Source organism: Pontibacter locisalis (assembly GCF_042684605.1).
GTDB classification, from domain to species: Bacteria; Bacteroidota; Bacteroidia; order Cytophagales; family Hymenobacteraceae; genus Pontibacter; species Pontibacter locisalis.
Genome location: NZ_JBHULU010000039.1, coordinates 12,844 through 70,514, shown reverse-complemented (window position 1 = coordinate 70,514; position 57,671 = coordinate 12,844). Strand labels below are relative to the sequence as shown.

The 57,671-nt window shown below is 44.1% G+C and carries 52 protein-coding genes (1 of these 52 running past the window's edge); 27 read left to right on the top strand and 25 right to left on the bottom strand.

What is annotated here, in order from left to right; genetic code table 11:
* The 3 genes from ACFSRY_RS20265 to ruvB form a co-directional block, all read left to right on the top strand.
* On the top strand, positions 1–697 hold the 3' portion of the coding sequence (locus ACFSRY_RS20265; RefSeq protein ID WP_377512605.1) for a TonB-dependent receptor. Its footprint begins 1,778 nt before the window's first position; only the last 697 of its 2,475 coding nucleotides appear in the window; its start codon lies off the left edge, out of view; the stop codon is at positions 695–697.
* Between the two features lie 137 nt (positions 698–834).
* The gene (locus ACFSRY_RS20260) at positions 835–2,013 is read left to right on the top strand and encodes an acyl-CoA dehydrogenase family protein (RefSeq protein ID WP_377512602.1); all 1,179 of its coding nucleotides are present in this window, start codon (positions 835–837) and stop codon (positions 2,011–2,013) included.
* Positions 2,014–2,398: 385 nt separating this feature from the next.
* A complete protein-coding gene (gene ruvB / locus ACFSRY_RS20255) occupies positions 2,399–3,445 on the top strand; it encodes a Holliday junction branch migration DNA helicase RuvB (RefSeq protein WP_377512598.1) in 1,047 nt (348 codons plus the stop codon).
* Between the two features lie 60 nt (positions 3,446–3,505).
* On the opposite strand, the gene ACFSRY_RS20250 is transcribed toward ruvB, so the two are convergent.
* Positions 3,506–3,949 (bottom strand): RidA family protein, encoded by a 444-nt coding sequence (locus ACFSRY_RS20250; protein ID WP_377512595.1) that lies wholly within the window; start codon positions 3,947–3,949, stop codon positions 3,506–3,508.
* A 304-nt stretch (positions 3,950–4,253) separates the two neighbouring features.
* Between ACFSRY_RS20250 and queG the strand changes: the two genes are divergently transcribed.
* Positions 4,254–5,198 carry a tRNA epoxyqueuosine(34) reductase QueG gene (queG, locus tag ACFSRY_RS20245; protein WP_377512592.1) on the top strand — a complete coding sequence of 315 codons (945 nt, stop codon included), beginning with the start codon at positions 4,254–4,256 and terminating at the stop codon, positions 5,196–5,198.
* On the opposite strand, the gene ACFSRY_RS20240 is transcribed toward queG, so the two are convergent.
* The 3 genes from ACFSRY_RS20240 to ACFSRY_RS20230 form a co-directional block, all read right to left on the bottom strand.
* Entirely contained in the window at positions 5,195–5,395 is a 201-nt protein-coding gene (locus ACFSRY_RS20240) for a hypothetical protein (RefSeq protein WP_377512589.1), read from the bottom strand. The two genes, queG and ACFSRY_RS20240, sit on opposite strands and share 4 nt — an antisense overlap.
* A 170-nt stretch (positions 5,396–5,565) precedes the next feature.
* Positions 5,566–6,366 carry a ferritin-like domain-containing protein gene (locus tag ACFSRY_RS20235; RefSeq protein WP_377512586.1) on the bottom strand — a complete coding sequence of 267 codons (801 nt, stop codon included), beginning with the start codon at positions 6,364–6,366 and terminating at the stop codon, positions 5,566–5,568.
* Between the two features lie 15 nt (positions 6,367–6,381).
* Positions 6,382–7,104, bottom strand: a complete 723-nt coding sequence (locus tag ACFSRY_RS20230) for a ferritin-like domain-containing protein (protein ID WP_377512583.1) — start codon at positions 7,102–7,104, stop codon at positions 6,382–6,384.
* 463 nt (positions 7,105–7,567) lie between these two features.
* On the opposite strand from ACFSRY_RS20230, the gene ACFSRY_RS20225 reads away from it, so the two are divergent.
* The gene (locus ACFSRY_RS20225; RefSeq protein WP_377512580.1) at positions 7,568–9,007 is read left to right on the top strand and encodes a BatD family protein; all 1,440 of its coding nucleotides are present in this window, start codon (positions 7,568–7,570) and stop codon (positions 9,005–9,007) included.
* Between the two features lie 3 nt (positions 9,008–9,010).
* Positions 9,011–10,090, top strand: coding sequence for a chorismate synthase (aroC, locus tag ACFSRY_RS20220; RefSeq protein ID WP_377512577.1), 1,080 nt, complete (start codon positions 9,011–9,013; stop codon positions 10,088–10,090).
* Between the two features lie 32 nt (positions 10,091–10,122).
* Here the strand turns inward: aroC and ACFSRY_RS20215 are convergent, their stop codons facing one another.
* The gene (locus ACFSRY_RS20215) at positions 10,123–10,734 is read right to left on the bottom strand and encodes a carboxypeptidase-like regulatory domain-containing protein (protein ID WP_377512573.1); all 612 of its coding nucleotides are present in this window, start codon (positions 10,732–10,734) and stop codon (positions 10,123–10,125) included.
* Positions 10,735–10,918: 184 nt separating this feature from the next.
* Positions 10,919–12,307 carry a sodium:proton antiporter gene (locus tag ACFSRY_RS20210; protein WP_377512570.1) on the bottom strand — a complete coding sequence of 463 codons (1,389 nt, stop codon included), beginning with the start codon at positions 12,305–12,307 and terminating at the stop codon, positions 10,919–10,921.
* Positions 12,308–12,522: 215 nt separating this feature from the next.
* Between ACFSRY_RS20210 and ACFSRY_RS20205 the strand changes: the two genes are divergently transcribed.
* A complete protein-coding gene (locus tag ACFSRY_RS20205; RefSeq protein WP_377512567.1) occupies positions 12,523–13,134 on the top strand; it encodes a NifU family protein in 612 nt (203 codons plus the stop codon).
* A gap of 156 nt (positions 13,135–13,290) precedes the next feature.
* Here ACFSRY_RS20205 and secDF read toward each other — a convergent pair whose 3' ends face one another.
* From secDF to ACFSRY_RS20175, 6 genes are all read right to left on the bottom strand, one after another.
* Entirely contained in the window at positions 13,291–16,284 is a 2,994-nt protein-coding gene (gene secDF / locus ACFSRY_RS20200; RefSeq protein ID WP_377512564.1) for a protein translocase subunit SecDF, read from the bottom strand.
* 170 nt (positions 16,285–16,454) lie between these two features.
* A complete protein-coding gene (locus tag ACFSRY_RS20195; RefSeq protein ID WP_377512561.1) occupies positions 16,455–16,784 on the bottom strand; it encodes an RNA methyltransferase in 330 nt (109 codons plus the stop codon).
* Between the two features lie 90 nt (positions 16,785–16,874).
* Positions 16,875–17,567 carry a potassium channel family protein gene (locus ACFSRY_RS20190; RefSeq protein ID WP_377512558.1) on the bottom strand — a complete coding sequence of 231 codons (693 nt, stop codon included), beginning with the start codon at positions 17,565–17,567 and terminating at the stop codon, positions 16,875–16,877.
* Positions 17,564–18,184, bottom strand: coding sequence for a uridine kinase (udk, locus tag ACFSRY_RS20185; protein ID WP_377512555.1), 621 nt, complete (start codon positions 18,182–18,184; stop codon positions 17,564–17,566). Before udk ends, ACFSRY_RS20190 begins: the two co-directional genes overlap by 4 nt.
* Positions 18,185–18,263: 79 nt before the next feature.
* Positions 18,264–18,845, bottom strand: a complete 582-nt coding sequence (locus ACFSRY_RS20180) for a non-canonical purine NTP diphosphatase (RefSeq protein WP_377512551.1) — start codon at positions 18,843–18,845, stop codon at positions 18,264–18,266.
* Between the two features lie 66 nt (positions 18,846–18,911).
* A complete protein-coding gene (locus ACFSRY_RS20175; protein WP_377512548.1) occupies positions 18,912–19,427 on the bottom strand; it encodes a phosphoribosyltransferase family protein in 516 nt (171 codons plus the stop codon).
* 187 nt (positions 19,428–19,614) lie between these two features.
* Here ACFSRY_RS20175 and ACFSRY_RS20170 point away from each other — a divergent pair, with 187 nt between their 5' ends.
* The 5 genes from ACFSRY_RS20170 to hemC all read left to right on the top strand — a co-directional run bounded on the left by ACFSRY_RS20170 (position 19,615) and on the right by hemC (position 23,918).
* Positions 19,615–19,860: a type B 50S ribosomal protein L31 gene (locus tag ACFSRY_RS20170; RefSeq protein ID WP_377512546.1), complete on the top strand. Its 246-nt coding sequence runs from the start codon at positions 19,615–19,617 to the stop codon at positions 19,858–19,860.
* A 142-nt stretch (positions 19,861–20,002) separates the two neighbouring features.
* Positions 20,003–20,443 carry a hypothetical protein gene (locus tag ACFSRY_RS20165; protein WP_377512544.1) on the top strand — a complete coding sequence of 147 codons (441 nt, stop codon included), beginning with the start codon at positions 20,003–20,005 and terminating at the stop codon, positions 20,441–20,443.
* Between the two features lie 70 nt (positions 20,444–20,513).
* A complete protein-coding gene (locus ACFSRY_RS20160) occupies positions 20,514–21,722 on the top strand; it encodes a GlmU family protein (RefSeq protein ID WP_377512541.1) in 1,209 nt (402 codons plus the stop codon).
* A 29-nt stretch (positions 21,723–21,751) separates the two neighbouring features.
* Complete coding sequence (locus ACFSRY_RS20155) at positions 21,752–22,879, top strand: DNA polymerase III subunit (RefSeq protein ID WP_377512538.1); 1,128 nt, start codon at positions 21,752–21,754, stop codon at positions 22,877–22,879.
* A gap of 85 nt (positions 22,880–22,964) precedes the next feature.
* Positions 22,965–23,918, top strand: a complete 954-nt coding sequence (hemC, locus tag ACFSRY_RS20150) for a hydroxymethylbilane synthase (RefSeq protein ID WP_377512535.1) — start codon at positions 22,965–22,967, stop codon at positions 23,916–23,918.
* Positions 23,919–23,995: 77 nt separating this feature from the next.
* Here hemC and ACFSRY_RS20145 read toward each other — a convergent pair whose 3' ends face one another.
* A complete protein-coding gene (locus ACFSRY_RS20145; RefSeq protein ID WP_377512532.1) occupies positions 23,996–25,543 on the bottom strand; it encodes an alanine/glycine:cation symporter family protein in 1,548 nt (515 codons plus the stop codon).
* Positions 25,544–25,830: 287 nt separating this feature from the next.
* On the opposite strand from ACFSRY_RS20145, the gene ACFSRY_RS20140 reads away from it, so the two are divergent.
* From ACFSRY_RS20140 to ACFSRY_RS20120, 5 genes are all read left to right on the top strand, one after another.
* Entirely contained in the window at positions 25,831–26,478 is a 648-nt protein-coding gene (locus tag ACFSRY_RS20140) for a peptidylprolyl isomerase (protein ID WP_377512529.1), read from the top strand.
* A gap of 5 nt (positions 26,479–26,483) precedes the next feature.
* Positions 26,484–27,383: an SDR family oxidoreductase gene (locus ACFSRY_RS20135; protein ID WP_377512526.1), complete on the top strand. Its 900-nt coding sequence runs from the start codon at positions 26,484–26,486 to the stop codon at positions 27,381–27,383.
* 171 nt (positions 27,384–27,554) lie between these two features.
* Positions 27,555–29,207 (top strand): sodium-dependent transporter, encoded by a 1,653-nt coding sequence (locus ACFSRY_RS20130; RefSeq protein WP_377512523.1) that lies wholly within the window; start codon positions 27,555–27,557, stop codon positions 29,205–29,207.
* Positions 29,208–29,213: 6 nt separating this feature from the next.
* Positions 29,214–29,375 carry a hypothetical protein gene (locus ACFSRY_RS20125; protein WP_377512520.1) on the top strand — a complete coding sequence of 54 codons (162 nt, stop codon included), beginning with the start codon at positions 29,214–29,216 and terminating at the stop codon, positions 29,373–29,375.
* A 9-nt stretch (positions 29,376–29,384) separates the two neighbouring features.
* The gene (locus ACFSRY_RS20120; protein WP_377512517.1) at positions 29,385–30,332 is read left to right on the top strand and encodes a ComEA family DNA-binding protein; all 948 of its coding nucleotides are present in this window, start codon (positions 29,385–29,387) and stop codon (positions 30,330–30,332) included.
* Positions 30,333–30,405: 73 nt separating this feature from the next.
* Here the strand turns inward: ACFSRY_RS20120 and ACFSRY_RS20115 are convergent, their stop codons facing one another.
* On the bottom strand, positions 30,406–31,092 hold the full coding sequence (locus ACFSRY_RS20115; RefSeq protein WP_377512514.1) for a hypothetical protein: 687 nt from the start codon (positions 31,090–31,092) through the stop codon (positions 30,406–30,408).
* A 361-nt stretch (positions 31,093–31,453) separates the two neighbouring features.
* Here ACFSRY_RS20115 and ACFSRY_RS20110 point away from each other — a divergent pair, with 361 nt between their 5' ends.
* The 3 genes from ACFSRY_RS20110 to ACFSRY_RS20100 all read left to right on the top strand — a co-directional run bounded on the left by ACFSRY_RS20110 (position 31,454) and on the right by ACFSRY_RS20100 (position 37,359).
* Positions 31,454–35,407, top strand: coding sequence for an AAA domain-containing protein (locus ACFSRY_RS20110; RefSeq protein ID WP_377512511.1), 3,954 nt, complete (start codon positions 31,454–31,456; stop codon positions 35,405–35,407).
* 127 nt (positions 35,408–35,534) lie between these two features.
* Positions 35,535–36,380 carry a hypothetical protein gene (locus tag ACFSRY_RS20105; RefSeq protein ID WP_377512508.1) on the top strand — a complete coding sequence of 282 codons (846 nt, stop codon included), beginning with the start codon at positions 35,535–35,537 and terminating at the stop codon, positions 36,378–36,380.
* A 103-nt stretch (positions 36,381–36,483) separates the two neighbouring features.
* Entirely contained in the window at positions 36,484–37,359 is an 876-nt protein-coding gene (locus ACFSRY_RS20100) for an SDR family oxidoreductase (RefSeq protein ID WP_377512505.1), read from the top strand.
* Positions 37,360–37,431: 72 nt separating this feature from the next.
* Here ACFSRY_RS20100 and ACFSRY_RS20095 read toward each other — a convergent pair whose 3' ends face one another.
* Entirely contained in the window at positions 37,432–39,180 is a 1,749-nt protein-coding gene (locus tag ACFSRY_RS20095; RefSeq protein ID WP_377512502.1) for a hypothetical protein, read from the bottom strand.
* Between the two features lie 386 nt (positions 39,181–39,566).
* Here ACFSRY_RS20095 and ACFSRY_RS20090 point away from each other — a divergent pair, with 386 nt between their 5' ends.
* The gene (locus tag ACFSRY_RS20090) at positions 39,567–39,758 is read left to right on the top strand and encodes a cold-shock protein (RefSeq protein ID WP_377512500.1); all 192 of its coding nucleotides are present in this window, start codon (positions 39,567–39,569) and stop codon (positions 39,756–39,758) included.
* Positions 39,759–39,826: 68 nt separating this feature from the next.
* Here ACFSRY_RS20090 and ACFSRY_RS20085 read toward each other — a convergent pair whose 3' ends face one another.
* From ACFSRY_RS20085 to ricT, 3 genes are all read right to left on the bottom strand, one after another.
* Complete coding sequence (locus ACFSRY_RS20085; protein ID WP_377512497.1) at positions 39,827–40,921, bottom strand: endonuclease/exonuclease/phosphatase family protein; 1,095 nt, start codon at positions 40,919–40,921, stop codon at positions 39,827–39,829.
* A 185-nt stretch (positions 40,922–41,106) separates the two neighbouring features.
* The gene (locus ACFSRY_RS20080; RefSeq protein ID WP_377512494.1) at positions 41,107–41,586 is read right to left on the bottom strand and encodes a gliding motility lipoprotein GldH; all 480 of its coding nucleotides are present in this window, start codon (positions 41,584–41,586) and stop codon (positions 41,107–41,109) included.
* On the bottom strand, positions 41,579–43,009 hold the full coding sequence (gene ricT / locus ACFSRY_RS20075) for a regulatory iron-sulfur-containing complex subunit RicT (RefSeq protein WP_377512490.1): 1,431 nt from the start codon (positions 43,007–43,009) through the stop codon (positions 41,579–41,581). The genes ACFSRY_RS20080 and ricT overlap by 8 nt, the downstream gene beginning before the upstream one ends.
* Positions 43,010–43,468: 459 nt before the next feature.
* Here ricT and ACFSRY_RS20070 point away from each other — a divergent pair, with 459 nt between their 5' ends.
* Positions 43,469–44,890 carry a lipopolysaccharide biosynthesis protein gene (locus ACFSRY_RS20070; protein WP_377512486.1) on the top strand — a complete coding sequence of 474 codons (1,422 nt, stop codon included), beginning with the start codon at positions 43,469–43,471 and terminating at the stop codon, positions 44,888–44,890.
* Positions 44,891–44,932: 42 nt separating this feature from the next.
* Here ACFSRY_RS20070 and ACFSRY_RS20065 read toward each other — a convergent pair whose 3' ends face one another.
* Positions 44,933–46,090, bottom strand: a complete 1,158-nt coding sequence (locus tag ACFSRY_RS20065) for a zinc-dependent alcohol dehydrogenase (protein WP_377512484.1) — start codon at positions 46,088–46,090, stop codon at positions 44,933–44,935.
* A gap of 167 nt (positions 46,091–46,257) precedes the next feature.
* On the opposite strand from ACFSRY_RS20065, the gene ACFSRY_RS20060 reads away from it, so the two are divergent.
* Positions 46,258–47,145 (top strand): GNAT family N-acetyltransferase, encoded by an 888-nt coding sequence (locus ACFSRY_RS20060; RefSeq protein ID WP_377512481.1) that lies wholly within the window; start codon positions 46,258–46,260, stop codon positions 47,143–47,145.
* The gene (gene sugE / locus ACFSRY_RS20055) at positions 47,142–47,471 is read left to right on the top strand and encodes a quaternary ammonium compound efflux SMR transporter SugE (RefSeq protein WP_377512478.1); all 330 of its coding nucleotides are present in this window, start codon (positions 47,142–47,144) and stop codon (positions 47,469–47,471) included. Before ACFSRY_RS20060 ends, sugE begins: the two co-directional genes overlap by 4 nt.
* A 3-nt stretch (positions 47,472–47,474) precedes the next feature.
* Here sugE and ACFSRY_RS20050 read toward each other — a convergent pair whose 3' ends face one another.
* The 5 genes from ACFSRY_RS20050 to rsfS all read right to left on the bottom strand — a co-directional run bounded on the left by ACFSRY_RS20050 (position 47,475) and on the right by rsfS (position 52,268).
* Positions 47,475–48,305, bottom strand: a complete 831-nt coding sequence (locus ACFSRY_RS20050) for a hypothetical protein (protein WP_377512475.1) — start codon at positions 48,303–48,305, stop codon at positions 47,475–47,477.
* Positions 48,295–49,065 carry a UDP-2,3-diacylglucosamine diphosphatase gene (locus ACFSRY_RS20045; protein WP_377512472.1) on the bottom strand — a complete coding sequence of 257 codons (771 nt, stop codon included), beginning with the start codon at positions 49,063–49,065 and terminating at the stop codon, positions 48,295–48,297. The genes ACFSRY_RS20050 and ACFSRY_RS20045 overlap by 11 nt, the downstream gene beginning before the upstream one ends.
* On the bottom strand, positions 49,049–49,702 hold the full coding sequence (locus ACFSRY_RS20040; RefSeq protein ID WP_377512469.1) for a LutC/YkgG family protein: 654 nt from the start codon (positions 49,700–49,702) through the stop codon (positions 49,049–49,051). The genes ACFSRY_RS20045 and ACFSRY_RS20040 overlap by 17 nt, the downstream gene beginning before the upstream one ends.
* A gap of 10 nt (positions 49,703–49,712) precedes the next feature.
* The gene (ftsH, locus tag ACFSRY_RS20035) at positions 49,713–51,827 is read right to left on the bottom strand and encodes an ATP-dependent zinc metalloprotease FtsH (RefSeq protein WP_377512466.1); all 2,115 of its coding nucleotides are present in this window, start codon (positions 51,825–51,827) and stop codon (positions 49,713–49,715) included.
* 66 nt (positions 51,828–51,893) lie between these two features.
* Entirely contained in the window at positions 51,894–52,268 is a 375-nt protein-coding gene (gene rsfS / locus ACFSRY_RS20030; RefSeq protein ID WP_377512463.1) for a ribosome silencing factor, read from the bottom strand.
* A gap of 50 nt (positions 52,269–52,318) precedes the next feature.
* Here rsfS and ACFSRY_RS20025 point away from each other — a divergent pair, with 50 nt between their 5' ends.
* Positions 52,319–53,068: a biotin--[acetyl-CoA-carboxylase] ligase gene (locus tag ACFSRY_RS20025; protein ID WP_377512460.1), complete on the top strand. Its 750-nt coding sequence runs from the start codon at positions 52,319–52,321 to the stop codon at positions 53,066–53,068.
* Here ACFSRY_RS20025 and ACFSRY_RS20020 read toward each other — a convergent pair.
* Complete coding sequence (locus ACFSRY_RS20020) at positions 53,061–53,639, bottom strand: YceI family protein (protein WP_377512457.1); 579 nt, start codon at positions 53,637–53,639, stop codon at positions 53,061–53,063. The two genes, ACFSRY_RS20025 and ACFSRY_RS20020, sit on opposite strands and share 8 nt — an antisense overlap.
* 380 nt (positions 53,640–54,019) lie before the next feature.
* Here ACFSRY_RS20020 and ACFSRY_RS20015 point away from each other — a divergent pair, with 380 nt between their 5' ends.
* Together ACFSRY_RS20015 and ACFSRY_RS20010 are read left to right on the top strand one after the other, a co-directional pair.
* On the top strand, positions 54,020–54,622 hold the full coding sequence (locus ACFSRY_RS20015; RefSeq protein WP_377512454.1) for a T9SS type A sorting domain-containing protein: 603 nt from the start codon (positions 54,020–54,022) through the stop codon (positions 54,620–54,622).
* Between the two features lie 122 nt (positions 54,623–54,744).
* Positions 54,745–57,671: glycosyltransferase family 117 protein (locus ACFSRY_RS20010; RefSeq protein WP_377512451.1), on the top strand; the 2,927-nt coding region annotated here is incomplete at its 3' end.

Here is a 57,671-nt window from a genome sequence, read left to right as displayed (position 1 = left end):
GCGCAATGTTGAAGCTGGTTACAGAGGTTTGATTGGTCTGGCGGAGCTTGCAGGCAGATCTCTTACTGCTGACCTGGAAATAAATTACTTCTACATGGATTATAAGAATCAGTTAGTGGTAACTGGCCAGATAAACGATGTGGGTGCCTACACCAGAACCAATATTGATGACAGCTATCGCCAGGGCATTGAACTGGCCGGTGCTCTAAGGCTTGGTACTGTAGCTACGTTAAGCTCAAATATTGCCTACAGCCAGAACAAAATTGAGAACTTCAACGAGTTTATTGATGATTATGACACAGGAGAGCAAGCTGTTAACAAGTACAATGAAACAACTATTGCGTTCTCACCGGATTTTGTATCAACAAGTCAGCTGGAAGTAGGGTTGATGAAGGGGCTAAAAGCAGCGTTTATTTACAAAACAGTCAGCAAGCAATACTTGGATAACACGGAAAATGAGAGCCGGATTATACCAGCTTACCAGGTAGGAGACCTGCGGCTGAGCTATAACATTGGCTTTAAGAATATCTTGAAAGAGCTGGAGTTAGGCTTACTGGTTAATAACGTGTTCAGTGAGAAATATGCAGCTAATGGGTATACCTTCAGCTACATAGCAGGTGGAGGGCAGGTTACAGAGAACTTTTATTATCCGCAGGCATTGCGCAGTTATCTGTTGTCTGTCGGGCTTAAATTTTAAAACAACAACTAACTGACATTTATCTCAAAGAGCTCTGCCAACTGGCGGAGCTTTTTGTTTTTAACGTATACATGTGGTGATCTTACCGAAAATTTTAACTTTGCGTATTACCCTCTCAAAAACCTTAAAACAAAACTATGGCTTACGAATCATCAGGAGCGCCTGATTACTATAACATCGATGATTTATTAACAGAAGAACACCTGCTTATTCGCCAGACCATGCGCGATTTTGTGAAGCGTGAGATATCGCCTAACATTGAGCAGTGGGCACAGGAGGCACATTTTCCCTCTGAAATTGTAAAGAAGTTTGGTGATGTGGGCGCTTTTGGTCCCACTATACCGACAGAGTACGGTGGGGGTGGCCTTGACTACATCAGCTACGGCATTATTATGCAGGAAATTGAGCGTGGTGACTCCGGTATGCGCTCTACAGCCTCTGTGCAGGGCTCTTTGGTAATGTACCCGATCTATAAGTATGGCTCTGAAGAGCAACGTAAGAAGTACCTGCCCAAGTTGGCAAGCGGGGAGTGGTTAGGCTGTTTCGGGCTTACAGAGCCAGATTTTGGGTCCAATCCGGGCGGTATGGTTACGAACATCAAAGACATGGGTGACCATTACCTGCTCAATGGCTCTAAGATTTGGATTTCCAATTCTCCGGAGTGCCAGGTGGCTGTGGTGTGGGCTAAGAACGAAGAGGGCCGCATTAAAGGCCTGATCGTGGAGCGCGGGATGGAAGGTTTTTCTACGCCGGAAATTCACAACAAGTGGAGCCTCCGGGCCAGTACTACAGGAGAGTTGGTCTTTGATAATGTAAAGGTGCCAAAAGAGAACCTGCTGCCGAACGTAGAAGGCTTGCGTGGTCCACTGGGCTGTCTCGACTCCGCCCGCTACGGTATTTCCTGGGGTGCCATAGGCGCTGCGATAGATTGTTATGAGTCAGCGAGGAAGTACAGCATGGAGCGCATTCAGTTTGACAAGCCAATTGGTGCTTTCCAGCTGACGCAGAAGAAGCTGGCCGAAATGCTGACAGATATTACAAAAGCGCAGCTGCTTGCCTGGCGCCTCGGTACACTCATGAACGAGGGTAAAGCTAATACGCAGCAGATTTCTATGGCCAAGCGCAATAATGTAGACATGGCCCTGCGCATCGCTAGAGAAGCACGCCAGATTCATGGTGGTATGGGTATTACAGGCGAGTATCCTATCATGCGCCATATGATGAACCTTGAGTCTGTGATCACCTATGAAGGTACCCATGATATTCACCTGCTGATAACAGGTGCAGATATCACGGGTATTTCCGCGTTTAAGTAAGAGTTTAATTTTGAATAGAGTACAAAGAAAGGCAGCTACGGGAGTGGCTGCCTTTCTTTATATGAATCAGGATTGGCAGGACCAGAAGATAGGCAAGATGGTTCTCAAAAAAGGTTTGAATCTAAAGTAGAGTTTTCATGTGAAGCAGCCGCTTTTGTATATTATAAGCTATAAGTAATGTGTTAACTTAAGGTGTTGATCCTGAAATATGTTATCCTGCAAATCCTGAACCAAACAAATGCTAATTATATTAGATTTATGGTGAATAACTATAAAATAATTAGCAAAAATGAGTAAATTCGTCTGTTGAAATGGAGCAAAAGAATAGCCGAAACTGTTACCTTTAGGAGTAGCGAAAGCTCATTTGTGAAGAAGAATTAAATTTATGAGAGAAGATTATCTCACCGGCGAAAAGGAGAATATGACGCCGGCCGATCGTGACATAGACAAGGCCCTCCGCCCTCTCAGTTTCCGTGACTTTACCGGTCAGGATAAGGTGGTGGAGAACCTGAAGATTTTTGTGCTGGCTGCCAAGCGCCGTGGCGAGGCATTAGACCACGTGCTGCTGCATGGCCCTCCGGGTTTGGGTAAAACTACTCTGTCGCACATTATCGCCTCAGAGCTGGATTCAGGTATAAAAATGACCTCAGGTCCGGTGCTGGACAAGCCGAGCGATCTGGCAGGCCTGCTCACAAACCTGGAGGCGAACGATGTACTGTTCATCGATGAGATCCATCGCCTGAACCCGATTGTGGAGGAGTACCTGTACTCAGCCATGGAGGATTACAAGATTGACATCATGCTAGACTCTGGCCCTAACGCCCGCTCTGTGCAGATCAGTCTGAATCCGTTTACGCTGATAGGTGCTACTACGCGCTCTGGTTTGCTTACGGCGCCGCTGCGTGCCCGCTTTAGCATCAACTCCCGCTTAGAGTATTACGATGCAGCGCTCCTGACATCAATCGTGAAGCGCTCCTCTTTTTTACTGGGTGCGCCTATACACGAAGATGCTGCTTTTGAGATTGCACGTCGTAGCCGGGGTACACCACGAATCGCGAATAACCTGCTGCGCCGTACCCGCGATTTCGCGCAGGTAAAAGGAGATGGCACCATAACGGTAGATATTGCTAAGTTCGCCCTGAATGCGCTGGATGTAGACCAGAACGGTCTTGATGACATGGACATTAGAATCCTGTCCACTATCATTGATAAGTTTAAAGGAGGTCCGGTAGGAATAACAACGATCGCTACCGCTTGTGGTGAAGAGGCAGAGACAATTGAAGAAGTGTATGAGCCATTCCTGATCCAGGAGGGATACATAATGCGAACTTCCCGAGGCCGTGAGGCGACAGAAGCAGCTTACCGCCATTTAGGTAAGATACCACCGCAGAAGGTTGCTACAGGAGGTTTGTTTGATCAGTCTGAATCGTAATTAATATCTGTTTGTGTTTAAGTGTAAGGAGCAGGCAATCGCCTGCTCCTTCTTTTCTGCCTATTCCTTTACGAATTCTACAATCAATGCTACCTCCAGTACCGACTCCGGGTCAAAAAGCCTTGTAATCTCTACCATAGTAGAAGCAGGGGTATGGGTGCCGTAGTACTTCTTTCGAATGTCGCGATTCCGGATAACAGCCTCAATATCTTTGGTGTAGACATTCTCCTTCACTACGTGTGTGAAGTTTAAATTGTACTTCTTCAGCGTAAGTTGCAGCACTTTATACACATGTTCCATCGCTTTGTCCATGTCACCATTGCCTACAGTGCCGGAAATGAATAGGAGATTTCCGCTTCGGTAGGCCTGAGCATAGTTCCATTCCTGCTCACCCTCCGGATTCATGTGCAGGATCTTTCCGTTCTCCCGAAACTGTCCCTGCGCTTGCGCATGACAGGCAACACTGAAGCAAATTACAATAAATAAGAAAAAAGACTTCTTCATAGTTTTATAGTGGTTTAGGTTGTTAAATAATCATGTGTCTGGGCCTCTTAAATTGCAGGCACATGCGCTTCTGTAATTCCAACTGTATGCCAGGTTTAATAAAAGGCGAATGGAAGGAGCTGAATAGGTTTTTTTGAAGGCACAGCAATATAAGCGTCTAAAAATGGACACATTCATGTCCGTAAATGTACAGCAGGAGAGGGCGAGGCTTGAAGTATAGTTAGAGTATTCTTAATTAGAAAGCGGATTAATTTTCACTTACTTTTGTTCCCTCTAAAGTATAAACATCGGCACCAAGTATAAATTGAGCAAAGAGAAGCATACATATCTGATCAAGCAGAAGGCTAAGGAGTTAGGCTTTATGTACTGCGGTATCTCCAAAGCAGATTTTCTGGAGGAGGAAGCCCCAAGGCTGGAGCGCTGGCTTAACCAGAACATGCACGGGCAGATGCACTACATGGAGAACCACTTTGATAAGCGCCTGGACCCACGACTGCTCGTAGATGGGGCCAAATCTGTTGTGTCGTTGCTGCTGAACTATTACCCGGAGAAGGAGAACCAACAGCAGGAGGAGGATACGTACAAAATTTCTAAGTATGCTTATGGTACCGACTATCACTTTGTGATAAAAGACAAGCTGAAAACGCTGCTGAATTACATCAACGAAGAGATAGGGGAGGTAGGCGGCCGCTGCTTTGTAGATTCTGCCCCGGTGCTGGATAAAGCTTGGGCCAAGAAAAGCGGATTAGGTTGGGTCGGTAAAAACAGCAATCTTATTACTCCACAGGTGGGCAGCTTTTACTTCATCGCCGAACTTATCATTGACCTGGAACTGGAGTATGACGGGCCTATTAAAGACTATTGTGGTTCCTGCACGCGCTGCCTCGATGCCTGCCCCACAGGTGCTATTATTGAGCCTTATGTGGTGGATGGGAGCAAGTGTATCTCTTATTTTACCATCGAGCTAAAGGACCAATTGCCCAGCGAGGTGCATGGCAAATTTGGTAATTGGGTTTTTGGCTGTGATATCTGCCAGGACGTGTGCCCATGGAACCGCTTCAGTAAAGCACATAATGAGCCTGCCTTTGCGCCACATCCACAGCTAAAGGAGCTTAAGTCCCGCGATTGGCAGGAACTGACGCATGAAGTTTTTTCACAACTGTTCAAGAAGTCGGCTGTGAAGCGCACCGGGTATAACGGCCTGATGCGCAACATCCGCTTTATTCAGGAAAATTCAGATAATCATTAAGCAACAACGCTAGGGGATTTTTTGAAAACCTTGTTAAGAATGAGCAGGTACATACCTGAGAATTGTTCGTAGCACCATTGTTTTAGATGCTGTATTTCTTCTTTTACTAAAACCTTAAAAGCTTTTCTAAGCTCTTTTTCAAACAACATCTTGTCGAAGCTAACCTTCAACAGAATAGTCTTGATGTATTCCAACATTTGTGTAGGCAGAAAGTTTGTTATCTGCTTTAAGTTACGGAATAAGGTATAAAAGGTGACATGGTCTCGTTATATTTATACTTAGTAAAACAAAAAGTATAGAACTTGTTGTAATAGTATAAAACAAAAGAGCCCTAACACTGGGGCTCTTTTGTCAAAATGATCAGTGCCTAAGCAATAAATAAACTGGCGATTTGATTAACTGTAGCCATATCGAGTGGCTCATCAAACGCTTCAGTAACATTCTCAGTAGATATGCCTGATACTTGTGGCACATTTATGCCCAACTGTACTACTTCAGCTTCTCCCTGATAAACTGGTTCAGCCGCAGCAGGTATCATTTCTCCCTCTGGGCCTCCTGTGATCCATCCACTCAAGCCACGAATTCTACGGACAATTGCAGCATGGCGTGCTTCTACAGAGTGAATCTGCAGCGCTGCGGTTAAAATGGTAGGATTGCCTGCAAGTTTTGCAGCCTGCCCTTTATAAGCACGCACACCGGTATCTTCAAAGGCCTGTGATAGTGTCAGGAATGTTTGAGCATTAGTGTTCCAGTCTGGAAACGCACCGTTGGCAGAAAAATCAAAGTTCGGCTCATCTACCGGGGTACCTCCAAGGCTTCTGATTGCTGCTTGTAAAAAGTTTACGTGTGCCAGCTCATTGTCGCGTACTTCCGTAAAAAACTCCCTGTTATCACCTAAGTTCAACGCTGAGTTACCTAATGCCTGGTTATAAAAGTTGTATTCCAAGTACTCTAACGTAAGAGCATAATTCAATATTTCTAAAACATTATTTGTAGACTGCCCATAGGCTTTCTTAAACACGCTACCAAAAGCTAGTGGCACAGCTGCAATTGCTACTTTTTTTCCAAAGCTCCCGAAACCACTCATAGCAGCACGGCGAGAAGCCAGGCGATCGTACACTTCCGGATCTGCCTTCTCAATATCTTTTATAATCTTAAATATATTCATGTCTGATCCTCCTGCTTATTGTGGTAAATTGCTAAAATCTATTACTGTCTCAATAAAAGGCGCAGCAGCAGCCAGTACATCTGCCGGCATCAAAGCACGATCTAAGCCATCGTCATCAATAAACTCTTCGCCGTAGCGTCCGTTACCTGCTATAAGATCATCTATAGCGGCGGCATGACGAGCCTCTACAGATACAATTTTACCAGCCAGCAGCAGATAATCCAGACCAACTCCTGAGTCAGTAAGCAATTTGCCCGCGCCGTTGTAAGCTGCAACACCTAAGTTCTCAAAGGTTTTAGCGGTTTGCAAAACGCTGCTCTTGTCATTGAAGTTTATAGAACTGAAATCTACTTCCAGGGCAGGTATGGCGTTAGAGCCAAGTGCTGTTTTGAAGAATTCACGATGAGCAATCTCATGTGCCTTCAGGTCCATCATTACCTGCATTTCGTTAGCAGATAGTACACTGCCTGAACGGGCTACTACCTCTGTATAAAAAGCTGCCTCTAACTGTTCCAGCGCGTAGGCATAGTTAAGAATTCCGATATCTCCAGAACCTAGGTTAACTGCACCTACAGGTGGATCTACATCATCGTCATCATCGCAAGAGGTAGTTAGCACTAGTGTTGTAGCGGCGGCTGTGGCGCCGGCGTACCTGAAAAAGTTGCGCCTCTGCATCGGGCTGGTGAGTGCTTTCATCAGCCCGCCCCCATTCTCTTCAGGCTTGGTTACTTTTGTCATAATTTTACTTTTAGTAGATAAAATACTTTAAACACTTCTTCCGCACTTTAATAGCAGGTGCTTGTGCAGGATTCGGGAAGTATGTTAACTTACGAGCCATTTTCAAGATCGGATTTGTACTGTTTTTGCTCAGCTTAAATGTTGTAACTTTCTTCTGGTATGTATAAAGAAACTTATATATAGCTTTGGAATAACTGTAAATGTTGCTTTTTACTGTTTTAAAGCACTTTTGAAGGGGCAGACCTTAAGGTTTGTATATTTGATTAAAGCTATGTAAAGGGAATAGTTAAACAGAAATATGACTACTAATACTTTTAAAGTTTATATTTTGAGTGTGTGTCTTATGCAGGTAAGGCATTGTTTATGAGGATAAATGCCAGCTGTTTTACTTAAGCTATTGAGGTATTTTTAACTAAATTTGTAAATAGATGTTCTTGCTCCTGTTTTGCAGGAGCTGCCTTATATGCGTTTTCTGATCCGAAATATTCTTTTTTGCCTTTTACTTTCTGTCCCAGCCTGGGCTCAGCAGGTAAGTATCGAGCTTGGGAAAAGTCCTCTGCCTATAAACCAGTACTATACTATTTCAATTAGACTACAGGATCAGCAGTTGAAAGAATACACCCCTTTCCCCGAAATAGAAGGCTTTAAAAAGAGCTCAAAGTTTTCATCGGAGAAAACAATTACGGTGGGTGGTAATACAAATATTATCAGGACCTATACTCAAAATTATGCTGCGCTGGAAGAGGGGGACTATGTACTAAAACCTTTTACTATGAAGGTGAACGGGCAAACGGTGCAATCAGAAGGAATGACGATAAAGGTGACACCTATGCAGGCAAATGCTCAGCAAGTTCCTAACCTGCCCGATCTGGTAACCCCGGAAGAAGATGCTCCTGCCGCTGAAGAGCAGCCGGAATTTATAGATAAAGATGATAATGCTTTCCTTACCTTGTACACCAGTAAAAAAAAGGTTTTTGTTGGTGAAGGAGTTACAGTAGCCTTATACTTCTATTTAGCCGAGGAAGATCAGCGCCTGCTCGAATTTTATGACTTTGCAAATCAGATGACAGGTATACTTCGTCAGGTAAAGCAACCTAATGCCTGGGAAGAAACTTTCGACTTTACCGAAATTACCCCAGAGAATGTAACAGTGCGTGGCGAACCATACCTGCGTTTCAGATTATATGAAGCGGTGCTATACCCCATAAATCTTCAGGCGCTTACGTTCCCGCAGTTACAACTGAAGATGCTTAAGTTTAAAATTGCAAAGAATCCAAACTTGTTAGCTGAGGATAGGCAGGAAGGTTATAAGGTATTCTATTCCAGGGAGAAAACAGTTGAGGTAGAAGAGTTGCCTCCACATCCGTTGCGTAATGTTGTTCCCGTTGGTAACTATAGGTTACGCGAAAGCCTATCAAAAAAACAAGTGCCTGTAAACAAGAGCTTCAACTACATGTTTGAAGTAGAAGGTGAAGGGAATCTGGCTGCTATCGTAGCTCCCTCGCCGACACCACCTCCCGCACTTGAATTCTACCCTCCTGATGTGCGGCAAGATGTAACAAGGGGAGCTGGTAAGGTATTGGGGGCTAAGACTTTTTCTTATACTGTGTTGCCCCGTGAGCCAGGAGAGTACGGTTTAAGTAAAGCTTTTGAATGGATATATTTTAATCCAACCACTGCTGCCTACGATACATTGAGGCCAGTGTTAAAGGTTCAAATTACTGGCGCCAGTGACAGTGATGCAATGGTTTTATCCAGAGACTTAGGGACCTTTTACAATATCATTGAAAATGAAGACAACACACTGGTAAGTCTGCACTTTTTTGAAAGTATTAAACGCTATACCAACATCATTCTGCTGCTGCTGCTGGCAGTATCAGCCTTTGTGTTCCTAAAGAAATAGTACATGAGCAATTCATACGGAAAGCTTTTCCGGATAACAACATTCGGAGAATCCCATGGCCCGGCTGTGGGGGTAATAATAGACGGATGCCCTGCCGGACTTGAAATCACTGTTGAAGATATACAGCATGCTTTAGATCGCCGCCGTCCGGGGCAGTCTGATATCACTACTCCAAGAAAGGAAGAAGATAAGGTGAATATTCTTTCCGGGATTTTTGAGGGTAAGACAACAGGTACCCCTATAACACTTGTTGTTAATAATAAAGATCAGCATAGCCATGATTACAGCCATATCGAGCATGCTTTCCGTCCGTCTCATGCCGATTATACATATACTGCCAAGTATGGCACCCGTGATTACCGTGGAGGAGGAAGGAGTTCGGCCCGCGAAACCGTTGCCCGGGTAGCTGCAGGTGCTCTCGCCTCTAAGCTGTTGCAGAAATATGGTATCACCGTAAACGCGTATGTATCACAAGTAGGCAAAGTGAAGCTGCGAAAGCACTATTCAAAACTTGACTTTTCTAAAATTGACTCTAACAAGGTGCGTTGCCCGGATGGTAAGATAGCAGCCCGAATGATAGGGGTTGTAGAGGAAGCACGTGATAACCTAGATACTGTAGGAGGGGTTGTGAGTTGTGTAGTGAAAGGTGTACCTGCCGGTTTGGGGGAGCCTGTATTTGATAAGCTTCATGCAGAGTTAGGCAAGGCAATGCTAAGCATTAATGCAGTAAAAGGGTTTGAGTACGGCAGTGGGTTTGAAGGTGTGAGCATGCACGGCTCTGAGCATAACGACCAGTTTTATACGGATGAAGACGGCAACGTGAGAACGCGCACAAACTTTTCAGGAGGTATACAAGGTGGTATCAGTAACGGACAGGATATATATTTTAATGTTGCTTTCAAACCCGTTGCAACTATCCTGCAGTCTCAGCAAACTATAAATGATGCAGGTGAGGAAATTACTTTAAGAGGAAAAGGTCGTCACGACCCTTGTGTTCTTCCCCGTGCTGTACCCATTGTGGATGCCATGGCTGCATTGGTGCTGGCAGATTTCCTGATGCGGCAACAGGCAAGCAAGGTATAGCGAAAATAATCTTCCTTATATTCAATCATATATTATCTTTTGCCTCGCCGGATCGGGATAGACAGGAATTTTACATCGCTAGGCACCATGTAACGGCCTTGCTGCTGGCGCATTTGTTGCTGAATTCCGTATCCTGCGTTTTTTGTGCCGTCCATAGGGTAAGTTGGGGTGCCAAATCTCCTTATCAACTGCTCTATGTCTGATTCTTCCTTTGCTTGCTCAGGAAGTCTGACTCTTGCTATTGCTTCTCTAAGGTCCCGCTCCGTAGCCCAGGGCATGACATCTACTGTCGGAAGCTCATTCTTCTTTTCTTCTAAGATGATATGAGTGGAATAACTGTAAGCGCTTAACTTTTCAGGGATCAATAGATGTCTTTTTCCGAAACCTAGTGCTGCAACCACAACACTATCACCTGGTAATACAGGCATCGAGAAAAAACCCTGCTCATTAGTTACTGTGCCTCTTTGTGAGTTCGGTACATAAACCACAACACCGGTCAACCCTTCTAAGCTATCTTGGGCTGTTACAATACCTGAAAATTGAATAATATTTTGCTGTTGCTGCGCCATTGCAGGGGTTATAAATAATATCCAGAGTGTAGCTATAGTCCAAAAGAGTGTTATCCATAGGAAGCGTCTTTTCATAGTATAGTAGTAAGAGCGCAAGTTCTGTACGAATGCCTAAACATAAGTAAATGTTAATATCTGCATATGAGGTTAACGAGCTGTTGCACCACTTATTTCAGGCAGTGTGAAAGTAACTGCCGGAAAGTAAAAGAGCCGCTCCATTTTATGAAGCGGCTCTTTCAAGTATTTATTTGTATATCAATTAGAACAATCGCAGGTGCACTACAAGGTACCAGATTAATATTAGTGCTGGAAGCAGGAACGGAATAGAATAACGTACAATGTAAGCAAAGAAAGAAGGCATTTTTATGCCTGCACTTTCTGCAATTGCCTTCACCATAAAGTTAGGACCGTTACCAATGTATGTAAATGCTCCAAAAAGTACGGCTGCCAGTGAGATGGCCTCCAGTAGTACCAAGGTTGTAGGATCTGCACCAGTGCCTGTCGCAAACTGTCTTACCTCTACCACGCTGTTCTGAGCCATATCATACTTTGCCATTGCCAGCGATAGGAAGTTAGCATAAGTTGGTGCGTTATCTAAGAAGCCCGACAGTGAACCAGTTGCCCAGTAAAGAAAGTTTGGCGTGATGTACTGTGCAAACTGAGGAGATGAAGCTATCTCAGCGGAAAGCTGCAATGCCGGCATCATCGTAAAGAAGATACCGAAGAAAAGAAATACTACTTCCAGAATAGGATGGAAGTTAAACTGGTTACCTGCCAGTGCTGTTTTACTTGAAAAACGATAGCAGGCAAAAGCTGCAGATAGCTGTATAATCTCACGGATAAAGGAGAATTTGTTACCATCATAAGCTATGTGTGGCAAACCATCAATCACATTAGGATCCAAAAAGATTGCTCCGATTATGATGGCCAACCAAAAGAGGTTGCGTTTACCACTAACGTAGAACTCAGTTCTTGCTTTATTTTTAGCAACTACCTCAGGGCGTGGTGTGAACTCAGTCTCTTTGTTGCGGCTATCAATCAGGAAGAAGATAAGGCAAAGAAGCGTAACGGCCAGAACCCAAGGGGTGAACAAGTGCTGAAGCGTCCAGAAAAAAGGCACACCTTTTAAGAAACCGATAAACAATGGAGGGTCTCCTAGTGGTGTAAGTAAACCACCCGCATTACTTACAATAAAAATGAAGAATACAATCTGGTACGGCTTTATACGGTGAACATTAAGACGTATAAAAGGACGTATCAGAAGTAAGGAGGCTCCCGTAGTACCCACTAAGTTTGCCAGCACAGCGCCAACGGCAACCAGGGCCACATTCATTGCTGGAGTGGCATTCGCATTTATATTGATGTAAATACCTCCGGCTGCTATGTAAAGGGAGCTAAGAAGTATGGCAAATGATGCATATTCAAAGAACGTGTGCACTGGCATGTGGTAATCACCAAGTGCAAAAATGTAGTAGCCCAATACTGTTAAGCCAAGAGTTACAGCTATAGTTTTATAGTTGTGTTCCCAAAAATGTCCGAAAAATATAGGACCAGCGGCAATCATGCCTATCAGAAACAGGAAGGGAATAATCAGGAATCCAGGTGCGGCATGTTGAGATTGCACCAGCAGGATAAAATTGTTTAGCATGAGTAGATTTGTGCGGTATATTCAGATCGAAAATTTACTTGCAGCACAAAGATACATTTTATAGCCAAATTTGCTAGCTAAAACAGGGTGTATGGCGGTTTAATGTATGTACATTAAGCTGCTCCTGCTGCTTAGGTTTACTTCGTCGGAAATAATGCCTAATTTTGGAAACTTTAAGACAATCGTTCTAGTTTTAAATTTAAACAAGACAATACATGACAGAAAATAAAGAAAAGATGGTTTCGGTTTATGCTGAGGCGAACCCAAACCCTGAATCAATGAAATTTGTAATGAACCAGCAGTTGCTGCCGGATGGCCAGAGCGTAGATTATCCTAATCTGGAAAGCGCAATGGAATCGCCACTGGCACAGGAGCTGTTCAACTTTGACTATGTTTCCCGTGTGTTCATTGCAAGTAATTTTGTAACTATAACAAAAAACTCTGATCTGGAGTGGGTAAAACTTATTCCAGAGCTTCGCACTTTTCTGAAGTCTTATGTAGAGGCAGGTGGACCAATTTTTAATGAAGGCTTTTCTGCTAAAAAAGTAGAGGTGTCTGAATTAAATGGTGAGACATCAGCAGAAGATGCAGAGATATCTAAAAAAGTGATAGACCTGCTGGATAATTACGTGCGCCCGGCTGTAGAACAGGATGGAGGTAATATTACATTCAAGTCTTATAACGATGGTGTTGTAACCGTGCACCTGCAAGGATCTTGTAGTGGCTGCCCATCTGCTACGGTAACTCTTAAAGCAGGTATTGAGAACCTGCTGAAGCGCATGGTGCCTGAAGTGAAAGAAGTAGTAGCTGACGGTGTAACTGTATAAGGAAACCATAGTTTTATAAAAGCGAAAGCCAGCTCCTGTTGAGCTGGCTTTCGCTTTTATAGTATTACAACAAAGCAGGTTACGAATCACCGATACTAAAAACAAAAGGCCGAAGCTACACAGCTTCGGCCTTTTGTTTTTATACAGTTAGTGCCTCTAGCGAACTTTCTGCGCCACTGGTGCAGGAGCTGCTGCTTTCTTATCATCCTTCACCGTATCTACTACAATTGGAGTAGCGATAAACAGAGAGGAGTAAGTACCTGCAAGAACACCAATGATCATGGCCAGGGAGAAACCACGCAGAACTTCACCGCCGAAGAAGAATAGTATCACCACCACCAGGAATAGAGTAAGGGAGGTAATGATTGTACGGCTGAATGTGCTGATCAGAGCTGGGTTTACCAGGTCACGGATAGCTGTGCGTGGGTTATCATTCATGTACTCACGAACACGGTCAAATATTACCACTGTATCGTTGATCGAGAAACCAATGATGGTCAGAATCGCAGCAATAAATACCTGGTCCATTTCATAAGAGATACCGAAAAGATCCAGGATTGAGAACACTGCAATAATCATAAGCGCATCGTGCAGCAAGGCTACTACGCCACCCAAACTGAACTGCCACTTGCTGAAACGGATCATCACATACAGGAAGATGCCGATCAGTGCAAGCACAATAGCGATCATCGCTGTGTTCTGAATGTCATCGGCCATGGTTGCACCAACCTTAGAAGAGCTTAATACTTCCGGGGTTAGATTGTTGTACTCCTGCAAGCCACTCATCAGAGCAGATTTCACCTGCTCATCTGCTTCAATACTCTCGTCATCAGCTAACCAGCTGGTAATAATTTTTACACGGTTAGATGCTCCAAACGTTTTCACTTCAGTGCCTTGGTTCTGGAAGTCATCAACTAAGGCAGAGCGAATGTCAGAAGCTGGAACAGCCTGATCAAACTCCACTACATATGAACGGCCACCTCTGAAGTCAACACCTAGATTAGGACCACCGTTGATGTACATGGCTACAAAACCAAATACAAGTATACCTAGTGAGAAAGCATAAGCTGGTTTTCTGTACTTCATTACATCGAACTTGATGTTTCTGAACATCTTGCCAGAAATCAAAGTGGAGAACGAAAGCTTACCACCTCTCTTGAAGGCATTCTCAACAAACAATCTGGAGATAAACACAGATGTAAAGAACGAAGTAACGATACCGATCATCAGGGTAATAGCAAAGCCTTTAACCGGACCTGAACCGAAGAAGTAAAGGATAAAGCCTACCAGGAAAGTAGTAACGTTCGCATCCAAAATAGTACTGAAGGCTTTCTCGTAACCTTTGTTGATCACCTCACGCATGCTAAGTCCCTTGAGAGACTCCTCCCGCATACGCTCAAAAATCAGTACGTTCGCATCCACGGCCATACCCAAAGTAAGTACGATACCCGCGATACCAGGAAGTGTAAGTGCCGCATTGAACTGAGCAAGTACACCAAGTATGAAGAATACGTTGAATAAAAGGGCTAAGTCAGCAATGAAACCACCACGGCTGTAGTAAGCGATCATAAAGATTACCACCAATACAAAACCAGCTAATGTAGAAATTAAACCTTGTTGAATCGCCTCCTGTCCAAGAGAAGGACCTACAACAGCTTCTTCCACGATACGTGTAGGAGCAGGCATTTTACCAGCCTTCAGGATGTTGGCAAGGTCTTGTGCTTCTTCAATAGTGAAGTTACCAGAAATAGAAGAGCTACCACCCGTAATCTCACCCTGAACTACCGGAGCAGAGTATACATAGTTATCAAGTACGATGGCAACCTGACGACCTACGTTCTCACCTGTTAAGCGAGCCCACTTCTTAGCGCCAGTTGGGTTCATTGTCATGTTAATCTCAGGACGGCCAGTCTGGTCAAAATCCTGACGTGCATCGTTGATTGCATCGCCGCCAAGAGGGGCTTTGCCGTCACGACCCTTCTTGATTGCATAGAACTCTACAAACTCCTGGCGGTTGTCTCCTGCAATTGGCTTCACACCCCACAGGAATTTCATGTTGGAAGGGAACATAGCGCGCACTTCCGGACGGCTGAAGATATCGTTAATCTTAGCTGTGTCGCGAACGTTTGCTCCTATACCTCCTGGCATTTGCGTAAACAAGCTTGCTAAAACACCTGCTTGTGGATCATTAGCAAGAGAGTCAAGAGCTGTAGCAGCTGTGTCCATTTTAGCAGCAGCGATCTGAGCAGAGTCAGAGTCACCAGCGGCAGCTTGTGCCAATACATCTTCTGTAGTCTCTTCTACAATAGATACGTTACCTGTTGCGTCACCAGCATCCGCTTTAGTAGTTGCTAAATTAAGCTTACCTGCCTGCTGCTGCTTGTCAAGGTACTGACCAACCTGCATAAAGTAAGGACCAAACTCTTCCGGAGACCATACTTCCCAGAACTCCAGGTTAGCCATGCCAGACAACAGTTTACGAACACGATCAGGGTTATCGATGCCCGGAAGCTCGATCTGAATACGACCAGTACCTTTCAGGCGCTGGATGTTTGGCTGGTTAACTCCGAATTTATCAATACGGGTACGAAGGATGTTAAAAGAGCGTCCAATTGCATCCTCAACTTCCTGCTCAATTACCTCAATTACTTCTTCATTGGAAGACTCATAGCTGATCTTGCCACGGTTTGCAGTATTAGAGAAGATGCGGCTAAGACGGCCGTTTGGCTCTACTTCACGGTAAGCTTCAGCGAAAAGAGTTGTAAAACGCTCCTGGCTGTTTTTCTGAAGTTCCTGTGCACGCTCCAAAGCTTTCAGGAAGTTCGGATCTTTGCTGTTTCCAGACATGGACCTGATAATTTCTACAGGAGAAACTTCCAGAACAACGTGCATACCACCTTTTAGGTCAAGACCGAGCCCAAGCTCGTTCTCTTTAACCTCCTGGTAAGTCATGCCCATAAACACAGGCTCTTTCCAGATGGAATCAAGATAAGCTTGTTGCTTAACCATATTTACATTGCCTTGTGCGTCTGTGGCATAGAGCTCAGCTCTGCTTTGCACACTACGGGCAATAAAAGAGAATGACAGATAGTAAAGGCAAAGAGCCGATACGATCAACGTCAAAACGATTATTAACGATTTATTCCGCATTGTTTGATTAGTGAAAGATATAGGTAAATATTTTGATTAGGCTTAATGATTAATAGTCAGTGCTTTAAAATAACTTTTAAAGAAGCAGACTTGTTCCTGACAGTGTACTTTTTTGGCATAGGTAACCAATCGTTCAGCAACAGGAAACGAAAACGGAAGTGTGGTTCAGCCTAGGGAGCGTTGGGCTGAATAGTGATAGGGAAAATCTGCGCTACAAAAGAAAGTCCAGGAGGAATTGTAGTGTAAGCAGGCAGTAATTCGTTTTTTACTCTTACAAAGCATGGCTGAGGAACTGGTTCTACAGCTTGTTGCAAGTTAAGTGCCACAAAAGAGGTGGTTGCCTCCAGTGAAATTTTTTGCTTTACAACGGCTTTGTTTTCCTGGTTTGGTGCATGTGCTAAGCGTGTATCAGTTTGCTTAGGTGCATCAGCTGCCGCAGAGGTGTATGCAACCACTTCCTGACCATTGAGCATGAGTGCCCATAGGAGGGTTAAAGACATCAGGAGATGCTTTAAGTGGATTGATATGTTCTTTGCTTTCGGCATGTATAACCACAAATGTAATGTTTCTTCTGAAAAAATCAGAAATACTTAGCGGTTTATATCAATAAATCGCTTTACATCCTGTTTTTTTCCGATAAGAATCAGAATGTCAGAGGGATAAATGATAGTATCTGCCTTTGGTACACCAATAATATGCTCTACCTGTGTTGGCTTACCATCCTGTATCTCCTCAAAAAAGCGTTTGATCGTGATCAGGTTAAGGTTGTACTTTTCGCGAAGCGAAATTTTTGAAATGCTGCGATTGGCAACATTACGGGGAGCGTTAATTTCCACAATCTCGTAGTTGTCCGGTAATGGAAGGAAGGTACGGATACTAGGTTGCAATAACCTTTCAGCTACAGTTTTACCTACTTCACCTTCTGGCGAAAGTATTTCCTGAACCCCCATTTTCTCCAGAATACGGCGCTGCTGCTTATTGGAAGCACGTGTAATGACACGCTTTATATTTAACTCCTGCAGGTTGGCTGTGGTAATCAGCAAGGCCTCAAAGTTTTCGCCGATAGCAACCACCACAGCATCCATATCCTGAATGTTCTGTGCTTCAAGGGCACGTAAATCTGTAGCATCGAGAGCTACGGCATAGGCGACTTCCTCTTTGATGGCCTCTACATATTCTTCGTTATAGTCTATGGCGAGAACCTCTGCACCACGCTCTGCTAAGGTGCGGGCAATGGAGTTTCCGAATATGCCCAAGCCAATTACTGCAAATTTGTGCCTCATGCTCTTGTTTTAGCGTTTAGGAAGGTAGTTAAAACCTCCAGCCCTTTCTCAAAGTTGTTGTTGTTCGGGATAATGATATCCGCATCGTTTTTATATGGCTTGATGTATTTCTCGTAGGTTGGAGCCACATGGTGCGTGTAGCGGTAAAGTACATCATCCAGGTCATAGCCGCGCTCTACTTTATCACGTACAATGCGGCGTTGTAACTTGATATACTCTTTCGCGTCAATGTATACCTTCAGGTCAAGTAAGCGGGCAATCTCCTCAAAATAAAAGACGAAAATGCCTTCCACTACCACAATAGGAGCTGGTCTGAACTCCAGTTGCTGTGGCACCACATTCGGATTGTTGAAAGTATACTCTGTGCGGTAAACAGTTTCGCCCTGACTCACTTTAAGGATGTCGTGAGCGTAGGCTTCGTCGTCGATACAAGAGGGAAGATCGAAGTTTACTACTCCGTTTGGATCTTTTGTCTGGTGCTCCCGGGCTTTGTAATAATTGTCCTGGGAAATAAGACACACGTTTTCAGGTTCAAACGATTTCAGTAGCTTGTTCAAAAAAGTGGTTTTTCCTGAAGCACTACCTCCTGTTATCCCGACGATAAATGGCTTTTGCATAGGAAGCTAAGGTTTCAGACTGCAAAATTAAGACATTCTCTAGAACAAGCCCATAAGCTGGGCTAATTAATTTTACCCTTTATCTATGTTTACTTAAAAATTGAACCAGTTTCTGGATTGCACGGCCCCTGTGGCTGATTGCATTTTTTTCTTCAGGAGACATCTCTGCAAATGTTTGGCTGTAGCCATCAGGCATAAAGACAGGGTCATAACCAAAGCCCTTGTTCCCTTGCCAGCCTTTTGTTATTTCCCCCTCGACGATACCTTCAAACTGGTGCTCCTGCCCATTAAGTATGAGTGTGATGCAGGTGCGGAAGCGGGCTTTCCTGTTTCCCTCGTCCTCCAGGTTTTGTAGAAGATGGCGGATATTGTCGCTGTCGCTTCTTTGTGGTCCTGCATACCGGGCAGAGTATACACCCGGAGCTCCTTTTAAAGCTTCCACTTCAAGGCCAGTATCATCAGCAAAACAGCTGATGTTAAAGTTCTTCCAAACATACTCCGCCTTCTGGCGTGAGTTTCCTTCAAGCGTATCCTGCTCCTCTGGTAACTCTACATGGCAGCCAATCTCCTCCAGACTTAGGAGCCTGTATTTTCCTTCCAGCATTTGGCTTACTTCTGAAATCTTATGTTTGTTATTGGTAGCAAAGCAGAGTTCTTTCATGATCTGATAGTTTAGTAAGAGTAGGATAAGGGTTTTAGGAGAGGCAGTATTTCTACTTTACTTGACCTAGTGTAAATAAGCACTTGTTTGCTCTTCCGTTAACACGACTTCAACATGGTCATTCAGTGTAGTAGCAAGCGAATAACCAGTGTAAGTAGCTGCTACAGGGTATAGCGGGTGGTGCCTGTCCACTAAGGTGGCAATCTCTATTTTTTTAGGGTTAAGCTGCAGGAAAGTGTGAAGGGCATATGCCAACGTCTTTCCCGTATTCAACACATCATCCACAAGCACGACAGCCTTTTTATCGATGCTGACTTCTTCAGGTTTCAGAGTAACCGGGGTATTTAATGGTGAAACTTTATTTAGCTGCACGCGGAGCAACTGTACCTTTATCGGAGATATAGACTTAAGTTTAATTGCAAGCATTTCAGCCAGTGTGTAGCCATTATGATAGATACCAGCGAGCACAAGTTCATTCTCTTCAAAATTGCGCTCATAAATCTCATAAGCTATTCTTGTTATTTTTTGCTCTATCTGATTCTTGTCAAGAATCAGATTCTGGGAGTGTGTCTGTGGCGTCATGGTTCGCTGGGTAATAGGTTTTCTTTACCTTTAAGTAGGGCAGTCAGGCAAATTTAACAAAGTAATTGCATCAGCTACAGCTTTTTAAGGTGTAGTAAAATAATTTGTTTGGAAGCATTTTTCTTTCAGAAAATCTTATTAAATTTGCAGTCCGATTTAGAATTAAGGTTAATTAACGTTTATAATAATGAAAAAAGGCATTCACCCAGAGTATAGAGAGGTGGTTTTTCAGGATATGACAAGTGATTTTAAATTCATCACTCGTTCTACTATGACTTCTGATGAGACTATCACGATGGAAGACGGCAAAGAGTATCCAGTAATTAAAGTGGAAGTTTCTTCAGCTTCTCACCCTTTCTACACTGGTAAGAACATCTTCGTTGACACTGCAGGTCGCGTTGAGAAGTTCAACAAGCGTTACCAAAAGAAATAAGCGGTTAATACCGGTTAAAACGTTTTAACAAAAAAAGTCTTTCTGAATTTTCAGAAAGACTTTTTTTGTTAAACGCACTTTTCAAACAGAATTGGTATGGTTTGTGATATTTCGAAAATCATATATACGCTCAACTAAAACTATGAATTTTATGAAACTTAAATCTACCTTTCTTTTTGCTCTGGCAGCAATAGCCACATTAGCATCCTGCGATAAAAATGAAAATATTGCTACTCCTGCACCTGTAGCTGTAGAGAAAACGGTGATGTTTGAAATCTTCTCCACGAAAGACTACTCTACAAGCTACCATGCAGACCAGGAAGCTACAGTAGTTCTTTCTATTAGGCGGGCTGATAAGGCCACCATGAAAGAAACTGTTGTATTTGATTCTACTTTTACTAAATTATTAAAGGATATTCCTCTTGAGGAAAACCAAATAGTAATTGTAAAAAAATTGCCTGTGGTGGCTCAGAACGAATGGGTTAACATAGGGAGTGGTTCCAGAGTGGGTGCATTTAGCTATGGCAGTTATGAATCTTTTCCTGAAGAGCAGCTGGAGAAAAAAGTAGAGATTGTGTTCTAACACTGTAAGTTTTCCTGTAATAAAGAGAGTCTTCCGAGCTATTTCAGGAAGACTTTTTTAATTTTGTCATATGAATATCATTCTCTTCTGTGATCCGGCAATCAGGCAGAACCTGCTGCCCCTTACTTTTACCAGGCCTGTTTCTGAAATCAGGGTAGGCATTTTTACAATTACTGAAAAATGGGAGCACTTAGCAGGAATGTCAGTCTCTTTTTTAACAGAGAAGTATCTGGCAGATAAGTTTTCTTTGGAGGATGACCACAGCAACTTTTATATAAATGGCGCATTGCTTCCTAATGAGGCACTGGTTGAGGAGATAAAGAGTCTTAAGTTGGGGGAAGCCCTTTATAGTGGAGAAACGTTGTTAGCTATAAATGGTGATAATCTGGATCTCAGGAGTCCTGCTGATATAAAAGATGCCACTACTTCTGTTCGTCGTGAGTGTGTCTCTACCTGTACATTAGTGCGCAACCTTTGGGATATCTTTGTGCTGAACGGGTCAGAGATTCGCAGCGACTTTAAGGTAATGACAGCCGGAAGAGTGAGCCATCCGGTTTATGACAAAGCCACCATTGTTTATAATGAGGAAAATATTTTTATAGAAGAGGGGGTTAAGATACGGGCAGCTATACTTAATGCAGAAAATGGACCTATCTATTTAGGTAAAAATGCACAAGTTCATGAAGGTGCTATTATTAAAGGCCCTTTTGCCTTAGGAGAGGAGAGCCATATAAATGTGGGCGGTAAGATGCGTGGTGATGTTAGCATAGGTCCGCACTGTAAGGTAGGTGGCGAAGTAGCTGCATCTGTAATTTTCGGGTATAGTAACAAAGGGCATGAAGGCTACTTAGGTAACTCTGTGCTGGGTGAATGGTGCAACATCGGAGCTGATACAAATACCTCGAACCTTAAAAACAACTACGCTGAAGTCAAAATCTGGAATTACACTAAGAAAGGGTTTGTGAATACCGGGCAGCAGTTCTGTGGTCTTATAATGGGAGACCATAGCAAGTGCGGTATCAACACAATGTTTAACACAGGTACGGTAGTAGGGGTTAGTGCCAATATATTCGGTGCAGGATTCCCAAGAAACTTTATCCCGTCATATAGCTGGGGTGGGGCTGCAGGTTTTGAAACATTTCAATTGCGCAAGGCTTACGAGGTGGCCGAAAAAGTTATGGAGCGCCGCAACAAGCATCTGGATAATACAGAAAAAGCTATCCTTGAGCATATTTTTGAGGAAACGCAGCAGTACCGCGTTTGGGATAAAAAAGCATAATCTTTATTTTAAATCAATAACTTGCTGAGGTGCAGTTTTTACAAATCATAGGCCATCAGGAGGCGAAGCAGCTTTTGCTGAAGTCAGTGCAACAAAATCATGTGGCACATGCGCAACTGTTTCTGGGGCAGGAGGGTAGTGCAAATCTAGCACTGGCCATGGCCTACGCCACTTATATAAATTGCGAAGCGAAACAGGCTGATGATTCATGTGGAACATGCAGCAGCTGTGTGAAGATGAACAAGCTGGTGCACCCAGACTTCAACTTCGTGATGCCTGTTACGGCTACCAAAAGCGTGAACAAAGATGCGCTAAGCCACAAGTTCATGAATGAATGGCGCGAGTTTGTGCTAGCGAGTCCTTACCAGGGGCTGAATGAATGGATGCAACACATAGGAGCGGAAAACAAGCAGGGTAACATATCAAAGGAGGAAAGCCGGCAACTTGTGAAGCTTGTTTCTCTTAAAGCCTTTGAAGGGGATTATAAAGTTGTGGTTATCTGGCTGCCGGAGCTTATGCATCCTACAGCTGCCAATGCCTTGCTTAAACTGTTGGAAGAGCCGCCTGCTAAGACACTGTTCCTTTTGGTGTCCCAGTCTGCTGAAAAGCTACTGGCAACTATTACCTCACGTACGCAAATTATGCAGGTACGCAATTTTACAGAACAGGAGGTAGTACAGTATGTGCAGGAGAAATTTAGCACAGATACAGATACAGCTTACCAGATCGCGCAGCTGGCTGAGGGAAGTTTAAACGCAGCAGCCAAGCTAACTACTGAGATCAGCAGCGATTACTTTACTTTTTTCACAGATTGGATGCGTAACTGTTACAGCTACAAATTTGGTGAAGTAGTGGAGATGAGTGACAAGTTTCAGGCATTGGGTAGGGAGAATCAAAAAAACTTCCTGCTTTACGCTTTAAGTCTTTTCCGGAAAGTGATGCTTTATGGGATCGACTCGGCACTTGTCTCTTATTTGCCTCCAGCGGAGCTGGACTTTGTGAAAAAATTCTCAAAACTGATAACCGGCAATAATGCTGAGCCACTTTCGCAGGAACTAAACCAGGCCCATTATCATATAGAACGAAATGCAAATCCAAAGATGGTTTTTGTAGATAGCTCTATTCAGATAGCAGGATACCTTCACAATAAGAACTAGGAGTTACTAAGTTGAAGTGGTTTATTAAAACCACTGGCAGAAAGGCTACTGTAATGTTGGAGTAGCTGTTATATAAGACAAATTTATGCAAGACTATAGTATAGACAGAACAATCAGAATTGGTACCCGTGGCAGTAAGCTTGCCTTATGGCAGGCTGAGCATGTAGCTGAAAAACTTCAAGCCGCAGGTATTAAAACTGAGTTAGTGATAATCAGTACAAAAGGAGACCAGGTACTGGACCGCTCTCTGGATAAAATTGGCTCAAAAGGTGTTTTTACAGAGGAGCTGGAGGTTAGTCTTAGAGAGGGGAATATTGAAATTGCGGTTCATAGTGCGAAAGACGTTCAGTCATCTATTCCGGGTGATCTGGAGCTTATTGCCTTTATGGAGCGGGAGAAGGTAAATGATGTGATACTAAGCTTTGACCCTGAATTTAGGTTGAGCCGTGATAGCAACGTTGTAATCGGAACTTCCTCTACCCGCAGAAAAGCTCTCCTGAAGAAGCACTATCCCAATGTAACGACAGCTGAATCCAGAGGGAATCTACAGACAAGGCTTCGTAAACTTGAAGAAAAACAATTTGATGCATTAATGCTGGCATATGCAGGTGTTGTCAGGATGGGTTATGATAATCTGATAGTGCATACTTTTCCGGAGGATGAGTTTGTGCCTGCCGCAGGACAAGGAAGTGTTGCGATAGAGTGTGCAAAAGACTTAGATGGAGATGTGAAAAGTGCTTTGAAGAAGGCGCTTAATCATACGGAGACGCATATTTGTTTGCTGGCAGAACGTGCCTTCCTGAGAACAATGGAAGGAGGGTGCAGTATACCTTCTTTTGCGTTGGCTACGCTTACAGAAGATGGCGTAAGCATCACAGGTGGTATTGTTAGCCTGGATGGTAAAATACTGTTGCAGGATACAATGTCAGGGCCAACTGTTGCTGCAGAAGAACTAGGAGAGCAGCTGGCAAATGCAACCTTAAGCCGCGGTGGCGAAGAAATACTGGCTAACATCAGGCGCGAACGCAACGAGATTTAAGCATCATATAATAATGTATTAAAAAGAGCGGGCCACTTATCATTGATAAGTGGCCCGCTCTTTTATTCCTGTGAATGCTACACCTGAGCAGCTTCAACTGCTTCTTGGGTTAGTGATTGTCTTTTAGAAGACCGGGCGTAGGCTAAAAATGCCTGCATTTCCTGTTTTACTACAGGAGACAGTATGTAAAGACCAACCATGTTCGGAATACTCATGGCAAAAAGCATAGCGTCAGAGAAGGCTACTACACTGTTAAGTTGAATAGGAGCACCCAAAACAACGAAGGCGCAGAACAATACTTTAAAGCTTATTTCGGCAGCTTTGTTGTTGCCAAACAAGTATGTCCATGACTTTAGTCCATAATAAGACCAGGTAATCATGGTGGAGAAAGCGAATAAAATAACTGCAACTGCCAATACAAGTGGGAACCAGCTGATAACAGAAGAGAAAGCAGTAGAGGTTAAGGCTATTCCATCACCTGTATCCATGGTATAAGATCCGGTTACCACTATCACAAGTGCTGTCATGGTACAAACAACAACGGTATCGATGAATGGCTCTAGTGAAGCCACGAAACCCTCTGTAACGGGAACATTCGTTTTTACTGCAGAATGGGCAATAGAAGCAGAACCGATGCCGGCCTCATTTGAAAATAATCCACGACGTAAGCCCTGTATCATCACACCTACTAAGCCACCGGTTAATGCACTGCTGGAGAAAGCACCTTCGAAAATAGCTACGAAAGCCTCTGGTATTTGTGTGAAGTTTACAGCCAGAACGATCAAGGCTGCAACTATGTAGATGCCGCACATAAACGGTACAACCTTCTCTGTAACTTTAGCAATGCTTTTCATGCCACCCAGAATTACAAGGCCAACCAGAACTGCCATGATCAAGCCAAACATCCAGGCGTTACCACCGCCAAAGAAAGATGCCTCTCCGCCTGTAACAGCTATGAACTGTTGGGTGGCTTGGTTTATCTGGAACATATTTCCTGCTCCGATGGCTCCTCCAATACACATAACCGCAAAAAATGCGGCTAAAAATTTACCCGCACCAGCCATTCCTCTTTCGCTGAGGCCTTTGTTCAGGTAGTGCATAGGTCCACCGGAAACAGTGCCGTCTGCATGTACATCTCTGTACTTAACACCAAGCGTACAGGAGACAAACTTAGATGACATGCCTAGTAAACCGGCCAGTATCATCCAGAAAGTAGCACCAGGACCACCCAAAGAGATGGCTATCGCTACGCCGGCTATATTGCCTAAGCCTACTGTGCCTGATACAGCAGCAGTTAATGCTTGAAAATGTGATACTTCGCCGGGGGCATCCTTTTGATTGTACTTGCCTCTAACAATATCTAAAGCATACTTAAAACCGCGAATGTTAATGAAACCAAGGTAAACGGTAAAGAAAGCGGCGCCCAGCAAAAGCCACACAAGGATAAGGGGGATACCAATAGAGTCGGTGAGAGCTACCTCATAGAAGATAATGCTGGAAATAAACTCTGCTGCAGGACCAATAGTTGCGTCAATTTGTTCATCGATGGAGGCTTTGGGTGCTCTGGCAAATAAACTGCTAACGGAAGCCAGGCAAAGGCTGGCTGTTAATAAAGATTTTTTCATCAAATATGGTTAGGTTGATTAGTCAGTATCTTAAATTTAACTTTTTCTGCTGCCAAAGTAAAATTTGTGCCGGGATTGCTTCTAAGGGTACATATAAAAAGCCATATAATACAAGATAGGTTTTGCTAAGCGTTACTGCTGCTGTTAAAGTAGAAAGGCATAAAGGACAGGTTCAGGAACAGGTATGGTTACTAATACAGCTTTACCTGATGCTATGAACAAAGTCAAAAAGGATTAATTTTGAAACTCCGCTTTAAAAAGACCATACTCAAATAATGATCTATAAAATGAAATCACTTAAAGCTATTGTTGCACTGGCTGTAGTTCTGCTGCTGCAGCCGTTAATGGTGCTGGCGCAGAAGCCAAAGGGTAAGGACCAGCTTATAACGATTGAGACCCCTTATGGCGAAATTAAACTGGTGCTTTTCGAAGACACCCCGCTTCATCGTGAAAACTTTCTGAAGCTTGCCCGTGAAGGATATTATGACGGCACTACTTTTCATAGAATCATAGACAGCTTTATGATTCAGGGCGGCGACCCTAATACGAAGGATGATGATCCTGGTAATGACGGGAGCGGTAATCCGGGTTATACTATTCCTGCCGAAATCAAACCAAATCACAAGCATGTGCGTGGCGCAGTTGCAGCTGCGCGTAAAGGAGATATGGTAAATCCGGAGCGGGAGTCCAGTGGCTCGCAATTTTACATTGTGGAGAACCACGACGGAACTCCTATGCTGGATGGCGTTTATACCGTATTTGGGCAAGTAGTAGATGGACTGGATGTGATTGACAAAATTGCAGAACAACCAAAGGACGGCCGTGACAGACCTCTTTCAGATATAAATATGAAAGTGACTGTTGAGAAGGTGAAACGGAAGAAGATTGCCAGAAAGTACGACTACGACTATAACACACAAACGCTCCAGAAATAAGACAGATGAAGAAAGTACTGATCACAGGCTCTAATGGTTTACTAGGGCAGAAATTGACAGAGCTGCTGTTGCCCCGCACAAGTGTAGAAATATTGGCGACTAGTCGTGGCGAAAATAAGCTTGCAGAAATACTCCCTTCGCTTCCGTTCAGAAGTATGGATGTGACAGATAAGGCGCAGGTGGAGAAAGTTGTAAGCGAATTCCGGCCTACGCACATTATTCATACCGCCGCAATGACGAATGTAGACCAGTGTGAGAGCGATAGGGAAGGAGCCCTTAAGCTAAACCGTGATGCTGTTCAGTACCTGGTGGATGCCTGCGAAAAGTATAACGTGCACCTGATCCATGTGTCTACTGACTTTATTTTTGACGGAGAGAATGGTCCCTATGATGAGGAGGCGGCAGCTAACCCTGTTAACTTCTACGGGGAGACGAAACTCATGGCAGAGGAGATCGTGAAGAAGGCCAGGTGTAAATGGGCTATCCTCCGGACAGTCCTTGTCTTTGGTGTTGCGCATGACTACGGCCGCACTAATATTGTGCTCTGGGTGCGTGACAGCTTACAGGCAGGTAAAGTCATAAAAGTAGTGAATGATCAGTTCAGAACCCCTACGCTGGCAGAGGACCTGGCAATGGGATGTTGGCTGGCAGTGGAGCATGATGCCGAGGGTATCTTTAATATTTCTGGAAAGGAAATGCTTACTCCTTATGATATGGCGATGCAGGTAGCTGAATATTTTGCACTTAATAAGTCTTTAATTGATAAAGCAGACGCTTCTACCTTCACGCAGCCAGCCAAAAGACCACCGCGCACTGGGTTTGATATAAGTAAAGCAGAAAAGCAGCTGGGCTACCAGCCGCATAGTTTCATGGAAGGAATCAGAATGGTGGCCGAGCAAGCCTAAGTTAGAGGTCTTGGAGTGTAATTAGTCCACTGGGAATCAGGATAAATATTAAAAATATCTGATTTTTAATACCCCTGTCTTGTGTATTGTTAAAATTGTTTCTTTAAATTTCAGATTATTACAACCTAAACTAACAATACCAAAACTAAACTAACACTTCTACCTTATTTTATGAGTGCTAACAAAGAATCGTGGGGCTCACGTGTGGGTCTCATTCTGGCTATGGCCGGTAACGCTGTTGGTCTCGGAAACTTCCTTAGATTTCCGGTACAGGCAGTGCAAAACGGTGGTGGCGCCTTTATTATCCCTTACCTGGTTTGCTTTTTAGTAATGGGTATTCCTTTGCTTTGGATAGAGTGGTCTATGGGCCGCTTCGGAGGCAAGTTCGGACACCATTCCACTCCGTTTATCGTGGATACCATGCACAAAAACCGCCTTTGGAAATACATAGGTGTATTTGGTATCTGGACAAACATTGCTGTTGCAGCTTACTACTGCTACCTCGAATCCTGGACGCTTTCATACATGTTTCACTCCCTGGGCGGTACGTTCAGCGGCTTAGATCAAAACGGTGTTTCAGCATTCTTTATAGAATACATCAGCCTGGGCGAATCCACCTTTGGTATCCCCTATGAGCCTATAGTTTTCTTTGTGATTTGCCTTCTGCTTAATACTTGGATTCTGTCTCAAGGGCTTGCGAAAGGGGTAGAGCGTGTAGCGAAAATCGGTATGCCAATGCTTATACTGTTTGGTGCTTTCCTCGCCTATAAAGGCTTTACGATCAATGCCGGTGAGAATGGCGCTATCAACGACAGCTCTGTAGGCCTTAACTTCCTATGGACACCTAATTTTGATCAGCTGTGGTCACCAAATGTATGGTTGGCTGCAGCCGGTCAGATCTTCTTTACCCTTTCAGTTGGTATGGGTACAGTACACTGCTATGCTTCTTATGTTCGCTCTAAAGATGATATCGCTCTTAATGCTATGTCTGCCGGTTGGATGAACGAGTTTGTGGAAGTTGTGCTCGGTGGTGCTATCCTGATTCCGATCTCTATCGGCTACTTGGGCATAGATCGCGTCACAGAGCTAGTACAGAGCGGTGGCCTTGGCCTTGGCTTCCGTACATTGCCGTACCTGTTCTACCAGTGGGGAGATGTGTTGGGCGCTGTAGCTGGTTTCATGTGGTTTGGCCTTTTATTCTTTGCTGGTATCACATCCTCGCTGGCAATGGGTACTCCTTGGATCGGGTTCCTGCAGGATGAGTTTAACTGGCGCCGTAAGTCAGCGGCTTGGTCTTTTGGTTTGATCGTTTTGATCCTGGGTATGCCAACCGTCCTTTACTTTAAGTATGGTGTGTTTGATGAGTATGACTACTGGGCAGGAACGGTTTCACTTGTAGTGTTCGCTCTTTTTGAGTCTATTCTGTTCGCGTGGGTGTTTGGTATGGATAAAGGCTGGCGTGAAATTACTTCAGGAGCTGATATCGCAGTTCCAAAAATCTATCGCTTCATCATCAAGTTTATTACACCATTGTTGTTGCTTTGGGTATTTGTTGGATCGCTGGTAACACCAAAAGGCGGAGATTGGGGCAAGGCTTTTGCTGGTGAGTGGGTACTAGATGATAGTTCTATCATTAACAAGATTAAAAATACCAGCTTAAAGCGTCAATTGGCTGAGGCTACTGATCCTGCTGTAATTGAGCAGCTTCAGGATACCTTGTTCTTTGTAAATGCTTCCCGAATTCTGTTAGTGGCAGTTTTCCTGAGCATTGCGCTACTGGTTTACATTGCTTACAAAAAAAGAGTTAGAGAAGGAAGAATCTAAGAAATTATGAATACATCAGCACTTATTATCATGCTCACCACCATTACATTGGTGACAGGATTAATGATATATTTCTTTTTTAGGGTGGTAAATACACCACCAAAACCAGAGCCAGACTCGTACATCGATAACGATGATGAGCCTGAGCGTCAGGTTTCAAACCCATAAACAGAATAGATGAAAAGAATCAGGTACTGGATACGGCGTTACTTTGCTTTTTCGCAGCGCGAAGTAAACGGGTTTCTGTGGCTGATAAGTATAATGGTGCTGCTTACCGCAGCACCATTTCTTTTTAACAGGTTTTACGAACCGAAACTACGTGATAGCAGCCTGACCGACAGGCAAACACTCGACAGTCTTGTGGCACAATTGGAAGCGAAGCAACCGGATGCGCCAGCGCGGGAAGGGCTATATACGCTATCAGATAACCTGCAACCTTTCAATCCAAACCAGCTAACAGTAGAGCAGTGGCAGGCACTGGGGCTCCCAAAGTTTATGGGGCAGCGTATTCTTAATTACCGCAACAAAGTAGGTGATTTTACTTATAAAGCTGAGCTCGGTAAAATCTATGGCCTGCCAGACTCTGTTTACCAGGTACTATATCCCTACATCTTGTTGCCGGATGAGCGGCCAAGCAGGTACGGCAGAAAACAAGGTGTAGCAGGTACTACCGTTCCTACTCCCAGACCTGAATGGGCAACACGCCCAAGAGAAAAGTTTGTTCTTGCTCCCTTCAACATTAACGCGGCAGATACAACACAACTAAAGCAAATCAGGGGCATTGGCAGTAAATTATCAGCACGGATCATTAAATACAGGAATAGCCTTGGTGGTTTTACTGACATTAGCCAGCTAAAGGAAGTGTATGGTTTGCAGCCGGATGTAGTGGATAGCCTGCAGAAGTATACTTTTGTTTCCAAATCTATAGTTTTGAACAAAATCAGCCTTAACACAGCAACTGCTGATGAGTTAAAAACACACCCTTATATCTCTTCTAATGTGGCCCGGGCGATAGTAGCTTTCCGTGAGCAGCATGGGAACTATGATCGTGTGGAGGATGTGCGCCAGGTAAAGTTGGTAACATCAGAAATTTTTGAAAAGCTAAAACCGTACTTGATCATATAGCTGAATGACAACCAGACCAAATCAGCCTTTGTATTCGCTGCTTTTAATAACATATATGCTTTGAAAGGGTACGCTAGGTGTTATTGCTTTGCCTTTTTACATATGTATTTGAATGGAGTAAGAAAGAAAAGAAAATAAAGCTGGCTAAGGCAAATTCCTGTAATTCCCATTTTTCACCTTCCCGGATAAACAGAATACTAAAGAACGCCAGAAAGTATAGTAAGCTTTGCATGGTTGTAGGAATTGGAAAGTTTAGCTTATTAATCAGGTTTCTGAACCATTGTTTATAGCGGTATAGTATAGGGAAGCCGAGGAAGTATATAAAAACGCAGGTATATAGCACCTTACCAAAAATAAGTTTATTTAAGTTGATGCCAGCAAGGTGTATATTATGAAGGTTAAATTCTTTCTGTGCATTTATTTCTTTCAAGTCATCGGGTGTTTCATATCCAAAAGTTCGCTGACCCCACGACATTTCTTCTCCAAAACCTAAAAAGAAAATAACTGCCGCAGCATAAAAAAATAGCTTCGGTAGTTTTATACCTGTAGCGGAGGCTCTGTAAAAGCAAAGCAGTGACGTAGCAAGTAAGATAAAAGCAGTGAAATACTCTATGTAACTGTCTTCCGCTGTATAGTAGTAGTATAGGTCCGTGCTTAGGTATGAGAAAACGATTCCGATAAAAATGTGGGCAAAGGAAAACGTGTACAGGAATGTGCTAAGAACTACAGTCCTGTCTACTGAAGCATAGTCATCTTTCACTTTTGAGAGGATAAGATAAATATGGAAGGGGAAATATTTCCTTATAATTTCCAAAATTTAAATAAAGTGTTTCTTTCCGTACATGCAGGTTACTGCAAGTGTGCTTAAAGTACTACTGTGCGATTGTATTGATTTTTACGAAAATAAGGTGTACAGGTATAAAAGTTTAACTAAAATGCCTGTTCTGGATAGAATACGGCACTTGGCTGATGTATTATATTATACTTCTGGTAAATCTCCCATGTCATTAAGAGGAAGATAAAAGTGTCAGTCCTTTAACCTTTAGGTAGAGTAAATCATCTTAAATTGCGTCTTTACCCTAGACTATAGGAACGGTACAAACGTTAACGGGGCAGGTGCTATGAAGAACATTCTTAAAAATTACCGGCGAAGGCTTCTGAATTTAGGCTCTGGAAACAGGGCTCTGTTGTTACTGCGCCTATCTAAGGAGTTGCATGCTGATGTAGAGGCAATGGACTTTTTGGGTGGAGAACCAGCCTTTGCTGTGATAGATAAGTTACTTGCCGGAAGGAAGAAGATAAGCCTTTGTCCTTACGTTGATAGCCGCCATGCTCCCGTAGCTTCCGCAAGCCGACGGCTACGCTACATACAGCGTAAGGCTGAGATGATATATGAGGAGCGTGGGGGCCATGAATTATATGTGGGTTGGCCATTTGTGCATGGTAAGTTTTCTGATGGCACACCTGTTCGGTGCCCGCTTATGCTTTTTCCGGTAGCGATACAGGTAAACGCAGCGCAGGAGTGGGAGATAATTGTTGATCATTCGCAGCAACCACAGTTTAACCAAAGTTTCTTGCTTGCCTATGCGCATTACATGGGCACCCCGTTAGCCGAGGAACTCACAGAACTTGACCTGAGTACACTACCACCGCACTCTCTTGAGTTTCGAACGAAAGTATATGAACTGCTTAAGGAGCAACAGTTAACAGTTAATGCAGGTCGCGAATTCTTTACCGATAAGCTAAAGCCCTTCCGGGATTACAAGAAAGCTGAGCTTGAGGAGTTGCTAAAACCAGGGCAACTGTACCTGGAGCAGGAGGCAGTTTTGGGAATTTTCCCTCAGGCAGCTTCATACTTGTTAGCAGATTACGATACACTGCTTGAGCGGGATGACCTGCAAGAGATGGAAGACCTCTTCGGATCCGACCCAGTAGTTGAAAGTAAGAATACCAATGTGCAGGCTCAACAGACCTTTACAGCCTTCGCCATGGATGCCTCCCAGGAAGTCGCTCTGCAGGCTGTAAAGCAAGGGAAGTCGTTAGTTGTGCAGGGGCCACCAGGAACCGGTAAATCACAGCTTATCTGTAACCTTGTGTCTGATTTTACGGCTAGAGGTAAAAAAGTATTGGTAGTGAGCCAGAAACGTGCCGCACTTGATGTCGTGTATCAACGCTTATCCCAGCAGGGGATAGGCGCTTTCGCCGCGCTGGTTCACGATACAAGCACGGATCGTAAACCGGTTTTTGCTCAACTACGGCATCAGATAGAGCAGCTGGATGAGTATAAGAAGGAGAATCTCGCTTTGAACAGCATATATACGGATCGTGTTTTTCTGGAGGTTAGCCGTAACATTAACCGAAGTATTGAAAAACTGGAAGATTTCAAACATGCTCTTTTTGATACAAGCACTTGTGGTTGGTCAGCCAAAGAACTGTACCTGCGGTGCAGCTTACAACAGCCACACATAAAACTTTCAGCAGCATTCAAACAACAGACAGCCGAAACACTGCCTTATTTTCTTCCGCGCATGAAGCAGTACCTGCAACAGGCGCTGCAATTCATGAATGAAAATTTCATATGGCGTGACAGACGTAGTATGAAAGGGTATGGATGGCCTCATCGCCAGGAACTTGGAAAAGTTCTACAGAGCTTGTCTAAAGAGTTCAGCGAGTATCAAGAGCGAATCAATAATTTAGGTGGATTTTCCTTTAGACTGGAGAATCTCTATAAGTACAATACTTCAGTTAAAAGAATAGGAGAGATACAGGAAGTACTCAGACAGGAAGAGGTATCTATAATTGTACAGCAGCTTCTGCAGAAGCAGGGGGACAAAAACAAAATTGTACAGCAAGTGAAGGCACTTAAACAATTATACTTAATATGCCCTGCACCTGATGCCGCTATACCTGCCTCAAATATTACTGTTGTTAAAGATGCTATAATCAAGTATGAGCAGCAGCAGGATCAGTTGCTTAATAGAATAACCTGGGCCTTCTCCGGAGATAAGAAAATACTTAAGCAGGCACTGGCTAAATACAAGCTGGAGTTAAGTGATGCAGGAGTGGGAGAGCTGCAAAGGAGGTTAATCCTGCGGCAACAGGCCGAGGACTTAATGAAGCAGATAAGTAGTGCCATAGGTCATAACCTTTCGATTAACAGCTATCCAAACCAGGTGCTGGAGCAGTTGCAGGTAGTAGAAAAAGCCTTTGGAGTTATTAAAGAGCTTGGGAAGCTGCACAAGGATCAGGTGCTACACGAGAAGCTGTTTTCTGGGCCAGCGTTGAAAGAACGCCTGGAAAAGATTCATGATAGTATAAAGCTTCTCACTGCCAAGTATGATGAATGGCAGGAGTGGTTAACAGAAGCCCAGATACAGCAAATCATAGATAATCATCAACATGGTGAAAGGCTTATTAAGGAGTTGCCCCATTATTTCGAAGTATTGGTATCCTTTGACACGCTTAAAGATACCTTCACCGCAAATGAGCTTGACCTTATAGACAGGCTTCTGAAGGAAAACATAAATAGTGCAGCGGAGGGAGAAGCTTTGTTTTTAAACAGCTTGTACCTTGCATGGCTGCATGAGCTTGAGACACTTTTCCCGTTACTGCGCATGCCAAGTAATGGAGAACTGGCACAAATAGAAGAGGAACTGCAAAGGCTACTGAAAGAAAAGCAGCAGCTAAGCCAGGAGATTGTACTTTCCCAGCTACGGGAACAGACCTATCGTAACATGGAGTTTAACCGGTTGGGTAACGCTGTTACCTACCGACGACTATACGCACAGGTTATAAAGAAGCGCAGCTTGTACCCGGTGCGGAAGCTTTTCTCTCTTTTTTCGGAAGAGATACTGAGTTTGGTTCCGTGCTGGCTTGCATCTCCTGAAACAGTTTCGGCAGTTTTACCCCTTGAAGCTTGTTTTGACCTCGTGATTTTTGACGAAGCTTCGCAGTGTTTCGCCGAGATGGGTGTACCCGCTATGCTGCGAGGAAAACAGGTAGTAGTAGCCGGTGACCAGCAACAGCTGAAACCATCAGACTTGTATCGTACCCGCTGGAGGGGGGAAGAGAGTGAGGAACTGGAAGAACTGTCTGCAGAGTCGCTCCTGCAGCTTTGTAGCTTCTATTTGCCTCAAACTATGCTTAAGCAGCATTACCGCAGCCGTTATCCGGAGCTGATCGAGTTTTCTAACCGTTATTTCTACCAACAAAAGCTGGAGTTAATTCCGGAATTACAGGATGTGAACGAAAGGCAGCCGGCTATTCAGTTTGTAAAGGTACATGGGCTCTGGCAAAAAGGCACTAATCTGCCGGAGGCTGAGAAAGTGGTGGATCTGGTAATGGATCTGCTGCAGGCTGGCCAGCAGGAAATAGGAGTTATAACTTTCAACTATAATCAGCAGATGCTGGTACAGGACCTGTTGGAGGAGAGGGCACAGGTGCAAAATATAGTAGTGCCTGCCTCGGTTCTGGTTAAAAACATAGAAAACATACAAGGAGATGAGAAGGAGGTAATCATACTTTCTGTAGGTTATGCGCCTGACGAGCAAGGTAAACTAACCATGCAGTTTGGCAGTCTTAACCAGGCAGGCGGTGAAAACAGATTGAATGTCGCTATTACACGAGCCAGGCAGCAGGTGTTTGTTATTAGTAGTATCAGGGCAGAGCAGTTACAGGTCGAGCATACCTTACATGCTGGTCCTAAGCTGTTAAAAGATTATTTGCACTATGCACAGCAAGTGAGTCGAAGGTATTTTGAATACCAGCCTAAAAGAGAGAGCGTTCCTGCTCAGGTGCCTCTCCTAAAAGAGCACCTTGAAGCGCTTATGCCGGAGTTAAAGCAAGAGGTACCTTTTGCAGACCTTACTGTACTTGAGAATGGGAAATACAAAGGGGTACTACTGACGGATGATGATCACTACTACAGCCGGCTTTCAGTACGGCATGCGCATGCCGATTTGCCCCTGTTACTACAAGAGCGTCATTGGCCATACCAAAGGATATACAGCCGCCAGTTCTGGGAGAGCCCAACAGAAGTACTGCAACAGCAAGTCAGTTTTCTGCTGGCAAAGTAACAGGCAGAAAGGGGACTGTGAGAACTGCGAAGGGAAGAAGTATGCAGGTATGGGTACAATTTTTCTGAACACTCAAACTAATAGAGTCTGTTTGTGGTAATGTAGCTTTAGAAAGTAAAATTTTTTTATGCTCACCAAGCTTTTCGTTTTATACGTCTACCTCCAAAGCACCTTTTGTGGGTGTGGCCCTGATAAGCGTAGCAGCGGCTTTGAGAAGCCTGATTTCAAGTATAAACTTGAGAAAATCAGTAAGCTCGATGATCAGGTGCTGGAAAGTTCCGGTCTTGCTCATGCCACTGATAGTACCTACTGGACCCATAGCGATGGTGCAAACCCGGCTGAGCTTTATGAAGTAAATTCCAAGGGAAAGGTGCTGCAAACATTGCCACTTGCACTGCAGAATATTGATTGGGAGGAATTAGCAGAAGACAAAGAGCATGTATATATCGGTGATTTTGGTAACAATGCTAATAACCGCCGCGACCTCCGTATCTACAAACTGAGCAGAAACAACTATGCATTAGTTGGAACAATAGAATTTAAATTCGAAGATCAAGCAGATTTCCCTCCTTCCAAAGATGACCTTCACTTTGATCTGGAGGCCTTCTTTTACCATCAGGATTCGCTTTATCTTTTCACTAAAAGCCGGGGTAAAAACAAGAAGCTAAAGCTTTATACTTTACCAGCATCACCAGGCCAACATACTGCAAAGTTGTTGGAACAATTACCTGTAACGGCCATGACAACTGCAGCGGATATTTCACCTACAGGGGAGAAGTTTGCAGTACTGGGTTATGGAAGGCTTTACTTGTTTGAAGTACAGAAAGGGAATATCAGTTTGGGTGGACGTCATTATTGTATTCCTTTAAGTCGAACAGGGCAGGCTGAGGCGCTGCTTTTTACGGCCCCTGACGAGCTCCTGATCACAAATGAGAAAGGGAAAATGTTTCAGCTTCGGCTGAAACATCAGTAAAGCTGTGCGCTTTTTTTGAAATACTTTTACTGCTTTACCTATTCAGCGATCAACAATGTTAAAAAAGCCGTACTAGTTAGTATACAATAACCTAAATAGAACTATGCATACAACCATACTTATAACAGGAGCCACCGGAACTGTTGGACAGGAAGTAGTGAAGCATCTCGCCATGCTTGATAGTGATGTGCGTATTCGTGCTGGAGTGCACTCTGTAATAAAAGGAGAGAATCTGAAACGGCTTCCGGATGTGGAAATAGTGGAGATGGATTTTGAGGACCAAGATTCTCTACATGCAGCCTTTACACATGTTGATAAAGTGTTTCTTATCACACCTTTTGAAGAGGATCAGGTACAAATGGCTAAAACATTAGTTGATGAGGCAAAGAGGACCGGAGTAAAACATATTGTAAGGCTTTCTGCTCTTGGAGCAGATGCGGAGCCTGGCATACAGTTAGGGCGCTGGCACCGAGAAATAGAAAAGTACATTGAAGACAGTGGGATATCCTATACTTTTCTGCGTCCGGCTTCCTTTATGCAGAACTTTGTGACCTACAGTGATAAAAGCATAAAGGAGGAAGGCAGGTTTTACCAGTCCAAGGGAGAAGGTAAAGTAGCTTATATTGACACACGTGATATAGCCGCAGTTGCCGTAGAAGCTTTGATTGGAGAAGGGCATGAGGGGAAAATATATGAGCTGACAGGACCAGAAGCATTATCAAATGATGATGTGGCACAGATAATAAGTGAAGTAACAGGAAAGCAGGTAGCTTATGTTGATGTGCCGGTGCAAGAGGCTAAACTTGTAATGAAAGAACAGGGTGTGCCAGAAAAGCTGGCGGATGCATTAGTAGAGCTTGATGAAGTCTATAAAGCAGGTTATTCGAATGAAGTGAATGATGAAGTGCAATATGTAACAGGAAAAAAGCCCCATTCTTTTAAACAGTTTGTGGCTGATTACAAAGAGTGCTTCGTTTAGTATTTATGTTAATTTAAAACAAAAGAGCCACCCCATCGGGGTGGCTCTTTTGTTTATTTAGATTTCACTTTTTTAGTCTCTATCCATGTTTCGGTATCGATCGCTTCTGCGGCTTTCAAAACGGCCTCTGTCCTGATCTGAACCCTCACCGCTGCTACCGTAGCCTCTGTAGTTTTCGCGTGAGCTAGAACCGCGGTTATCGCTGTAGTAAGAAGTTCCGCTATCCATAGAACCATAACGGCTTTGGTCACCGCCACGTCCACCTTGCTCATAGCCACCTTGGCCATATCTGCCTTGGTTTGAGCTGCCGGATCCGTAGCCATAGCCGCCACTCATGCCTCTGCTGTAGTTGCTGTCTCCGTAGCCACCACGGTCTCTATCCTGGCCTCTGTCACTAGATCTTGATCCATAGCCACCTTGGCCGTAATCACTACCCTGAGAGCCATATCTGGCTGAGCGGCCTGAGCTGTACTCATCATTATAAGAACCACCTCTCGAGCCATAGCCTCCCTGGCTGCCGTAGCCACCCTGCATGGAGCTCTGTGAATCCCAACCTCTTTGTGAGCCTTGGTTATCACGGTCATACTCGCTCATGCCTCTTGAAGAACCATAGCCCATAGAACCATAACGGTCTCTGTCGCCGTAGCCACCTTGTCTGCCACTGCTGCCATAGCCGCCTGATGAGCTGCCATAGTTACCTTGTTCGTAGCCGCCCTGGTAGCCACCACCGCGCTGGCCATAGTCGCCCTGGCCGTAGTTTTGCTGATAACCACCCTGAGATGAACCGGATCTGCCCTGGCTGCTATAGTCTTGTGAAGCTGAACCGCCTCTCTGTCCGTAGCCACCCATGCCGCCTTGGTCGTTCATCATGCCATAGTCGCCACCTGAGCGGCCCTGGCCATAGTAGGTGCTCTGAGAACCACTGGTGCTGCTGCCACCGTAGCCACTCTGGCCACCCATGCCACCGCTATAGCTTCCATAGCTGCCAGTGTCACCATAGTTGCCTTGTGACGAACCACCTTGCATTCCGAAGCCGCCTTGACGGCCACCATAGATGTTACCTCCTTGCATGTCACCTTCTCTGTTCTGGTAGCCACCTTGCATTCCTCCTTGTGAAGCGCCATAATCCTGGCCCTGCATTCTGGTGCGGTTGCCTTCCATGCCACCTTGGTTGCCATAGTTATAGCCACCTTGCGACTGTCCGTAATCGCCCTGGCCATAGCCACCACCTTGTGACGAACCATAACCGCTCTGCATTCCCTGACCTCTGTTCATGCCGCCTCCCTGAGAAGATGAGCCGTAGTCGCCCTGGTAACCATAGCCGCTTTGTCCGCCATAGTTGCTGTTCTGAGAGCCATAGCCATAACCACCCTGGCTTCCGTAGCCACTTTGGTTTCCAGACTGCTGACTGCCATAACCGCCTTGGCCTTGACCTTGGTTAGAAGAGCCCTGGAAATCCTGCTCTGATCCGCTGCTCATAGAGCCGTAGCTACCGTATTCGGAACGTTGGTTTGTATCGCTATCTCCGCTGCTGCCCCTTTTAGAAGAGGACGAAGATCCTGAGGAACCAGACTTAGAGTCTGATGACTTTTTTGAAGAGCTTGCTTTCGCTTTTGTAGTAGAGGTCTTTGATCCGGAAGCAGAAGGTGAACCTTTGCTGCTGCCACTCTTAGAAGAGGAGGATCCACTCTTATCGGAAGAAGAGCTTGTTCCGCTGCTACTTCCAGAGTTACCTGAAGAGGATGATGAAGGTGAGCTGGAAGAGCTACCCGACATATTGGATGATTGATTTGATGATTGATTTTTCTCAGTGTCTTTCATAGTTCTGATCTCCTTGGTTTATAGTTTATAATTAAGTTTGTTGCGTTGCCCCACACATATACCCACAGGGGCGGCAGATGTGGTTTTGTTTTCGTTGCTGTTACGCTTAAATTGTTCGTGACAATGTTGTTTTTAAGTGTAACTGAACGTTTTAGCTATACGAACTCAAAGAGACATGGTTATTATTAGCCACTCCTGGAAGGGTAGGTGAGCAGAGTAGTTTAGCGAACGCAATACCAGTTGCAAAAAGGGGTGGAATAGCAGACTTATGAGCCGTTAAAGCAACGTAAGTGCTTGATGGTGTAATTGTTAATATTTTTTTGCGATTAGTAGTAATATTGAAAGTTATATGTACCTTTGCTTCATTATTAATAACAATTATCGTAATGAAGACAGGTAAAGTAAAATTCTACAACGTTTCAAAAGGATTCGGTTTCATTGTTGCTGATGACACTAATCAGGATATCTTCGTTCACCAGACTGGTTTGGTAAGCGAGATTCGTGAGAATGACCGCGTTTCTTTTGAGGTTAAGGATGGCAAAAAAGGATTGAATGCAATAAACGTAGAGAAAATCTAAGTTTTAAATATACTTGCCGAAAGGCACCATTCATCTATTTTAACCCGCTCATTTTTGAGCGGGTTTTTTTATGACTTATGGTTTTCGCTTTTCTCGTGATTGCGCTCTTCTCCCTTTTCTAAACCTTCCTGTATCATCTCTTTTGCTTCTTCTTTCTCTTCAAGGTCAGCAACAGGGTGCTTCTGCTCTGACTCATGTTGAGGTTCATAGTTAAGGCTAATAGAGATCGGAAAGTGATCAGAACCAAACTTACCTAATCTTCTAAGAGTTATTAACCTAAAATCCTGATCATAGAATACATGGTCAAGGGGGTACCGGAAGAGAGGAATCAATGCGTTATAGGTATTATAAAATCCGCGACCCACACGTGGGTCAATCATGCTACTGATTTGTTTAAAGAGCTTTGTAGTTCTAGACCATGCCACATCATTCAGGTCACCGGCTACTATACTTGGGTAAGGTGTTTTCTTAGCTTCTTTCGCTACTATTAAAAGTTCTGCTTCACGGGTTTCTGTGTTCTGCATTAGGCGTGGAGGCTGTGGATGTACAGTAAACAGGTCAAACTTATGTCCGCTTGGTAACTCAACCACTGTGTAAAAAGAGGGAATGTCATCCTCTACTAAAAACCTTATCTCACTGTTCAGAAGCTTAAACTTGCTCCAGAATAGCATGCCATAGGTGTTCTCAAGTGGCTTCTTTATGGAATACGGAAACTTCTCCTCAAATTCCTTTCGCACGTTCTCATACCATATATGATTTGGTTCATTCATGATGAGCATGTCAGGATTTTCCTGTAGAACCAATTCCTTGAACTTATCATATTTATCATTTACCATGCGCACGTTAGCTATCATCAGCGTGAAAGCATTTGCGGGATGCTTCTGCTTTGTTTTTAAGGCCTCGGGATTAACTACTGGGGTAAAGTTAAAAACGTAGCGTACTTCATTTATAATGGCTGCGATCCAGACCATTATCATAGCATAGTCGGCAGTACTGTCTAATTCATATAAAGCCAGGTATGACAGGAGTATACCTGAAAGAAGGATAGCAACGTGTAAACGGGGAAAATCAAGTATTCTGATCCACCATAAAGGTGTGCGAATAATGGGGAGGAAAGAAAATAGGGTGAATATAAACCCCAATATAATAAGAGTGGTTTGCATGTTTTGCCAGTGCTTATAAAATATAATGTGAGTGCTAATGCATACTAATGCAGCTTATGTTTTGTTGCTGCTGTTTATAGTTCTTACGAGAACTTTATTCAGTAGATAGCTTTGACGAGCATCAAAAGAAAGAGGCCCTGCATCTCCTTAGATACAGGGCCTCTTTAGAGAAAAGCTATAGCTGGCTAGTCTTTATTAGAGTCTTTGGCCACACGAATTCCAACAGCCTGTACATGAGGCAATGGGTCACGGCGCATATATTGTGTTAAGGCTAACTCATACGTACCTTTCTTGCTAAACTTTACATCGTTTAGTGCCCGAATCTGCAAATCATAGGTGTCGCTGGAACCATCGCCCAGTGGTTTACCTGTTTTGGAATCCATTAGCAATACCTCATGTAGTTTAGATGATACAAGATTATCGTCTGGGCCAGTAAGCTGATGGCGGAGGTACAGGTTATAGTAATCGTACTGCAGGTTATACCGCACATTAAAGAAAATGTCGTACAGCTGCGTTGTGTCCTGTATCTCAAATTCAAATACCGGAGCATTGTCTATTTGCCAGTTGCTTTCCGGAAGCTCAACGTTTTTCTCATACACTCTCTCCGGATCACAGCTTGAAAGTAGCAGCAAAATTGCTGCCCAGATACCTGTAGCTTTATGCATTGTTTTGCGGTGGTTTATTCCCCTGGTCAGGTTTCTTTCCTCTAAAGGGCTTTCTGGATCGCTTTTTTTGCTTCTGCTCCGGATTAACATCTTGCTGACTTGCCTGGCCATCTGGTTTAGCGGCTTTTGGTTGTCTGTTTCCTCTATTTTCACGTGGCTCACGAACTTCACGCACTGGTCGGTTATCTCTACCCTCCCTTGGCTCTTTCTGTTCCCGCTGTTCACGTGGAGGTCTGCCTTCCTTATTGTCCTCTCTGCTCTTATTTTTGAAAGGCTTCTGCCTGCGTGGCTTCTGACCTTGTTCACCGCCTTTGTCTTCAGCTTCCTGCTTCCGTTCCTGTCTCGGCTGCTGTTGCTTTGAACCTTCGGCTTTTACCTGCTCTGGTTGCGCACCAATTCCAGGCTTTTTCTTTTTCTTCTTTTTCTTCTTTTTGCTCTTGAACTTATCATCAAGGCGCTCCAGGCTTCCTTCCACCTGTGCTACAAACTCGTTCTGCTTCGGCTCTTCCTGCGGCACAATAAGTAACGTATCTACTGCAACCCCTTTGGAGTTCAGTTCCAGTATCTCCTGAACACGTTCTACCGGAACAGCATACCAATTATTGTCACCCCTGTAACCAAACCACATCATTCTTTTAAAAATGTCGGTTTTTTGAAGGAAAGCATCTCCCTGCTGGGTCAGAAGCGGACGGCTAACGGTTGGAATGTCCTTCAGCGCATCCATATATGTTTCCAGTTCATAGTTGAGGCAGCACTTCAAGCGGCCACATTGTCCGGACAACTTACTTGGGTTTAGCGAAAGGTTCTGATAACGAGCCGCTGTGGTAGACACGCTTTTGAAATCAGTGAGCCAGGTAGAACAGCAAAGTTCACGCCCACATGATCCAATGCCGCCCAGACGGCCAGCTTCATGGCGCAGGCTTATCTGGCGCATTTCGATACGCACTTTAAATTCCTCTGCCAGTTTCCGAATCAAGTCACGGAAGTCTACGCGGTCATCTGCGGAGTAATAAAAAGTAGCTTTCGTTTTATCAGCCTGGTACTCTACATCAGACAGCTTCATCTTAAGGCTCAATTGCTGAATGATTTCACGGGCACGGTACATCGTGCTACCTTCCAGGTCACGGACTTCCTGGAACTTCTCCATGTCCTTTTCATTGGCAATGCGGTAGATGCTGCGAATTTCTTCGTTGTTCTCTACCTTTTTCTTCATCATCTGCAGGCGTACAAGCTCACCTTTTAATGATACAAAGCCAATGTGATGCCCGTTAGGCACATCAACTACCACGGCATCGCCTGTGGTCAGATCTATCCTGTTTTCATTACGGAAGAAGTCTTTACGCCCTCCCTTGAATCTTACCTCTACAATATCAAACTCCTCAAACGACACGGGTAAATCCATATCGCTGAGCCAGTCAAACACATTTAAACGGTTACAGCCTCCTGTGCTGCATCCGCCGTTGCTTTTGCAACCACCAACGCTGGTGCCACATCCGCCACTAGAACATGAACTACATCCCACTTTTATATCTCCTTTATATAGCCTGGGCTATTCTTGTTTTCAAATTGAATAAGAGTGCGTTAAAATCTAAGTGCTTCCTTCTATATCCACCAAACGTGATGGCAGAAAGCTTCTGATGGATTTCATAAGTGCTCTATTTGTGAGCAACCGGCTGTGAAATCTGAAATTCTAACATGCACTAAGTAACAAATATACTAATTTTTTAGGCTTTTGCTTTTCCAGCTCCTAAAAGTACAATGCTGGTAACGCTAGTAAAATAATTTTGGTGCAAAAGCAATTAATAATGTCTGTACGATCATCAAGTTACGAAAAAATGGCTTGTTTAAGGGAAGGCTGAAAATTAAAGTATAATTTTAGGAGATGCTTCGGAGGTTACTGTCACATGCGGCAATATATGGATTAGCGGCACAAGTGCCCCGGGTGGCCGGTATCCTGACGCTGCCCATCATTACACAGTACCTCACCACCGTCGACTATGGTGTAGCTGGGGTAGTAACGGCTTATGTGCTTGCCCTGAATACACTGCACTCATTAGGATTATCGGTCGTAATGATAAGCAGCTTCGCTCGCTATCCAACGCGCTATCAGTGGATATGGCGGCAGTTGCATGGTTTTTTATCTGTGTGGTCAATAGCTTTCGGATTTGTTTTGGGAGCTGTGCTATGGTGGGGAATCCCTGCCGAGGCCGCTGAGAACCGTTGGGAAATAATTCTGTTGCAGGTGCTGCCTGTTATGTTCCTGGGAGTAACTGAGTTTCAGGCAATGTTCCTGTACCAGATTTCTCAGCGCCCCTTTCCTGTTGCGCTACGTTCTTTTATTGTCGGGATTACAACGGTAGGTATAAATATTTACACGATAGCTTACCTGAAACTGGGGTATATGGGGTGGTTCTACAGTAACTTCTTTGGCAGTATCGTTGGTTTTTTACTCTATGCATATCCTTTTTACTTCAAAGAGAAGCTGTGGCCAATTCTTAGATTCAGGTGGAGCCGTATAAAGCAATCTTTACAAGTATCCATACCGGTGATACCACATCATTTCTCTTTCTTCCTGCTGGATGCATCAGATAAACTGGTGATGGATGTACTGCGGGTGCAGGTGCCCCGCATTGGTTTGTATAATATCGCTTCCAGCTTTGGTCTTTACTTCATGGCTGCCTCAAACGCTGTTGTACAGGCTGCCTCTCCTTTTTATATACAGTACATAGCGCAGCCCAACAATGAGAAAACTGCCAGGCAGGCACGAGACCTGACCTTTGCTCTGCAGGCCCTTTTTCTTATTGTAACTTTTATGCTTTGTTTATGGCTAAAGGAGCTTTTTATTTTATTGATCAGGAATGAGGAACTGCGCCAGGCTTATCCGTTGGCCATCATCATTTTAATGGGGTACAATTATAAGCCGATGTACCTGGGGGCAACAAATCAACTTGTATATAGAGAGCATACAAAGGTGCTTTGGAAGATATCTTCTGTGGCAGGTGTAGGTAATGTGCTGTTGAATATTGTGCTGATACCTCTATACGGTATACAGGCGGCAGCCCTTACAACTTTCGTATCGCTGATGTACATGGGCTATTCAGGATACTTGCTGAAGGAATACAGGCAGATGTCTTTGGTTAATTATTATCCGTGGTTGTGGTTGTCGCTGACAGTGATTGCTCTGCTTGTAGTGTACCTGTTGGCAGATATAAATCTGTTTATGAAGACTTTTATTACCGCGGGTGTGGGTATTGGAGCAATAGCTGTTTACTGGTTCTCTGGAAACAGAATCAGTAAAAGCTAAACGAGGGAAAGAGTATCCCCCGTTTAGTGTTATATTTCTCTTTTACGGCTTTAAAACTACTTTAACACAGTTATCTTTTTTATGCTTAAAAATCTCATAGCCGTACGGAGCCTGCTCCAGAGGCAAGGTGTGCGTAATGATATCGTGCAAAGTTACTTTGCCTTCCTGTACAAGCTTCATCAGGTGATCAATATAAGTATGTACAGGCGCCTGTGTTCCCATTAACGTAACTCCTTTATCAAACCATCTGTAGATTGGGAAGTTATCGAAAGCTGACCCATAAACACCAACCACGCTTACAATGCCTGCTCTTCTAACTGCCCTTAAGCATGTCTCGAGTACCTTTGGCGTACCTTTCTCCATGTTAAATACAGCTTTTGCTTTATCAAAGAAGCTGCGGTCTGCTTCCATGCCTACAGCATCAATACAAACATCTGCTCCGCGGCCTTCTGTCATGCTGCGAATCTCTTCTACTACCTGGTCCTGATTCCTCCAAAGAATTGTTTCGGAGTTAGCAGATTTCTTAACCATGTCTAAGCGGTACTGTTGAACGTCTACGTTTACCACCCTTCCCGCGCCCATCAACCAGGCAGATTTAGCTGCCATGATACCAACAGGGCCAGCTCCAAATATGGCTACTGTTTCACCGCCTTTTATTCTTCCCCAATCGGCAGCAGCCCAACCTGTTGGGAAAATATCGGTAAGAAAAAGTACTTGCTCATCTGTCAGTTCATCGGGTACAATGCGAGGACCATAATCAGCATAGGGCACACGTACATATTCTGCCTGACCTCCTCGGTAGCCGCCGTACAGATCAGTGTACCCGAACAAAGCGGCTCCTTTCTGTGATAAGAAAGCACCGTCGGGGCCATAGTTTTTATTTGAGTTTTCGCACTGGGTAGGCCATTGGTGGTTACAGAAGAAGCAGGTGCCACAGGCTATGGGAAAAGGAACCACCACGCGGTCACCTACTTTTAGATTTTTAACAGCAGGACCCACTTCTTCTACTATACCCATAAATTCGTGGCCTACAACCATATCCTTCATTTGAGGAATGAACCCATCAAGAATATGAAGGTCGGAGCCGCAGATAGCGGTAGAGGTAACACGAATAACAGCATCACGTGGATCCTCGATCCGAGGGTCATCAACGGTATCAACGCTCACATCGTTGATCTTGTGAAATACTAGTGCTTTCATAGTTTTATAATGTTAGAGTTTAGGAACGGCCGGATACATTGCCGGCGAAATACAATTTATAACGACTTAGTGCTGCAACTAGTTATGAATGTATGCTTTACTCCAACCAGAACCTCTTTATTCCCTTGCAGAACTTTCCTACATTTAAGGGTTAAAAATAAAATTATATGCGTCAACTTTATTTAACTACCCTAACAGAACATGAGATGCCGTTGCTGCACAAAACGTTTCTTAAAGCTTTTGCAGATTACTTGGTGCCGATTCAGCTAAATGAGGAGCAGTTTAAAGCAAAGCGGAAGAGGGAGGGTGTTATGCCTGAGTTTTGTGTCGCAGCTTTTGATGGGGATGAAATGGTTGGTTTCATCATTACTGGTTTAGGAGAATGGTTAGGTAAACCAACTGCTTATAATGGGGGAACAGGTGTTTTGCCTGCATACCGGAATCAACAGCTTACACGCAGACTCTATGCTTTCTTGGTGCACAAGTTACAGGAAAGTGGGGTAGAACAATGTATTCTGGAGGTGATACAGGAAAATACTCCAGCTATAAAAAGTTATGAAAGTGCTGGAATGACTGTAACCCGATCCCTTGACTGCTTCAAGTCTTCTAAAGAAGAACTGTTACTGAGTGTGGAGGCACCTGAAGATATAACCATTGTAACAGCATTGAAGCCGGCATGGAATATATATCAGGAGTGGTGGGACATGGTGCCCACCTGGCAGAATTCAGTAGATGCCGTGAAGCGAAGTAAAGAAGATGCTATGATTCTGGAGGCTCGTGACAAGGATAAGAATACTTGTGGGTATGTTGCTTTTTATCCTAAAAGTGGATCTGTTGCTCAGCTTGGTGTGCATAGAAGTTACCGCGGAGCTGGTATAGGTACGGCTCTGCTTCGTGAAGTTGTAAAATTAGTGGAGGTTCCGCATTTATTAATAATTAACATAGACAACACAGCATCAGATTTTATACATTTTGTTAAGAGGCGCCATTTTAAGCGTTTCCTGGGACAATTTGAAATGTTGATGCCTGCTTCAGCTAATAATAGTAAGATATGAAAACAGCATGGGTATACCTGGTTTTGGCAGGGCTTTGTGAAATTGGCTGGGCCTTTGGGCTTAAGTACAGCGAGGGTTTTACAAAACTGGGTGTGAGTGTCATAACCGTTATAGTTATGATATTGAGTTTTGTGCTACTTGCACAGGCTATGAAAGAGTTGCCTTTAGGTACGGCTTATGGAATCTGGACAGGAATTGGCGCGGCGGGTACCGCTATACTCGGAATTGTTTTTCTTGACGAGTCTCGTGATCTGATCCGCATCATTTGCTTATTGCTGATCATTGCCGGGGTAGTTGGACTGAAGGTGTTTTCAGGAGCCGACTAGAGGCTACTGTAGCCAGTTATATACTTCTACTGTTTTAGGTGTGATTAAGTATAAAAATCCCTCACCAACCAAGGCTGAAACAAATGCTTTGGTTTTGGGCAATGCATAAGATCTTCTTTCTGAGGAATAGAGGTCTAGGAAATGAAGTTCACCTTCCTGAATGAAATACATATCGTTGTTGTGGAAGCCTATGTAGCTCAAGCCGGGGAGGAGAAGTTTCTTTTTGTAATTCCCAAGGTTGTCAAACACAAATACCCCATTGGCATCCAGCATGTACACCATGTTTTGATACTCCCTTAACTGCTTTACGTCAAACCGTTCTCTGTCCAGTATCAGATTTAAGGGAGTTTCTACAACAGTCTTTCTGAGCTGCAAATCTAATTTGCTTAGCACCAGGTTTGTTTCATCAAACAACCAGAAGCTATCATCTGATGCAAGAGAGGCTACTTTTGCAGTACCCTGGTAGTTGATGTCTGTGAGATCAGTGCTGATGATAGGGCGTAAGAACCTGTCCAAGAGAAGCACTTCCTGTCTATCCCGGTAGAAAACCATGACCTTCATAGGATTCCATGCATCGATGATGCTAATGCGCCCCCGAACAGGTGGAGAGTAGTTTCCTAATGGACGACCTAGCGGATCGAGGCGGAGCAGATTGCTGTTTAGACCGAGAAAGTAAATGTTGCCACTACGATCTTTGGAAATGGTAGTGGGGGAACTAAGCGCAACACTATGACTATACTCCAGCTTCGGCACAAGCAGGGGGAAATCCTGAGCCTGAGTTGCTGTAAACAACAACGTGAGCAAAAGTATTAGTATGAGTGGTTTAGGCTTCAAATGTTTCCAGCTTTAGTTTCTCTCCATCATAGACTCCATAAGTGCAAAAACTGACCCATTCTCCAAGGTTTAAGTAGCGGCTATTTGTACCAATGGGTACATCTAGAGGCAGGTGCCTGTGTCCGAATATGTAGTAATCATGATGCTTCTTCTCCTGTACTTCATGGCAATACTGAACCAGCCATTCTTCATCTCCCAGAAAAGACTCATCTTTTTTGATGTTACTGATGCGGCTTCTGCGGGACCACATGTTCGCAACTCCAATTCCGAGGTTAGGATGTAAACGGGCAAACAACCACTGGCAGGCTTTATTGTTAAACACCTTTTTCAGTACTTTATAAGTATGGTCGCCGGGGCCAAGGCCATCTCCGTGGCCAATGTAGAAGGTTTTACCTCCTATGCTGGTTGAGATGGGATCTCTAAGTATAGGAATATTAAGTTCCTCTGTAAAATAGTCAAACATCCACATGTCGTGGTTCCCTGTGAAAAAAAGCACAGGAATACCCGCATCGGTTAGTTCCGCCAACTTACCCTGAAGTCTGGCAAAGCCCTTTGGTATAGCGTGTTTGTATTCAAACCAGAAGTCGAAGATATCGCCTAAAAGCAAAATAGCAGCAGCATCGTGCCGCGCCATCTCCAGCCACCTGACAATCTTTTTTTCTCTTTCTTTACTGGTTTTGGCATCAGGTACTCCTAAATGAAAGTCGGAGGCGAAGTACACTTTCTTACCTGGTTCCAGTTCATTAATGTGGAAGGTCATCTATCAGGAAAAGTACGAGCTGCTTAGGGCCATGAGCACCCATTACCAATGTTTTTTCTATATCGGCGGTACGGCTTGGTCCGCTTACCATTGACAACATAGAAGGAAAGTTCTCCTTGTACTTGTTCCGCACACGCTGCAGGCCATCCTTTATATCTGTTACCAACTGGCTCGCCTTAGCAATAACCATATGTGTAGCAGGATAAATGCTTAAGCGTCTTCCGCCTGCGTTTGATGAGCTAACCATTATACTGCCTGTGCGGGTAATAAGTGCCTCGCATGTTGTCAGGCTGGCTTCAGCATCGCGTACAAAATTTTCCTGATCAGCGGAGAATTCTATGCCGGCATGGTGTAAGGCATTTTGCAGTACAGGCTCCCACACATATATATGCTGCAGGTTCTGCTCTTTCTTATAAATGAAAAGCTGATCAAAAAAATCCTCCTCATTATCGCAGTACACAAATACTCCGGCGTTCCGGATAAAGTTTTCTGCAAAAATCACCGACATGTCTTCAGTAGGTACCGGAGCGTGTAATGGTGAGGTGAAATCCGGGGTAGGAGGCAGAAAAGGCGCCGACTTAGCCAGCGCCTCTCTTACTCTTCTCAATACTATTTCTTTTGACTTTGCTTCGTACATGCCTGTTCTATCAAGCTGTTCGTGAGTTTACGTTATCTCTTTCGGGTGAACTTCCATTGCCAAGTGGAGTGCCGGGTACGCTTCCCTCTGTTTGTTCAGGATGCTCTGTAAGCCCTTCTTCCACAGGGTGGCCCTGCTCCACTTCACTTTTTGTCTGGCTACGGTCTGTTCCTGCTGTGTGCGCCTGGTATGTAGTAAGTGCCTCAAAAGGACGCTTACCAACTAAACGCTCCAGGTCACTCTGGAATAAAATCTCTTTCTCCAGTAGTTCCTTGGCAACAATTTCCAGTTCGTTGTATTTGTCTTTTAGCAGGCTTTTTGTACGCTGGTAGGCAGAGTCAATGATCTTGCGCACCTCCTCATCAATAGTTTCGGCAGTAGCTTCAGAATATGGTTTATTAAAGGCCATATCCGTTTGCTTGGAGTCGTAAAACGAAACATTGCCAATCTTGGAGTTCATGCCGTACATGGTTACAATACTATAAGCCATCTTGGTGATTCGCTCCAGGTCACTTAATGCTCCTGTGGAAATCTTGCCAAATATGATTTCTTCAGCGGCACGACCACCGAGGGCCATACACATCTCATCTATTAACTGCTCAGTAGTATAAAGGAACTGCTCTTTTGGCAGGTACTGCGCATAACCCAGAGCGGCAACACCACGAGGTACAATACTTACTTTTACCAACGGATCAGCATGTTCTAAGAACCATCCTGCAATAGCGTGGCCAGCTTCGTGGTAAGCAACAATTTTCTTCTCTTCAGGAGAGATTATCTTGTTCTTCTTCTCCAAACCACCGATCACACGGTCAACAGCATCGTTGAAATCCTGCTGATCTACAGCTTTCTTATTACGACGGGCTGCAATAAGGGCGGCCTCGTTACAAACATTGGCAATTTCGGCACCGGCAAAACCGGGTGTCTGAGCAGCCAGTTTTCTTGCATCTACATCAGACGCCAGAGTTAGTGGCTTTAGGTGCACTTCAAATATTTCAGTACGCCCGTTGATGTCTGGCTTGTCTATACTGATCTGGCGGTCGAAACGGCCAGGTCGTAGTAAAGCAGAGTCAAGCGTGTCTGGGCGGTTAGTGGCTGCAAGTATAATTACACCTGAGTCAGTTGCAAAACCATCCATCTCCACAAGCAGGGAGTTCAGGGTGTTCTCACGCTCATCATTACCACCTGGCGTAGCACCACGGCTACGGTGACGACCAATGGCATCAATCTCATCAATAAAGATGATACAGGGTGCCTTGGCTTTGGCTTGTTTGAACAAGTCTCGAACACGTGCAGCACCCACACCTACGAACATCTCCACGAAATCGGAACCAGACAGTGAGAAGAAAGGCACATCGGCCTCACCTGCCACAGCTTTTGCGAGCAATGTTTTACCTGTTCCCGGAGGTCCTACCAGCAAAGCACCTTTTGGTATTTTACCACCAAGAACAGTGAATTTGGATGGGTTCTTCAGGAACTCCACAATTTCCTGCACCTCTTCTTTTGCTTCTTCAAGGCCTGCCACATCCTTAAATGTGATTTTTACCTTATTTTCAGCGTCGAACAGGGCAGCTTTAGATTTGCCAATGTTAAAGATCTGTCCACCAGCACCACCGGATGTTACGCGGCGCATCAGGAACCAAAAACCAAAAACAAGAAGTATCAGGAAGCCCCACTGCAGGAAGAAATCACCAAAGCCTGTACGGTCTACAAGGCTATAGCCTATGCGTTGGTCTTTTGGAACATCCTTTTGAAGTTCTTCCAGGTCTTCTTTAAAAGACTCAGCAGAAATAACCTGGAAGTGGTACTGTGGACCAGAATCCACGGTAACCAAGCCGCGATTATCCAGTTCCTGTTGATACTTATCATTGTTCAGTGCTTCTTCTTTCAGAAACACCTCTACTGTTTTGCCATTTACGATGTTCAGTTTCTTTACATCGCCACTAAGTAGCATCTCCTCAAACTCTTGCTGAGTAGTTTCTACAGAGGAGTTGCTTTTGTTAAGATAGGTCAATCCGAAGATCAGCAGAATCAGCACCGCCAGCATCCACAACTGCATAGTTGGGCGCGGAGGCGTGTTCGGGATCATTGGCTTTTTCTTTTTGTTACCTTTATTTTTATCTGCCATTGAAGTTTAGTTTCAGTTAATTGGAAACACTGGCTAACACCAAAAGTTTAGCTACGGCTTAATTTGTTAAACAGTGTCTACGTGTTTGATGCTGGCGTCGCCCCATAGCTCTTCCAGTGCATAAAATTCCCGCTTATCTTTTAAAAATATATGTGCTACAACATCTACATAATCAAGTAGCACCCATTCCTTATTTATGCGACCTTCACTCTGCCACGGATTTTGTTTGATGGCTTTAAACACTTCTTCTTCAATCGAAGTGGCTATGGCGTCTAACTGTGTGTCGGAGGTAGCTGACGCTATTACGAAGTAATCAGATACAGCGTTTTTAAGTGACTTTAGGTTTATTATTACTATATCGGAGGCTTTTTTCTCCTGCATTCCTTTTACTACAAGTTCTGCCAATATGTCTGAATTAGCATCGCCCTTGGTTTCTTTCATCTGCTATACTTAAATTTGATGTACAAAAGTATTAAATTCTTAGTTAATCTATGGTGCCTAATACGCTGTTTATAGGCCAGCAGCTATACTTTCTGCCTGCCTGCTCTTCTACAAATTCTGAGGCCCAGCAACTTCTTATCAAAAATGAAGCCACAGAGGGCTGCACGGTAGTCACTGCACAACAAACGGCAGGACGAGGTCAGCGGGGCAACACCTGGGAGGCCGAGCCAGGCAAAAATATAACACTTTCTGTTGTACTGTCACCGAAATTCTTAGCAGTCAAGCACCAGTTCTATCTTAATATGGCCGTGTCATTGGCAGTGCTGGACCTGCTGCATGAGTTTGGTGCAAAACAGGCGCAGGTTAAGTGGCCCAACGATTTATTCTTTCAAGATAGGAAACTTGGCGGGATTTTAATAGAAAATGCTATTAATAGCCTGACTTTACAACACAGTATTGTTGGGATTGGTTTAAATGTGAACCAGCTTCAGTTTGGTTATACAACGGCAACCTCTTTGGCTAAAATATTAGGAAACAGCTTAGATCTGGAGAAAGTTACTTTAAGGTTGCTGGAATTGCTTGAGAAGCGATACCTGGAGTTGCGGAACGGGAAGACTGCTAAATTGAAATATGAATACCTCCAATCATTGTACAGGTACCAGGAAGAGCATTTTTTCTCTGTAGACAACAAGCTGGTGAAGGGGCAGATCCTGGGAGTTGGAGAAGATGGCCGGCTGGCTGTAGAGGTAAACGGGGAGGTGCGTTACTTTGCCTTCAAAGAAATCTCCTACGTTATTTAGTCCGCCGCTTCTGATTAAGGGTAACTGCTCCAACGGCAGGATCAGTAGGTAGTAAATGCATCTCAAGCCTTACATCAATGCTTTCTGCCATATAGGCATTTGTTAGCTTCGGGGACTCAATGTGATGATCTTTGGTGCTAACAATAAATGCAGACTGAAGAATGAGCTTGTTTCCTTTTTCTACCAAAGTACCTTTGATGGTTCTTCGTTTAGAAACTCCGTGTATTGTGAGCACTCCCTGAGCCGTAACCTCTTTAGTTTTACCCAACGTGTAGTTCAATAACTTACCATTGAAAGTCGCTCTTGCGTAGCGATTGCTTTCCATATATTTATCGTTGAAGCGCTCCTGCATGAGGGAATTTGGAAACTGAAAGGACTTAACAGGAATTTCAAATTGAAGTTTACCTGACTTTAAATCAATACTGCCGATTATTTCTGAAGATGTGCCTTTTATAAGGTCAAGCGGGGCGCCGGCTGAAAAGGAAACCTGGCCGTTCCCGTTATAGGTTTGTGCATGACTAACCTCAACGCAAAGCAATAAGGTTAGCAGTAGCAAGTATAACGATTTCATAGTAGTAAGAGCAAGTGTATCTGTAGTAATATAAACCTTGATGTAAGGTATATGGTTGCGCCTTCTGGCAGGAAAGAATGGCCTGTGTTATAAACGTTTTATTAGACTCTTGCAAAAGTTACTTTTGTTCTGGTAATAATTGCTTTTGTGAGGTAGCTTCTTCACTTGTTTTAGTAAACCGGAATTAGTTTGCAAGAGCAATAATTCTTTTTTTGAGAGATCAGGCATTGTTTTTGAAATAAGTACTCCTGAGCTGCCTTGCCGCTGTATCTGGTTTATTTACAAATATTTTAGAAATTATATTTAAACTTCAGTCATTATAAGGTATATTTGGCTCTTGTATGTCGAAGTGAAGTACAAGTTTATTTTGAGACGACCTTATGAAGAATTTTACGAAACTATTTTTTATAGCCACCCTTATCACTTCTCATTTGCTGGGGTTTGCAGCAAATGCTAACAGTTCTGCAGCTGGAGTGGCACCAGTTTACAAAGGTGGTACCACAACCTGGAAGTTAATTCAAGAGAAGGGGGCGCAACTGAGTGTGTCTGCTCAGAATGCACGCCCTGCTTTTGTGAAAAATGAAGAGGAGCATTCTTGTTCAAAGATATATGCTTCGGCTGTTAGTCAGGCATTCCATGTAGTTGAGAATAAGACAAGCAAGGGAGTTTTCGTTAATAATACGGTGAGCCTGGCTTCTATAGCGCCATCACGTAATATAAAGGCAATGCCTTCTATCAACGCATATCCCAACCCTTCTAAGGGCATAACAAGGCTTTCTCTTAGCCTTCCGGGTGCAAATGAGAACTATAAGATCAGAATCTCCAATACCATCGGAAAAGTTCTGTATGTGAATGAATTGATGCCAGCTGAGAAACTGGAAGTGGAGTTGAATATGACCAGCCTGCCATCAGGTATTTACTTTTACAGTCTGCTGGTGAACGACAAAACAGTGGAAACAAAGCGTCTTGTCCTTCAGAAATAGTAGCTATAGGCTATATCAGATATAGAAAGCCGGTTTTATAGCCGGCTTTTTTATTTAAAATGCTAAAATTTTAAAGCCGCGTTACATTATTTAGTATTTTCGGGGCTGAATCAATTAAAGCTATGACGGATTATCGTAAGATAAATAACCTCGTGGGCTGGGTCGTGTTCCTTATCGCGACTACAGTGTATGTGTTAACGCTGGAACCAACTGCCAGCTTTTGGGATGCAGGTGAGTTTATTGCCACCTCGTACAAATTACTCGTTCCGCACCCTCCTGGAGCTCCTTTCTATCTGCTCGTAGGGCGTATTTTCTCCATGTTCGCCAGTGATCCTACTCAGGTGGCGTGGTGGGTTAATTTGCTGTCGGCCTTGAGTAGTTCGTTTACGGTGTTGTTTTTGTTTTGGACGATCACCATACTTGCCAAAAAACTCCTGATTAAGGAAGGTGCCATGCCAACAAAAGGAAATGTTCTTTTGATTATGGGAAGTGGTGTGGTAGGAGCGCTGGCTTATACCTTTTCTGATTCTGCCTGGTTTTCAGCAGTAGAGGCCGAAGTATATGCTATGTCGTCCTTTTTTACAGCAATTGTTTTCTGGGCAATATTACGTTGGGAAGCAAAAGTAGGGGAGGCGCATTCAGATAAGTGGTTAGTTCTAATCGCCTACCTGGTAGGTCTGTCTATTGGAGCTCACTTATTGAACCTAGTCACGATTCCGGCTTTAGCCTTTATTTACTACTTCCGTTTGTATAAGCCAACCTTTTGGGGAGGCGTGATAGCTTTCGCTATCAGTGCAATTATCGTAGTTGCTATCTTGTGGGGTGTAATACCTGGTTTGCCAACGGTAGCTGGTAGCTTCGAGGTGTTCTTTGTTAACTCGTTGGGTCTGCCCTTTGGCTCAGGTGTGATCACTTTCGTTCTCCTGTTAATTATTGCGATTGTAATTGGCCTGCGGTACTCGATCAAACATAACAGACGGGTGCTCAACACAGCTATCTTGAGCTTTATTTTCGTCCTTATCGGATATTCATCTTATATGATGATTCCTATACGTTCCTCTTATGAACCAACGATAGATGAGAATGATCCGGATGATATTCTAACCTTTGTTGCTTACCTGAAACGTGAGCAGTACGGAGATAGGCCTTTACTGTATGGGCCCCAGTACAATGCTCAACCAGTAGACCAGGAACAGGGTGCACCACGCTATGTAAAAGGCAAAGACCGGTACATTGAGACAGGCCGCAAAATTGAACCTGTTTATGATAGTAAAGATAAAACTCTGCTGCCTCGAATTTACAGCGATCAGCCACAGCATATAGATGAGTATAAGAAGTGGGTTGATCTGCGTGAGGGGCAAGCGCCAACCTTTGGACAAAATCTTAGCTTCATGTTCCGTTATCAGCTGGGCCACATGTACTGGCGCTACTTTTTATGGAATTTTGTCGGGCGGGAAAGTGATGTGCAGAACGCTGGCGTACTGTGGTTTGGGAAAGATGATCCCAACGCACCAGAGCGAGTGCTTGAGAGTGAAGCGCGTAACAGCTTCTATTTGCTGCCTTTGCTGTTGGGGATACTGGGGCTGATTTACCAGGTGCGTAAGGATGAGAAGAATGCTTTTGTGATAGGTCTTTTGTTCTTCTTTACGGGTATTGCGATTGCATTATACCTGAACCAACCACCCGTGGAGCCTCGCGAACGCGACTATACTTTTGCCGGATCCTTTTATGCCTTTAGTATCTGGATAGGACTTGGTGTAGTCGGGCTGGGAGAATTGCTAAGTAAATTCCTCAAAAGCACCAATGTAAGGGCTGCAGTAGCCACAGTTGTTGGTCTTGCCATTCCTGGAATAATGGCAGTTGAAGGTTGGGATGATCATGATCGTTCAGACCGTTACCAGTCAGTTGATTCTGCTAAAAACCTGCTGGATTCTGTAGCGCCAAACGGTATACTGTTTACGAATGGCGATAACGACACGTTCCCACTGTGGTATGCGCAGGAGGTGGAAGGGTATCGTACCGATGTGCGTGTAGCTGTATTGAGCTATCTTAACACGGACTGGTACATCGATCAGATGAAGCAGCAATCATATGAATCAGATCCTTGGCCGCTCACGCTTGGTATGGAAAATTACCGTCAGGGTACAAATGATTACCTGCCTTACGTGGAGCGCCCACAGGTTGCCGCCGGTATAGACCTTGAGCAGTTCATAAGCTTGGTAAAGCAGAATCATCCGGCTTTACAGGTGCAGTATGGCCAGGGTACAACACTACTTACTTTCCCTACCAAAAATTTCTCACTTAATGTAGATAAAGCAAAAGTTGATAGCATGAACTTTGTGCCAGAGTATAAGGAGGATGAAATAGTGGACCGTATGCAATGGACGATAAACAAATCTATATTAGAGAAGAAGCATCTTGTAATGCTTGACTTACTGGCAACTAATAACTGGAAACGTCCGATTTATTTTTCAACTACTGTAAACAGTGCTGACTTTATTGGTTTGTCTAATTACTTTCAGTTAGATGGATTAGCCTATCGTGTGGTGCCTGTAAAAACTGCAGATGAAGACCAACAGGGCTATGTGAACAAGGAGGTGATGTATGATAACCTGATGAACAAGTTCAGCTTCCGAAACTTTGATAACCCGGATATTTTCTATGATGACAATTATCTCCGTTTCTCTGCAAATGCCCGTGATAAGTTCGCAAAACTAGCGATAGCCTATTTGGAAGATGGTAATGTGAAGCGTGCTAAGGAGGTGATCAATCGTAGCTTTGAAGTGTTCCCGGCAGAGTCGGTGCCATATGACTACTACACCCCGCAATTCATACCTTTGCTAGCTGCGGTAGGTGAAGAAGCCAAAGCTAAAGAAGTGCTTGAGTCGATGGCGAAGAGTTCAGCAAAGTCCCTCGACTACTATTTTGCTAAGGGAGCTTTGTTTGATACAGAGATCCAGACAAACATGATTATACTGCAGCAGTTAATAGGTGCTGCAGAAGAGTTAGGTATGCAGCAGCGGGCTGAGCAACTACAGCAGCAGTTTAT

Excerpts from the sequence above, each read along its gene's own strand:
- ACFSRY_RS20260 (WP_377512602.1), top strand. The coding sequence starts at position 835 with ATGGCTTACGAATCATCAGGAGCGCCTGATTACTATAACATCGATGAT.
- ruvB (WP_377512598.1), top strand. The coding sequence starts at position 2,399 with ATGAGAGAAGATTATCTCACCGGCGAAAAGGAGAATATGACGCCGGCC.
- ACFSRY_RS20250 (WP_377512595.1), bottom strand. The coding sequence starts at position 3,949 with ATGAAGAAGTCTTTTTTCTTATTTATTGTAATTTGCTTCAGTGTTGCC.
- ACFSRY_RS20240 (WP_377512589.1), bottom strand. The coding sequence starts at position 5,395 with ATGTTGGAATACATCAAGACTATTCTGTTGAAGGTTAGCTTCGACAAG.
- ACFSRY_RS20235 (WP_377512586.1), bottom strand. The coding sequence starts at position 6,366 with ATGAATATATTTAAGATTATAAAAGATATTGAGAAGGCAGATCCGGAA.
- ACFSRY_RS20230 (WP_377512583.1), bottom strand. The coding sequence starts at position 7,104 with ATGACAAAAGTAACCAAGCCTGAAGAGAATGGGGGCGGGCTGATGAAA.
- ACFSRY_RS20225 (WP_377512580.1), top strand. The coding sequence starts at position 7,568 with ATGCGTTTTCTGATCCGAAATATTCTTTTTTGCCTTTTACTTTCTGTC.
- aroC (WP_377512577.1), top strand. The coding sequence starts at position 9,011 with ATGAGCAATTCATACGGAAAGCTTTTCCGGATAACAACATTCGGAGAA.
- ACFSRY_RS20215 (WP_377512573.1), bottom strand. The coding sequence starts at position 10,734 with ATGAAAAGACGCTTCCTATGGATAACACTCTTTTGGACTATAGCTACA.
- ACFSRY_RS20210 (WP_377512570.1), bottom strand. The coding sequence starts at position 12,307 with ATGCTAAACAATTTTATCCTGCTGGTGCAATCTCAACATGCCGCACCT.
- ACFSRY_RS20205 (WP_377512567.1), top strand. The coding sequence starts at position 12,523 with ATGACAGAAAATAAAGAAAAGATGGTTTCGGTTTATGCTGAGGCGAAC.
- secDF (WP_377512564.1), bottom strand. The coding sequence starts at position 16,284 with ATGCGGAATAAATCGTTAATAATCGTTTTGACGTTGATCGTATCGGCT.
- ACFSRY_RS20195 (WP_377512561.1), bottom strand. The coding sequence starts at position 16,784 with ATGTCTTTAACCCTCCTATGGGCACTCATGCTCAATGGTCAGGAAGTG.
- ACFSRY_RS20190 (WP_377512558.1), bottom strand. The coding sequence starts at position 17,567 with ATGAGGCACAAATTTGCAGTAATTGGCTTGGGCATATTCGGAAACTCC.
- udk (WP_377512555.1), bottom strand. The coding sequence starts at position 18,184 with ATGCAAAAGCCATTTATCGTCGGGATAACAGGAGGTAGTGCTTCAGGA.
- ACFSRY_RS20180 (WP_377512551.1), bottom strand. The coding sequence starts at position 18,845 with ATGAAAGAACTCTGCTTTGCTACCAATAACAAACATAAGATTTCAGAA.
- ACFSRY_RS20175 (WP_377512548.1), bottom strand. The coding sequence starts at position 19,427 with ATGACGCCACAGACACACTCCCAGAATCTGATTCTTGACAAGAATCAG.
- ACFSRY_RS20170 (WP_377512546.1), top strand. The coding sequence starts at position 19,615 with ATGAAAAAAGGCATTCACCCAGAGTATAGAGAGGTGGTTTTTCAGGAT.
- ACFSRY_RS20165 (WP_377512544.1), top strand. The coding sequence starts at position 20,003 with ATGAATTTTATGAAACTTAAATCTACCTTTCTTTTTGCTCTGGCAGCA.
- ACFSRY_RS20160 (WP_377512541.1), top strand. The coding sequence starts at position 20,514 with ATGAATATCATTCTCTTCTGTGATCCGGCAATCAGGCAGAACCTGCTG.
- hemC (WP_377512535.1), top strand. The coding sequence starts at position 22,965 with ATGCAAGACTATAGTATAGACAGAACAATCAGAATTGGTACCCGTGGC.
- ACFSRY_RS20145 (WP_377512532.1), bottom strand. The coding sequence starts at position 25,543 with ATGAAAAAATCTTTATTAACAGCCAGCCTTTGCCTGGCTTCCGTTAGC.
- ACFSRY_RS20140 (WP_377512529.1), top strand. The coding sequence starts at position 25,831 with ATGAAATCACTTAAAGCTATTGTTGCACTGGCTGTAGTTCTGCTGCTG.
- ACFSRY_RS20135 (WP_377512526.1), top strand. The coding sequence starts at position 26,484 with ATGAAGAAAGTACTGATCACAGGCTCTAATGGTTTACTAGGGCAGAAA.
- ACFSRY_RS20130 (WP_377512523.1), top strand. The coding sequence starts at position 27,555 with ATGAGTGCTAACAAAGAATCGTGGGGCTCACGTGTGGGTCTCATTCTG.
- ACFSRY_RS20125 (WP_377512520.1), top strand. The coding sequence starts at position 29,214 with ATGAATACATCAGCACTTATTATCATGCTCACCACCATTACATTGGTG.
- ACFSRY_RS20120 (WP_377512517.1), top strand. The coding sequence starts at position 29,385 with ATGAAAAGAATCAGGTACTGGATACGGCGTTACTTTGCTTTTTCGCAG.
- ACFSRY_RS20110 (WP_377512511.1), top strand. The coding sequence starts at position 31,454 with ATGAAGAACATTCTTAAAAATTACCGGCGAAGGCTTCTGAATTTAGGC.
- ACFSRY_RS20105 (WP_377512508.1), top strand. The coding sequence starts at position 35,535 with ATGCTCACCAAGCTTTTCGTTTTATACGTCTACCTCCAAAGCACCTTT.
- ACFSRY_RS20100 (WP_377512505.1), top strand. The coding sequence starts at position 36,484 with ATGCATACAACCATACTTATAACAGGAGCCACCGGAACTGTTGGACAG.
- ACFSRY_RS20095 (WP_377512502.1), bottom strand. The coding sequence starts at position 39,180 with ATGAAAGACACTGAGAAAAATCAATCATCAAATCAATCATCCAATATG.
- ACFSRY_RS20090 (WP_377512500.1), top strand. The coding sequence starts at position 39,567 with ATGAAGACAGGTAAAGTAAAATTCTACAACGTTTCAAAAGGATTCGGT.
- ACFSRY_RS20085 (WP_377512497.1), bottom strand. The coding sequence starts at position 40,921 with ATGCAAACCACTCTTATTATATTGGGGTTTATATTCACCCTATTTTCT.
- ACFSRY_RS20080 (WP_377512494.1), bottom strand. The coding sequence starts at position 41,586 with ATGCATAAAGCTACAGGTATCTGGGCAGCAATTTTGCTGCTACTTTCA.
- ACFSRY_RS20070 (WP_377512486.1), top strand. The coding sequence starts at position 43,469 with ATGCTTCGGAGGTTACTGTCACATGCGGCAATATATGGATTAGCGGCA.
- ACFSRY_RS20065 (WP_377512484.1), bottom strand. The coding sequence starts at position 46,090 with ATGAAAGCACTAGTATTTCACAAGATCAACGATGTGAGCGTTGATACC.
- ACFSRY_RS20060 (WP_377512481.1), top strand. The coding sequence starts at position 46,258 with ATGCGTCAACTTTATTTAACTACCCTAACAGAACATGAGATGCCGTTG.
- sugE (WP_377512478.1), top strand. The coding sequence starts at position 47,142 with ATGAAAACAGCATGGGTATACCTGGTTTTGGCAGGGCTTTGTGAAATT.
- ACFSRY_RS20045 (WP_377512472.1), bottom strand. The coding sequence starts at position 49,065 with ATGACCTTCCACATTAATGAACTGGAACCAGGTAAGAAAGTGTACTTC.
- ACFSRY_RS20040 (WP_377512469.1), bottom strand. The coding sequence starts at position 49,702 with ATGTACGAAGCAAAGTCAAAAGAAATAGTATTGAGAAGAGTAAGAGAG.
- ftsH (WP_377512466.1), bottom strand. The coding sequence starts at position 51,827 with ATGGCAGATAAAAATAAAGGTAACAAAAAGAAAAAGCCAATGATCCCG.
- rsfS (WP_377512463.1), bottom strand. The coding sequence starts at position 52,268 with ATGAAAGAAACCAAGGGCGATGCTAATTCAGACATATTGGCAGAACTT.
- ACFSRY_RS20025 (WP_377512460.1), top strand. The coding sequence starts at position 52,319 with ATGGTGCCTAATACGCTGTTTATAGGCCAGCAGCTATACTTTCTGCCT.
- ACFSRY_RS20020 (WP_377512457.1), bottom strand. The coding sequence starts at position 53,639 with ATGAAATCGTTATACTTGCTACTGCTAACCTTATTGCTTTGCGTTGAG.
- ACFSRY_RS20015 (WP_377512454.1), top strand. The coding sequence starts at position 54,020 with ATGAAGAATTTTACGAAACTATTTTTTATAGCCACCCTTATCACTTCT.